We start from the raw sequence: 56725 nt of genomic DNA on the forward strand, positions 1-56725 counted from the left end.
CGACCAACGGATTAAAAGTCCGCTGCTCTACCAACTGAGCTAACGACCCGATAAGCTGTGCATTATAGAGACAGGTCACACAGCTGTCAACACCTTTTTTAAACTTTTTTATTCGACGACGATTTTTGGGAAGCGGCTGCTGAAGTCTTTGCCTTTATCGGCAATGGCCAGAGCGATTTGGAAGGCGGCTTCGGTGTAGATGTCGGCGATGGTTTGGTTGTTTTCAAACAAGGCTAAAGATGTGCCGCTGTCCATGGCTTCGCGTACAGGCAGGCTCAAGGGAAGTTGGCCGAGCAACGGTACATTCAAACGCTCTGCCAAGTTTTTGCCGCCTTCTGCGCCGAAGATTGCTTCGGCATGGCCGCAGTTGGTGCAAATATGGACAGACATGTTTTCCAAAACGCCCAAAATCGGAATATTAACTTTGTTGAACATATCCACGGCTTTGCGTGCATCAATCAGGGCGATGTCTTGCGGCGTGGTGACGACAACGGAGCCGGTCACGGGGATTTTTTGCGACAGGGTCAATTGGATATCGCCGGTACCGGGCGGCAGGTCGATGAAGAGATAATCGACATTGTCCCATTCGCTTTGGAACATAAGCTGTTGCAAGGCTTGGCTGACCATCGGGCCGCGCCAAACGACGGCTTGGTCGGTATCGACCAGGAAACCGATGGACATCACTTGAATGCCGCTTTCGGCTTCAACGGGAATGAGTTTTTTGTTTTGTTGATCGGGTTTGCGGTCTTGTACGCCGAGCATGGTGGGCTGGCTTGGACCGTACAGGTCGGCATCGAGTACGCCGACGCGCGCGCCCATTCTGGCCATTGCGGTGGCAAGGTTGGCAGTGGTCGTTGATTTGCCGACGCCGCCTTTGCCCGATGCAACGGCGATGATGTTTTTCACGCCTTTGATGGTTGCTACGCCGGGTTGGACTTTATGCGTACCGATTTCGGTATCGATACTCAAGTGAATGTGGGTATCGCCGGTATGTGAAATGACGGCTTCTTGAACGGCGTTGGCAATGTCTGCGGCAATATGGGCAACCGGGAACGCGAATTTCAGACCGATATGCAGGCCGTCTGAACGCTCTTCCAGAAGCGAAACGGCTTTTTCGCTGCCCAAAGTGCGTATTGTGGTGGGAATCAACACGGCATCGAGTGCGGTTCGGATGGCTGGAATATTCATAATCTGCCTCTTGAATGTGGGAAATTGTTTGATGTGCGCGATTTGCCTGCCTGACAAATCTGCTGAATTATACCCTTGAACGCCATGTAAGGGATACGCCCGAAAAACTTCAGGCTGCCTGAATCATCGGGCAGCCTGAAAAGCGGGTCAACTGAAACGCGGCCTTATTCGCTCAAGAGCGCAATGTCGGCAACTGCGTTCATTTGTTCTGCCAAGCGGTTCAGCAGGTTCAGGCGGTTTTGTTTCACGGCGGCATCTTCGGCCATCACCATCACGCCGTCGAAGAAGGCATCGACTTGCGGTTTGACGGAAGCCAGTTCGGACAAAGCAGTTTGGAAATTGCCTTCGGCAACGGCAGCAGAGATTTTCGGCTGCAAACCTTGCGCGGCGGCATACAGGGCTTTTTCTTCGTCTTGTTGCAGCAGGCTTTCGTTAACCGCGCCCAACTCGGCATCGGCTTTTTTCAGCAGGTTTTGCACGCGTTTGTTGGCTGCGGCGAGCGCGGCGGCTTCGGGAAGCTGTTTGAACGCGGCAACGGCTTGCAGTTTGGCGGTCAAATCGTCCAAACGGCGCGGCTGTTTGGCGAGTACGGCGGCAACGATGTCTTGCGGATAATCGTTTTGCAGCAACACGGCCAAACGCGCCTGCATGAAGTCGGCGGTTTCAGACGGCGTTTTCTCGTTGAGCAAACCTTTGGGGAAGCTGTCGAAGGCCGTCTGAATCAGTTCGTTTACATCCAAACCGTACTGCATCAGCATACGCAAAATACCCAAGGCGGCGCGGCGCAGGGCGTATGGGTCTTTGTCGCCGGTCGGAATCAGGCCGATACCCCAAATGCCGACCAAGGTTTCCAATTTGTCGGCCAAAGCAACGGCGGTTGCCACTTTGCCGTTCGGCAGGTTGTCGCCGGCAAAACGCGGTTGGTAGTGTTGCTCGATGGCTTCGGCGATTTCTTCGGTTTCGCCGTCCAAGCGGGCATAGTATTTGCCCATAGTGCCTTGCAATTCGGGGAACTCGCCGACCATTTCGGTGACCAAGTCGGCTTTGGCCAAACGTGCGGCACGTTCGGCTGCGGCAGCGTCCGCGCCTAAAGCTTTGGCGATGTGGGCGGCGATGCTTTGCAGACGCTCGATGCGCTCGGCTTGCGAACCGATTTTGTTGTGGTAAACCACGCTGGACAATTTCGGCAGGCGGCTTTCCAAAGTCGCTTTTTGGTCTTGTTTGTAGAAGAACTCGGCATCAGACAGGCGCGCGCGCAAGACGCGTTCGTTGCCTTGGATGATGTGTGACGGATCTTCGGTTTGCAGATTGGAAACCAGCAGGAAACGGTTCATCAGCTTGCCGTTTTGGTCGAGCAGCGGGAAGTATTTTTGGTTTTGCTGCATGGTCAGGATCAGGCATTCTTGCGGTACGGCGAGGAAGTGTTCTTCAAAACCAGCTTCTAATACCACAGGCCATTCGACCAATGCAGTCACTTCGTCCAACAATGCTTCATCGGCGGCAACGGTCGCGTTCAGACGGCCTGCCTGCTCGTTCAAGGCCGTCTGAATGGCGGCTTTGCGCTCGGCAAACGATGCTTCCACTTTGCCTTGCTCACGCATTTGTGCGGCGTAGCTGTCGGCGTTTTCAATAGCGATTTTGCCGCTGGAGAGGAAGCGGTGACCCAGTGTTTTGTTGCCGCTTTGCAGACCCAAAACGCTGACGTTGACGATGTCGCCGCCGTGCAGCACGATCAGGCTGTGTACCGGGCGCACGAAGGTGAATGTGCTGCTGCCCCAACGCATGACTTTAGGAATCGGCAGTTTTTTCACTGCGGCATTGATGATGTCTTCCAAAAGCTCACCCAGCGGTTTGCCGGTTTGGACGTATTCGTAGGCGTACACGTCTTGCTTGCCGTCGTTGATGACGGTCAAGTCTTCGATTTTCGCACCCGCACCGCGCGCAAAACCTTCCAAAGCCTTAGTCGGCGCACCGTCTTTCATGGCATTGGCCACGGCCGGGCCTTTTTTCACGATTTTTTGGTCGGCTTGAACGGCTTTCACATTTTTGACTTGAACGGCCAAACGGCGCGGAGAAGCGTAGGCAGTGTATTCGGCTGCGCCGTCAATCAGTTGCGCTTTTTCCAAGCCTTCGGCAACGGAAGCAGCAAAATGGTTGCCCAGATTATTGAGGGCTTTTGGCGGGAGTTCTTCAGTGAGAAGTTCGATTAAGAGGGTTTGGGTTGTCATGTGCTTATCGTTAAATAGGAAATTGGTTGGCGTCTGAAAACGGCATCATGCGGTTTTCAGACGCAAGGTTAATTGAATTGACGGCGATTTTATCATTTTCAGACGGCCTGTGGCTGTCTTTCACAAACAATTTGCCTGATTTTCAAGCCACTTCGTCCGCAACGGCTTCAATTCGTAGCGCGGATATACGGCAAACCGCTGGTTTCGTCGTATTCGGGAATGTCGCTTCCGGCAAACAGCGCGCCGGCCAAACGCACGGCCGCACCGGTCACGGCCGGGGAAATCATAAAGCCGTGGCGGAACAGGCCGTTGACTTCAATCAGGCGGCGTTCGCGGTTGAAGCGGATTTCAGGATTGTGGTGGTTTAAAGTCGGGCGCAGGCCGGTGGCCAGTTCCAAAAGGTTTGCCTCGCCAAATGCCGGATGCACGGCGTACAGCGCAGACAAAAGTTCCAAACCGGAACGCACGCTGGCCGGCGCTTGGCTTTCGCTTTCGATTTGGGTCGCACCAATCACAAAAATATGGTTTTCCTTCGGCGCGATATACAAAGGATAGCGCGGATGCAGCAGGCGCACTGGGCGGGACAACTCGACTTCGGGTGCGTAAACGCGCGCCACTTCGCCGCGTATGCCGCGCAATTGGCTTTCAGACGGCCTGTTCCATGCTGCTTTTGCACCATAACCGCGGCAGTCGATAACCCAATCGTATTGCGCCGCCAAATCTTCGACTTCGCGTTCGCACGACCAATGGCAAGGCACATTCATCGACGCCAAAGCATCAGCCAGTGCATTCAATACCTGCCGCCCGTCCAACTGCCCTTCCGCCGGCAGATACAGGCCGTCTGAAAACCGTCCTGCCAGTTGCGGCTCGTTGGCCGCGATTTCGTCCGCGTTCCAACGGATGGTTTCGTGTTCCGGCACGCCGCCGCGCTTCAAATGACGGGCAAACTCGGCAGAAAGCGGCTTGTCCTGCGTATGCCAAACAATCAGGCTGCCTTTTTCCTGCATCATCACCGGCGTGTTCAGACGGCCTAAAATACCGCGCCACAGCGCGAAACTCTGCCTGCCCAAACGGATGACTTCAGGCGTTGCCTCCACCGCCTCGGAAGAAGGCGCCAGCATGGCGGCGGCAACATAGGCTGCGGCTTGTGCGCCGTTACGTTCGCCTTTCTCAAACAACTCTACCGCCACGCCCTGCTCCGCCAATTGGAACGCAATAAGGCGACCGGAAAGGCCGCCGCCGAGTACAGCAATCTTAGACATCAGTTTCTCCTTGTTTTTAATATGAAAATGAACTGCGTATTTTAGAACTTGTTTGGCTTTATCACAATATCGACACAAAATGAGAACAGTTTTTGCAGATCATGACTGCCCAAGCCAAGCCGATAACTTATAAACAAACAGACGGAATCCCTCCCTCTGCAAGCAGTTCCCCATCGCCTCAGCCTGCCAATCAGCTTTGATAAAAATATCTTCTTTACATAAAACCGAATATAATGGCATTTCTTGACACATTCATTCACTCGGCATCACTGCATTTATTGAATTGTTTTGATGCATATATTTGATTTTATAAGGAATAACAATGAAAAGCTTGGGCAGTACTTTATTTATCCTCGGCGTATTGGCATTCGGTTTGAATTATATGAACGCAGTACCCAAAGTTTTGGCCTGGATTTACGAATGGGGCGAAGATACCGCCATGTGGATTAAAGCAGGCATTACAGGCGGCGGCGCTTTACTGTGGTTGGCAGGCAATTTCCTTGAAAAACCTGCAGAGGCAGAAGCTGAACCGGAAGAGGAAGAAGAATAAATACCATAAAAGGCCGTCTGAAAAGTTTCAGACGGCCTTTTTTATATCTTCGGCAAAACAGTACCTACTTTATGTCCGAAAGTATGCCTTAATCGAATAAATTGCTTGCTTTATTACTCCATGCGTCGAAGTTGACTTTTATGGATATAACCCTGAATCGAAACATGATGACCATACTCGTCTTTTTCTGTGTAAGCTCCCTGATTGCTGTACCACAACCAGTCGCCTTTTCTGAAGGCTGGGGCGATCTGTACACGTGTTCCGTTTGGGAGTGTTTTGATGATTTCGCCTTGCCCGATCGGTTCTTCGGGGTAGCTGTTGTTACGGACGTTTGCCGATCCGTCAGGGCTGGCGACAACATAATTGTGCACGATAAAACCTTGGCTTTGATGGACGTAGCCTGTACGGATTCCATCTAATTGAATATGAAACCATTTACCCTGTTTCCTGAGTATTTTGTGTTTTCTGCTTTCATAATTCAGTACCGTCATGATTTTGCTGCGTGTATCAGGAGCAACACGAACGTTTGCAGAGCCATCGCATTCGGTATGAGGCAAAAAGTAATCAGCGGCTTGGGCTGCGGCCGACGACAGTAAAACCGTTAAAAACAGTGCCATTTTCTTCATGGTTGGTTTTCCTTATATGTTTAGAGTGAGTTTGTTGTGGCGGTAAATTGTGTTGCCATGCGGGCTTTGACGCTGAATATGTCCGCCTGCTTATCCAAACTTCACTTCTGCCCCGAATACTTCCTGCCACAGTTTTCGCACATTGCCGTAGTGGGTCAGCAATTCGTCCGTCACTTCGGTTTTTTTGGCATCGCGCAGTTTGGTATTGTGTTGCTGCTGGCGGTAGAAGCGGTAGGCGGTGCGGCTTTGTTCGGCTAGGGTTTTGTCGATGAGGCCGTAGTCGGCGGCGATGTTTAAGAGGGCGATGTTGCCGTAGTTGTCGAGGAGTTGCGGATATTTTCGGGCATGGGCAAGGATGAGGTATTGGACGATAAATTCGACGTCGACCACGCCGCCGCGCGCGTATTTGACGTTGCTGTCAACCGGCGGATGGGTGGTGAACATTTTTTCACGCATTTCGATGATTTCGCCTGCTAAAACGGTTGGGTCGCGCTCGGCGGTGAGGATTTCGGTACGGATGCGGTCGAAGGCCGTCTGAATTTCGGGTGTACCGCAGATGAAGCGGGCGCGGGTGAGAGACTGATGTTCCCACGTCCAGGCGTTTTCGCGCTGGTATTTTTCGAAGGCGGTAATGCTGTGGGCGAGGAAGCCGGCGTCGCCGTTGGGGCGCAGGCGCAGGTCGGTTTCGTAGAGGCTGCCTGCGCCGGTGGCGGCGGAAAGCCAGTTGGTCAGGCGGCGGGCAAGGCGACTGTACACGTCGCCTGCATCGGGATGCGGGTCGTCGTAAAGATAGACCAAATCGAGGTCGGAGGAATAGCTGAGCTCTTTACCGCCCAGTTTGCCGTAGCCGATGATGGCGAATTGCGGCGTATCGCGGTGTTTTTTGGGCATATCCGCCCACGCGCAAGGCTCGGCGGCGGCGAGGATGGTGTCGGCAAGGGCGGAGAGCTGGTCGGAAAGTGATTCTACCGTCCACAGTCCGGCAAGGTCCTGAACGGCGAGGCGGAAGACTTGGGCGTGTTGGAAATGACGCAGTGTGTCCATTTGCGCTTCGGTGTCGCCGCCGCAGGCTTTGAGGTCGTCTGAAAGGGCGGCGGCGAGGGCTTGCCAGTCGAACGCGGTATCCAAAAGCTGGGCGCTGATGAGTTCGTCCAGCAGAATCGGGTATTTGCTCAGATACGCCGCCACCCAAGAACTTTGGCTCATGATTTGTGCCAGATGCGCCAAGGTTTGCGGATGTTCGTTGAGGAAAGCGAGATAGGCGGAGCGGCGGCTGATGTTTTCGAGGAAGTCAAACAGCCGCATCAGCGTATCGGTCGGGTTGGGTTGCGCTGCCGCCGCCTGTACCAACAACGGCACAATGGCGTCAAAACGCGGCTGGGCGTGTGCGGAAAGGTGGCGGTATTTATGGCCGTTGCGGATTTGATCGAGCCGTGTGGCGATGGTTTCGGCATCAAACCCGTGTTCTTTCAGACGGCCTAGCCGTTCTTCTTCGTCGGGTTTTTCCTGCCATGCCCATTGCCATTCGCTATTGCTTTGCGTTTGTTCTTCGGGTTCGCTCAAGATTTCGTTGAACAACTGATTGACCTTGTTCCGATGAACATTGAGGCCGTCTGAAAAAGCGGCGTAGCTGTCGAAGCCCATGCTTTCGGCGAGCAGTTGCTGCTGTTCGGGCGAGGCAGGCAGGGTTTGGGTTTGCTGGTCGTCCCAGTATTGCAGGCGGTGTTCGACGTCGCGCAGGAAGCGGTAGGCGGCAAGCAGGGTTTCGACGTTTTCAGACGGCATGATGCCCAGCTCGGCAAGTTTCTTCAGCGTTTCCTGCGTGCCTTTCAGTTGCAGCGCGCGCATTTGCCCGCCGCGTATCATCTGGAAAATCTGGGCGATAAATTCGACCTCGCGGATGCCGCCCGCGCCGAGTTTGATGTTGTCCGCCATGCCTTTTTTGCTGACTTCGCTGCGGATTTGGCGGTGCAGGTTGCGCATCGCTTCATACGCGCTGTAATCCAGATATTTGCGGAACACGAAGGGGCGCACCAGCGCTTTAATGTCGTTCGGATACGGCGTAACCACGCGGCCTTTGCACCACGCATAGCGTTCCCATTCGCGCCCCTGCGTAATCAGGTATTGCTCCAGCGCGGTTTCGCTCAATACCAGCGCGCCCGAATCGCCGTCCGGCCGCAGCCGCATATCTACGCGGAACACCTGCCCGTCGGCGGTAATGTCGTTCAACAATGCAATCAGTTTCTGCCCGACTTTGGTGAAAAACTCTTGATTGCCGCGTTCGCGCCTGCCGTCGGTATCGCCCGATTCGGGATAGATGAAAATCAAATCGATGTCGGAAGACACGTTCAGCTCATAGCCGCCCGCCTTACCCATCGCCACCACGCTCAAATGTTGCGGCGATTTCGTATAACGCCCGATCGGCGTGCCGTACATGTCCCGATAATAGGCGTAGGAAAAGTCCAACGCGGTATTGACGGCAAAATCGGCAAACAGCGTAATCGTGCGGGTTACTTCGTTCAAATCGCTGATGCGGTTTATATCGCGCACAATAATCTGCGACACCACATAACGGCGCAATTCGCGCAACTGCCGCGCCAATTCTTCCTCGTTTTCTTCCGTGCGGATTTTGTCCCAATCGGCAAAGGCTTGGAAATCCTCATCCGTCAACACCTTGTCCAGCATGGGCAGGAAAATTTCGGGCTTGAGTTTGCCTGAATCAAGGTTGCGGGCGAGAAAAAGGGAATAACGGCGGGCAGTATCGAGGCGGTTCATAATCTTTGCCTGAATAAACAGAAAAGACCATCATAGCAAGGTTTCAGGCCGTCTGAAACCCACGCTTTCCCCTATCCGTGCAATCGGCTAAAATACCAACCTTTGCAACCCCACATAAGGAAACCGCCATGACCCGTATGGTTCACTGCGTCAAACTCGGCAAAGAAGCCGAAGGCATGAAATTTCCGCCGCTGCCCAACGAATTGGGCAAACGCATTTTTGAAAACGTTTCCCAAGAAGCATGGATGGCATGGACCCGCCACCAAACCATGCTCATCAACGAAAACCGCCTAAGCCTTGCCGATCCGCGCGCACGCGAATACCTCGCCCAGCAGATGGAACAATACTTCTTCGGCGAAGGCGCAGATGCCGTACAAGGCTACGTTCCGCAAGAGCCTAAATAAGCATTGAAAAGCCAAGGCCGTCTGAAACCTGATTTTCAGACGGCCTTTAAAATTCCCGATTGCCCCGCATATTAGACAAATAGAACAGATAAATCATACAAACCCATGATTTTCTGTTAAAATCCAAATTTCATTCATTTCAATCCACACTGGAGCAAACGCCATGCAAAACGACGTTTACGACTATACCTCGCAAGGCTCGGTTGCCAAAAATACCGTCCTGCAAAAAACCTACCGCCTGCTCGGCCTGTCTTTCATTCCTGCCATTGCCGGCGCGTTCTTTTCCGCCAAAACAGGCTTTAACATTTTCGCCATATTCGGCTCATACTGGGTTTCCCTGGCCGCCTTCTTCGGCTTCTTCTACGGCATGACCTTCCTGATCGAGAAAAACCGTTACAGCAACGTCGGCGTCGCCCTGTTGATGATCTTCACTTTCGGTATGGGCCTTGCCATCAGCCCTATGCTGCAATACGCCCTGGCGATTAACAACGGCGCGCAAATCGTCGGTACGGCCGCCGCCATGACCGCCGGCGTATTCTTCACCATGTCCGCCATGGCACGCCGCACCACAATGAACATGAACAAACTCGGCAGCTTCCTCGGTGCCGGTGCGATCGTGCTCATGATTGCCGTTGTAGCCAACATCTTCCTCAACATCCCTGCACTGAGCCTAACCATCGCAGCCGGCTTCGTTGTCTTCAGTTCCCTGATGATTATGTGGCAGGTGCGTGCCGTTATCGACGGCGGCGAAGACAGCCACATCAGCGCGGCGCTGACCATCTTCATCTCCATCTACAATATTTTCAGCAGCCTCTTGAGAATCCTCATCTCTCTCAGCGGTGACGACTGATAAAGCCGCAAAGGCCGTCTGAAATTTCAGACGGCCTTTTTGATTTTTGACATCACCGGCAAACTCCCCTATCCTGAACGCCACACAAACCCCATTCCCAACCCAAAATGACCACGACCACTCCGCGCCGTGCCGTGTACGCAGGCAGCTTCGACCCTCCCACCCTCGGCCACCTGTGGATGATACAGGAAGCCCAATCCCTCTTTGACGAACTCATCGTCGCCATCGGCACCAATCCCGAAAAGCGCAGCACCTACACCATAGAAGAACGCCGCGCCATGCTCGATGCCATTACCCACCCCTTCCCCAACGTCCGCATCAGCGTGTTTGAAAACCGCTTTTTGGTCGATTACGCCCGAGAAGCCAACGCCAATTTCATCGTCCGCGGCATCCGTTCCGCCGCCGACTACGAATACGAACGCTCGATGCGCTACATCAACAGCGACATCGCCCCCGAAATCTCCACCGTCTTCCTGATGCCGCCGCGCGAAATAGCCGAAGTATCCTCCACCATGGTCAAAGGCTTGGTCGGCCCCCAAGGCTGGCGCGACATGATAGGCCGCTACCTCCCCGACCCCGTCTATCAAAAAATCCTGCAAGACCACGAAACAAACACATAAAACTAAGACCGTCTGGACATTTCAGACGGCCTTTCCATTTTCATGGATTATTGACGGGCAGACGTCAACGCCTGTAGGTTTTGATTCAACGTTTCTAGGTCCAACCAACCGGCGGCAATAAACAGCATCAGAATCACCGTACCCACACACAGCACGCCGATACCATACAACAGGTAGCCCACCAAAACACGGCCTACCGTTGCATTCCCCATCCACATCAAACCGCGTACCTGCACCACAAACACCCAAGCCTGCCACAACAGCGCAAACACAGCCAACGCCGGCACATACAACACCAGCAACAGCGGCAAGAGCAAAGCCTCAGACACCAAAATAAAGCCCCACAAAGGCAGCCGGGGCGCACCGTAATAATGCAGCACCTTGCGCATCGAGCGGCTTAACACCAACCATTTCACCATCACCAAAATCACCGACAGGCACACCGCCGCCGCGCCGCTGCCAAACAAAGGCGACATGCTGGCCGCGTTCACCACACCCAACAGCAGCAACACCGCCGCCATCACCAAAGGCGAATACAAATACGTCTCCGGCGAACGATAGCGCAAACGCAAAACATCCCACATATCACGAACAAACACATACAGCATGGCATAAATCCAAAGCAAAAAAGCCGATTGTATCTTAGGCCGTCTGAAAATCAAACCGGCAAACTTAAAAACCGCCAATTAAAACGAAAAAATAATTCAATACAAAACAAAATCTTAATTTACCGCCTCAAAAATAAAGCCTACAAACGCTTGCACAAGGCAACGAAATTTGGTTTAATTCACATCTCGCAACGAAACACGCGAAGGCCAGATAGCTCAGTTGGTAGAGCAACGGATTGAAAATCCGTGTGTCGGCGGTTCGATTCCGCCTCTGGCCACCACCAACCGCCTTGAAGCGGTTATTTTTTTGTCTATACAATTTGCACGCCATACTTAGCGCAAATCCCGTTCTAAACCATGCGTCCCGTTTTCCACACAAGGCCGTCTGAAAAATTTCAGACGGCCGTTGTTCATGTTGGCATGGCATAAAAATCCGCTTCTCCGCCCCATTCCGACAGAATACGGCGCTTCCATCCAAATCGGCTGAAACCTTCGCGAACATACTGAATATGAATAAAGTTCAAGGCAGGTCGGTTTACTATATAATACCGTCCAAACCAACCATAACTTACTCATTGCAGGGAAGATAATGAAAAAAGTGCTGATTGTGCATTACTCGCAAACGGGGCAGCTCTCCAGCCTGGCGCAAAATTTTGCCGCGCCGTTGCAAACAGCCGGCATACAGGTCGATTGCGTCAATATCGTACCGGAGCAGGCGTTTCCGTTTCCGTGGCCGTTTTGGCGTTTTTTCGATACCTTTCCTGAAACCGTCCATTTAAAGCCCGCCCCGATTCTGCCGCCGCACATTCCATCCGAAGATTACGATGTGGTGGTCATTGCCTACACCGTTTGGTTCCTCTCTCCTTCGCAACCGATGACCGCCTTTTTGCAACGCGAAGAAACGCACCGCCTGCTGGACGGCAAACCGGTCATCACGCTTATCGGCTGCCGCAATATGTGGCTGGGCGCGCAAGAGAAAATGAAATCTTTGCTGAAACAAAACGGCGCTAAACTCATCGGCAACATCGTAAAAATCGATGCCTGCAACAGCGCGGCAAGTTTTATTACCACTCCTGCCTGGATGCTGACCGGTGACAAACGCTATTTCCGCTCCCTGCCCTCCGCCGGCATTGCTGAAGAAGAATTGGCGGATGCGGCGCGGTTTGGTGCGAAATTGCGCGATGCACTGTTAAACCAACAGCCTTTGGACGAAACCCTGTTTCAAAATATGGGCGCGGTGACAGTCAATGAAAAACTGATTTTCAGCGAACGCGCCGCCGGCCGCAGCTTCTTCGTCTGGGGCAGGCTTTTGATGGCGGCAGGCCGTATTTCTCCGCTTTTGCGCCGTGCCTTGCTGTGCTTTTACATCGTCTTTTTATTGGCGATGATTTTGGTAGTTTTACCCGTTAGCGTAATTTTGAAAAAGCTGCTGCATCCGCTGCTCAAAGGCCGTCTGAAAAAGCTGGCGGACTATTATGCGCAACCGTCAGGCAGATAATCCGTTTCAGACGGCCTCAAACCAGGAATCCATCATGCCCGAAGTGATCCACTACCCCGAGCTCCATCGCTTTCAAATCGATATTGACGGTTTGGAAGCAGGCTATATCAGCTATACCGAACACAACGGCGGCTGGGACGTAAACCATACCGAGGTCTCGCCCAACTTCCGTCATCGCGGCATTGCCAAACTGCTGGTGGACGCGCTGATGGAATATGCCGAAACACATCACATCCCGTTGACTGCAAGCTGCGACTACGCGGCGCGGTTTATCGGTTGATTATTTTGACAAACACATCATGACATCGAATAACACACTCAAAGACGTTTATCTCAACCGCGTTTCTGCCTTTTTGCCCAACGCCCCCGTCGGCAATGACGAAATGGAAGCCGTCCTCGGCATGGCAGGCGATGTGCCTTCACGCGTGCGCCGTATGATTTTGCGCTCCAACGGCATTTTGTCGCGCCATTACGCCATCGACCCTGAAAGCCGCCGCACGACGCACACCAATGCCGAATTGGCCGCCGAAGCGGTCAACGGCCTGTTTGCCCAAGGCGTTCCTGCAGAAGCCGTCGGCAGCCTGGCCTGCGCCACTTCCTATCCCGACCAAACCATGCCCGGACACGGCGTGATGGTGCATGGTTTGCTGGATATGCCGCCTTGCGAAGTGTTCAGCATGGCAGGCGTATGTGCGGCAGGTATGGCGGCGATGAAACACGCCTACAACGCCGTACGCACCGGCGAACACGCACATGCGGTTTCCGTTGCTTCCGAAAACGCCTCGGCAGTCATGCGCGGCGAAGTGTTCCAAAGTGAAACCGACCATAAAAAACTGGAAAACGCGTCCCCCGAAATCGGGTTTGAAAAAGACTTTTTACGCTGGATGCTGTCTGACGGCGCAGGCGCGGTGTATCTGTCCGACCGCCCTAATTCAGACGGCCTCAGCCTGAAAATCCATTGGATAGACCTGCTTTCCTACGCCAACGAAATGCCGCCCTGCATGTATGCCGGCGCAGAATTCCGCGACGGAATCTTTGAAGGCTGGAAACACGCCGATGCCGATTACGGCCGCCGCCACAGCCTGATGGCGGTCAAACAGGACGTCAAACTGCTGAACGAAAACATCGTCCGCTATACGGTGGAAAAACCCCTCTCCCAAATCGCCGCCAAACACGGCATCCGCGCCAAAGAAATCGATTGGTTCCTGCCCCACTACTCTTCCGGCTTTTTCCGCGACCGCCTTTCAGACGGCCTGAAAAACATCGGCTTCGACATTCCGCAGGAAAAATGGTTTACCAATCTGCACAGCAAGGGCAACACGGGTTCGGCCTCGATTTACATCATCCTTGAAGAATTTATGCGCACTTTCCCCATCGAGCACGGCCAAAAAATCCTGTGTTACGTTCCGGAAAGCGGACGCTTTTCAACATGTTTCATGCTTTTGGAAGCAGTAAAGGCCGTCTGAATGAAGATTGACGACATCCCTCAAGACAACAGCGCCAGCTACCACGGCCACCGCAAAGTCATCTACGGCACCCGCGACGGCCACTACGAAGCGGCTACCAGCAACGGTTGGCAGGACGAAGCCTACGCCACCGAAATGGCGGTGTGCGAACTCGATGCCCAAACTCAGGCCGCGCGCGAAGCCGTCAAAAAAGGCGAATATTCTCCGCTGTACTACCATATGTTCCGCTGCCGTTATGATGAAACCGGCTTGGCCATGGCGGCAGGCGTATGGAAATGGCAGCTGCGTCGGCATTTCCGTCCCGAAGTGTTCGCCAAACTACCGGCCAAAACCCTGCAAAAATACGCCGATGCCTGCCAAATCAACATAGACGGCCTCAAACAAACCGATATTTAAAGCCCCTCATGATTACCCTACATTCGCTCGACCAATCCCGCGCCCTGCGCATTGTTTGGCTGCTTGAAATCCTCGGTACGCCTTACCGCCTGCAAACCTACCGCCGTCATCCCGACACTTTGCTCGCCCCTGACGAACTCAAAGCCATCCATCCCTTGGGCAAATCGCCTTTATTGGATGATGACGGCTTTATCTTGGCGGAAAGCGGCGCGATTACCGACTATCTGATTCAAACCTACGGCAACGGCCGCCTGATGCCCAAACGCGGCAGCCGCGAATACTGGCAATATCAACGCTGGCTGCATTATGCCGAAGGTTCGCTGATGCCGTTATTGCTGCTCGGACTGGTGTTCCGCCGAATTGAAAGTGCACCCATGCCGTTTTTCGTCAAACCGATTGCCCGCAAAATCAGCGGTAGCGTCAAAAGCAGCTTTATCCATCCGCAAGCCGCCCTGCATCTTGCCCATATTGACAGCGAGCTGGAAAACCGCGAATGGTTGGTCGGCAACAGCCTCAGCGGTGCCGACATCATGATGAGCTATCCGCTGCAAGCAGCAGCCGACCGCTTCGATTTTGCCGACTACCCCAATATCCGCGCTTATTTGCAACGCATCGAAGCGCATGAAGCCTACCGCCGCGCCGTTGAAAAAGCAGGTTCGCCTTTATTGAAACTCGACCAATAAAACAAGGCCGTCTGAAACGTTTTCAGACGGCCTGAAACCTTGGTTTACCTGCCAAATATGTTTACGCAAACGACGTTTTTACCCAAGCGCCGCCCGAATGCTTTGTTCCCCCTCGCCGTTCCACTATAATGGCAACCCATATCCTTCTAAAAAAATAACACCATGCCAACCGACAACCGCCCGACTCTTGCCATCGACACCAGCACATCCTTTCTGTCCATCGCATTGGAACATCAAGGCGAAGTCCGCCTGTTTCACGAAAACGTCGGCACCAAGCAATCCGAACAAATCCTGCCGCAAATCGAACGCCTCTTTAAAGAAGCGGGCATCACGGCCGCCGATTTGGGCTGCATCGTTTATGCACAGGGCCCCGGCGCATTTACCGGCCTGCGTATCGGCGCGGCGGTTGCACAAGGTTTGGCCACGCCGTTTGACACGCCCATGATCGGCATTCCCTGCCTCGATGCCGCCGCTTCGCTGCTGCCGCCATCAAGCTGTGTACTGGCGGCCACCGATGCGCGTATGGGCGAAGTGTTCTACGCATGGTTTGATACGCAAAACCACGTCCGCTTGAGCGATTACACGGTTGGCAAAGCCGCCGCCATTACCGCTCCCGAAGGCAAAACGCCTACCGGCGGCATCGGCAATGCCTTTGCCCTCGCCGACAAACCGCCTTTTGACGGTCAAGCCGATATGCCGACCGCCACCGACTATCTTAAACTTGCCCGCAGCGGCCGCTATGTTGCCACCGATGCGGCACACGCCGAGCTGCTCTACGTCCGCAACAAAATTGCCCTGACCGCGCAAGAGCAAGCCCAACAAAAGGCCAAACCGTGAACCTGCGCCCAGCCGTACTTGCCGACTGCTCCACCCTTGCCGCCATCGACGCACAAGGCAATCCTTCGTCGTGGACGGCGCAGCAGTTTGAATCGGCGGTTCAACACCATCCCGACAGCGTTTGGCTCAGTCAGGCCGACCACCAAATTACCGGTTTTATCGTGTGGCAAACCGTGTTTGACGAATCCGAACTGCACCTGATTGCCGTCGCGCCCAAATACCGCCGCCAAGGCATTGCATCCGCCCTGCTGCAACACTGGCAAAACGCAGTGCAACAGCAAGGCGCAACCCGATTGCTACTCGAAGTCCGTGCAAGCAATGAAACCGCGCAACAGCTCTACCGCAAACACGGCTTCCAAACCTGCGGCCGCCGCAAAAACTACTACGCCCTGCCCGACGGTGGCAGCGAAGATGCCGTATTGATGGAGAAATCATGTTAAGCAGCCGCTACCTGCACCTGCACGAAGCCTTGGGTTTGGGCCCGATGTGGCTGAACCGAAACGCCAAAATCATCCATGTCGCGCCTCAAGCCGCGACTGCACCCGTCCGCCCCAAAACCATTGCCACCGATACCGCGCAAGCCGTGCGCACTTTATCCGCAGGCGCCCATCAGGCACGCACCGCCGCCATTGCCACTGCGCAAACGGCCAAACCGGCTGTCCGCGTTCCCGAAGCGGCACCCAAAGCCATAGCCAAAACACCGGCAAAAACAGAAAAAGCCGCGCATTCAGACAATCTGCCCCGTCTTGACGTAACCATCAGGCCGTCTGAAATCATGGTGGTCAGCATTTGCCCGTCCACCGAAGACAGCCTGCACGGTACGCTGTTTAGCGGCAACGTCGGCACACTTCTCGACAACATCCTCGCCGCCATCGGCCTCAAGCCCGAGCAGGCGCACAAAACCGCATGGGTCAAAACCGCGCCCGTGTTCACCGCCCTGCCCGATGCCGAACACGTCCGCGCCGAGCTTGCCGAAATGCAAAACGAGCTGACCGCTTCGCAAGCGCGCGCAGTATTGTTTCTCGGCAAAATCTTCGACAGCCCCGACATGATCGGACTGATGAACGAATTGTGCGGGAAGCGGCCGCATTTCGTCATTCCCCACCCCGCCCGCCTGCTGATGCAGCCGCAACTCAAAGCGCAGGCATGGCAAATCTTAAAGCCATTGAAACAGCTTTTGGCCAAGGCCGTCTGAACATTCTGTTCAACCTAAAATCAGGTTTTCCACCAATAAAAAAGGGCGTGTTCGACACGCCCTAATGTTTATCAATATTCCGCCGAATGCCAGAAAGGCTGGCCCACCGTCGGCGTACTGGCGCGCGCTTTCTCACGCGCTTCCACAGGTTCCGCCTCATATGCCAGACGGCCCGACTCGACCGCAAGCGCAAAAGCGCGTGCCATATTGACCGGATCGCCGCTGCGGGAAACGGCGGTATTCAGCAACACGCCGTCAAAGCCCCATTCCATCACTTGCGCCGCCTGCGAAGGCAAACCCAAACCGGCATCGATAATCAACGGCGTGTCGGGCAGGCGTTTGCGCAGGACTTTCAACGCATAAGCATGAACCGCGCCCAAACCCGTGCCAATCGGCGCCGCCCACGGCATCAACGCCTGACAGCCTGCGTCAAGCAGGCGGCGGCAGGCAATCAGGTCTTCAGTGCAATAAGGCAGCACTTTGAAGCCGTCTTTAATCAGGATTTCCGCCGCTTCGACTAGTTGGAACACATCGGGCTGCAACGTATCATCATCGCCGATAAGTTCGAGCTTAATCCAGTCGGTATCAAACACTTCGCGTGCCATTTGCGCAGTGGTCACGGCTTCCTGAACGCTTTGACAGCCTGCGGTATTGGGCAATACAGGTACGCCCATTTCCTCCAACAACGACCAAAAACCCTGCCCGTGCGCTTCGCCGCCGCTGCCGGCACGGCGCAATGAAACGGTAATCATCGCCGGTTGCGCGATTTGGACAGACTGCTTGAGGATTTCCGGCGTCGGATAAGCAGCCGTACCGAGCAGCAGCCGTGAAGAGAAAGTTTCTCCGTATAGGGTAAACATGATGGATTCCTTTTTAATATTATTTTTGGGGCAATAGCCTTCTGAAAAATCGGTTTAGATAGTTTCCAAATAGTTTTCAAGTCCTTCGGCGACCTTGGTCGGAATAAACTCGGTAATCGTGTATTTCGCCACGCCTTCTCGGTGAAACGGGTCTTCTGCAATTAACTTTTCCACCTGTTCCCTGCCTGATGCTTTCATCAAGATAACGCCGCCCGTCCGCGGCTGTTTGCGGCCAGACATAACAAATATACCTGCTTGATAATACCGCTCGAGATACGCGATATGCTCAGCCAGGTAGGTTTCAACCGCAGCCAAGTCTTTAATATATTCCAACGATACGATAAACATTTCTTTTCCTTTTCTCAGCATTAAACCAATAGCGCAGATATACGCGCAGTAAAACCGCTTATCCGCCGACTACGGGGCGCACAATGTCCACTTTATCGTTTTCGTTTAAAACCGTTTCCGCATACGCGCCTTTGGCGACAAACTGGGTATTGACGGCAACGGCAAACGGTTTCTGCGGCGAGGTTTGGGCGATAAGGTCGGCAACGGTTGTGCCGTTTAATGTGATGGTTTCATTGTTCAATATAATCTTCATGATGTTTGCTCCTCTTGTCAGACTTCTTATTTTCAGACGGCCTTATTGGTCCCACAAAGCCTGAAACGCTTTAACCACCGCTTCGGGATTTTCCGCTTCGGTCACGGCGCGGACGACGGCGAGTGAGGAAACGCCTGTTGCCAGCACATCTTCGGCATTGTTCAAATCGATGCCGCCGATGGCGACGACGGGCGTGCCGCGTGCCTGTCTGACGTATTCGCGCAGTTTGTCTAAACCTTGCGGGGCGGTCGGCATTTGTTTGGTCGTGGTCGGGAAAATCGCGCCGCTGGCGACATAGCTGGGATGTACGGACAGGGCGCGGTCGAGTTCGGCAACGGAGTGCGTACTCAAACCCAAGCGCAAACCGGCGGCTTCAATCGCGGCAAGGTCGGCGGTGTCCATGTCTTCCTGTCCGAGATGTACGCCGTATGCGCCCGCTTCTATCGCTTCGCGCCAGTGGTCGTTGATAAAAAGCTGGGTTGCGCTGTTTTGACAGGCGGCGACGCAACGTTCGATTTCACGTTTCAATTCGTCACCATGCAAGGTTTTGCAACGCAGTTGCACCGTGTCGGCACCTGCTTTGACCATGCGCTCAACCCAGTCGGCGGTGGGAACGACGGCGTAAAATTTCAGGGGGGATTTGAGTGGCGGGAAATTCATGGCGGCTCCGAATCGGACAAATTGTTGTCATGTTATCAGAAAGGCCGTCTGAATAATATTTGTTTTCAGACGGCCTTATCAAATGGTTTTGAACAATCAAGAAGGATATTACAAACCCACCCTTTTGCTGATTGGGATAAAGGTTGTTACAACAAAAACAATGTGGCCAATCCCAAGAAAATCAGGAAGCCGCCGGAGTCGGTGACCGCGGTAATCAGCACCGAGCTGCCCAATGCGGGGTCGCGTCCGGCTTTTTCCATAATGACGGGAATGAGGACGCCGACGGTCGCGGCCAGCAAAAGGTTCAAGGTCATTGCGGCCACCATGACCAAACCGATGCCGATGTTGCCGTAGAGCAGCCATGAAATCACGCCCATCACAGTGCCCCAAATAATGCCGTTGACGAGGGCGACGCCGACTTCTTTTTTCAGCAGGCGGCCTGCCTGCGTGCTGGTCATTTGTCCCATCGCCATGGCGCGGACAATCATGGTGATGGTTTGGTTGCCGGAGTTGCCGCCGATGCCGGCGACGATGGGCATCAACGCGGCCAGTGCGACGATTTTCTCGATACTGCCTTCAAATGCGCCAATCACGCGGCTGGCGATAAAGGCGGTACACAGGTTGATGGCAAGCCACATCCAGCGGTTTTTCACCGAGTCCCAAATCGGGGCGAACAAGTCTTCTTCTTCTTGCAAACCGGCCATGTTAAACATGTCGGCTTCGGATTCTTCACGGATCACGTCCACCATTTCGTCAATGGTGATCCTGCCGATCAACTTTTTGTTTTCATCGACAACCGGCGCGGTAACCAAGTCATAACGCTCAAACGCCTGCGCCGCTTCTTCCACGTCGTCTTCGGGACGGAAGCGCACGACATCGGTGGCCATCACGTCTGCCACCATGTCTTCGGGGTCGGCGACCAAGAGTTTGCGGATGGGCAGCACGCCTTGCAACACGTCGTTTTCATCAACCACGAAAATCTTGTCGGTATGGTCGGGCAGGCTGTCGAAACGGCGCAAGTAGCGCAATACGACTTCACACGCCACATCGGCACGGATGCTGACCAATTCAAAGTCCATAATCGCGCCGACTTGGTTGTCTTCGTAAGACATCGCCGCTTTGACCTGCTCGCGTTCTTCTTCATCACGCGTTTGCAGCGCTTCGTACACCACTTGGTGCGGCAGGTCGTCTGCCAGCTCTGCCAATTCGTCTGCGTCCAAATCATCGACGGCGGCCAACAGCTCGTCTTTGTCCATGGACTCGATCAGCGTTTCGCGTACGGCGTCGGATACTTCCAGCAACACTTCGCCGTCGTCTTCCGGGGCGACCAAAAGCCAGACGATGTTACGCTCGCGCGGCGGCAGGGATTCCAAGACGGCGGCCACGTCGGCAGGGTGCAGCTCGGCCAAGAGGACGGTCAGCTCGGTGAACTTGTCGCGCAGGCTTTCATCTTCAATCGGCACGCCTGCTTCGATTTGTTCGAAGGACGGCTCGAGGATTTCGCATAAGGCATGGATGCGGTCGATATCGTCAGAGATGCGATCGTCAGAAATGCGGTCTTCCACCGCTTCATTGTCGGGGGTATGGTCGAGATTCGGAGGGGTTTGTTCGATGCTCATAAATGCTCCGCCCGCCGGACGCGGGGAGGCATTTCGGCGGGATGATTATGGTTGTTGTGTGTCTGATGGGAAGTTCAAAGGCGAACTGGGAAGGTCCATAATTCGAGCCTGCTGAGAGGCGCAGAGTTGTAAACGGTGCATATTCTACTCTTTTTTAGGCCGTTTTACCATTTTTAACGGGAAAGGCCGTCTGAAACCGGGTGATAACGACACCCTTTTTTTCAGACGGCCTGATGATTTGATTTTATTTGTTTCGCCTGCCGAACGCTTCCCTGACCACGTCCAACCAAGCCCTTAAGGCCGGCGTCGGGCGTTGGTGTTTTTTCCATGCCATGGTGAGCTGCCAGCGGATTTCGGGTTCGACCAAAGGAATGGCGGCAAAGACATCGGGATTGATTTTTCGGGCATAGTATTCGGGCAGCAGGGCAATGCCCATATTGTGCGCCACCATGTCGGCAACCAAATTCCATTGTCCGGTACGGCAGACAACGTTGGGGGTAAAACCTTGATTACGGCAGGCCGTCTGAATGGTTTCGTTGAGGGAAAAGCCGGCGCCAAACAGAATGAAGGGCTCGTGTTGCAGGCTTTTGAGCGTCAGTGCATCGTGTCTCGCCCGATTTTTCGGCATCAAGACCACCAGCGGATAGTCGCACAAGGTAATGCTGTCGAAGTCTTCGTGAACCGGCGCGAGCAGCTGCCCGGCATCGAGTTCGTTGTTGCGCAAGGATTGCTCGATGGCGAGCGAGCCTTGTTCCAAAAACGACAATTCGATGTCCGGCCATTTTTGGTGGAAATCAAACAGCGCATGACTGAGCAAATCGCTGCCAAACAAAGCCAAACCCAAACGCAGCGTCCCGCTTTTGACATGGCGGTAATCGTCAATGCGGGCCAGCAGCAAATCGCGTTCGTGTAAAAGGTTTAACGCGTGGCGATAGACTTCTTCGCCGATTGCGGTCGGCTGCACCTGCCGCTTTTTGCGTCCGTTTTCTTTGCACAAAAGCGGCACGCCCAATTCTTCTTCCAAAGCCTGAATGATTTTGCTGACCGTCGGCTGCGTCAAATTCAACGCGGAAGCCGTGGCCGAAAAACTTTGCAGGCGGATGAGTTCGGCAAAACAATACAGGCTTTTGAAGTCCATTATTCCTCTAAGGCATGATTATTCGTTTAATAATTCATATTATGCAGAAACCAGGTTTCTATAATCAAGCCTTTCATTCAACACACACCCATATCATGGATTCCCTCACCAGATTTTTTCAGACGGCCTTGCAGCTTGCCATCATCGGCGCAGTATGGGGCGTTTCCGACCTTATCGTCCGCTTCACGCATCTGCCTATTTCTTCAGGCGTATTGGGCTTGTTCCTCATGCTCGCCCTTTTGGGGCTCGGCATCATCCGCCCGGGCATGGTTGACCGCGGCGCAAAATGGGCATTGGGCGAACTCGTCTTTTTCTTCATCCCCATCATGGTTTCCGTCTTGCAATATCAAGACCTGCTGATGTCCGAAGGCTGGCAGCTGATTTTGACCATCGCCGTCGGCACCGCGCTCGTGATGATCAGCACCGCCCTGACCCTCGATTTCTGCTACCGCTGGAAACGCCGCCTCTACAAAAAACTCCACTCCTAAAAATAGAGAATAAAAATGGACTACACCGCCCTCGCCTGCTTCATCTGGACTTGCTTTGCCTATGTCGTTGCCAAAAAAATCCACCGCAAAAAACCCTTAATGATTTTCTCCCCCGTCGTTACCGTCTCCGTCAGCACCATCCTCCTGCTGCTGGCATTCGGCGTCAATTACGACACCTACCACAAATATACCCAAGGCATCGTCTTCCTGCTCACTCCGGTTACCGTTGCCTTTGCCGTCCCCATTTATGAAAACCGCGAAGTCATCCGCCGCCAGCTGCCCATCCTCTCCATCGCCATTATGGTGGGCATGTTTGTCGGCGTAGTCAGCGCATTCCTCATGAGCCATATGTTCCATTTCAACAACGAAGTGACCAACAGCCTGATGGCGCGCTCCATCTCCACCCCGTTTGCCGTCGTCCTCGCCAGCGAAATCCACGGCTCCGCCTCGCTCGTTTCCCTGTTCACCATCATCACCGGCTTTGTCGGCATGATATTCGGCGACCTGTTTTTGGCCTTTACCCGCATCCGTTTCCACACCGCCAACGGCGTGGCATTCGGCAATGCCGCCCACGGCTTCGGCACATCGCGCGCCGGACAACGCCACGAAACCGAAGGCGTGATGGCCAGCCTGACCATGATTTTGGCCGGACTGTTTATGGTATTGTTTGGCCCGACCATGGTGCATTTGGTAATTTGGATGATGAGTTAGGCTTCATCCTGATGACCATACACAAAAAGGCCGTCTGAAACATATATTGGTTTCAGACGGCCTTTTATATTATGGAACGATTACAGTTTGAAAATAGAAGCTTCTGCTAAATCATGAATGGTATCCAACGCAGATGAACCTGTACCATTGCTTGAATAGGTCGCATTGTCTGAGGAAAGACCGGCAGAAGAATCAAGAGGATCAGCCTCACCAAAGGCACGGCTCAAAAGTTCATCGCCATCGAAAGCTTTGGATTCCAATATCGGCTTCGCGGCCGGCTGCGCAGGCTCGAAACCTTCCCACTCACGCGGATCAAGGCGGATGATACGCCCATTATCGTCATGGCCATTATCAGACTCTATTCCTTTTGAAAAGAAGCCGTTCCATTCACGCGGATCAAGACGGAAAACATGCTCATTATGACCATGATCGGACTCTACTCCTTTTGAAAAAAAGCCGTTCCATTCGCGCGGATCGAGACGGAAGACATGCTCATTATGGCCATTATCGGCCCCTATGCCTTTTGAAAAAAAGCCATTCCACTCGCGCGGATCGAGACCGAAAACAAAATCTTTAGAATCAATTTCTGTACCTGGTTGATATACTTTAGCCACGGAACTCTCCTTAAAAATAAACAGTTGCTGTACCCAATGCCCCATCAGGTTGATGAGAGCCTTTATTCTAAAACAAAGAAAACAGCAGGCAGAGGCCAAAGGGAACAACGGTTCATTAAAACGACAATCGGACTAAAATCTTTTAAAAACAAATAGATATAATTTACACATCATAATCAATAATACATAATCAAATTTCCAGACTACCCCGACAACCAGGGGAATCCTTCTTTCCCACTTTCCCCGTCATGTGGCAAAAAGGCCGTCTGAACAATGACTTTCAGACGGCCTTTTCATTTGCTCAAACCTTATTCTTTAGGTAGGCGCAGGACGGAGACGATGAATCCGCCCCAAATGACAATCAGTGCGACAAGCATCATGACAATGGCTGAAGTACTCATTATTCTTCTCCTTCACGTTCGTGTTCATGTTCGTCTTTGACGTTGAAGCCCTGACCGTGTTTCCACGGCAAGAACGACAGCAAAACCGACAAGACGAGGATGGCGCCCACCATGCCCCAACCGAAGATATTGAGGAAGCTGTCAGGATAGCCGCTGTAATTCTCTTTTAAGAGGCCGACAGTATCCTGATAAAGCATATAGCCGAGCATGGCGACGGTAACCACCACGCTGGCGGTCCACACTTTGCCGACACGGATGGAAGACAGCGCGTTCAAGTGATTGCGCAGTTCGGGCAGCTTGCGCAACAAAACAATCGCCAAAACGTAAACAAAACCGGCAGCCACAATGCCGTAAGTATTGATGAATTTGTCCAATACGTCCAACACAGGCAGGCCGGTGGTCGTACCGAACAGCAAGGTGGAAATAATCGCCATGGGAACGCCTGCAATCATCGTCGCGCTGACACGGCCGATGTTCATTTTGTCTTGAATCGCGGCCACAATCACTTCAACGATAGAAATCATGGAAGTGACACCGGCAAACACCAGCGAGCCGAAGAACAACACGCCGATCAACGCGCCCATAGGGGCTTGGTTGATGATGGTCGGGAACGCGATAAACGCCAAGCCGATACCGCTGGACGCCACTTCGCTGACTTCTTTGCCTGCAGCTTGAGCCATAAAGCCCAATGCGGCAAATACGCCGATACCGGCGAGCAACTCGAAGCTGCTGTTGGCAAAGCCGACAACCAAGCCGGTACCGCCCAAGTCGGTTTTTTTCTTCAGGTAAGAAGAATAAGTAATCATGATGCCGAAGCAGATGGAGAGCGAGAAGAAAATTTGGCCGTATGCGGCTACCCAGACTTTCGGATCCGCCAAACGGCTCCAGTCAGGCGTAAACAAAGCGTCCAAACCTTTTGCCGCACCCGGCAGGGTCAGGGCGATGCCCACCATGATGACAAACATCACCACCAACAACGGCATGAAGAATGTGGACGCACCGGCCACGCCTTTTTGTACGCCCAAAGCCATAATCGCCAGCGTAAACACCCAAATGGCAATCAGTGGGCCGGCCACTTTGCCGACAAAATCCAAGCCCAAGTCTTTGGCATCGGCCATTTGCAGGAAGTCTTTGAAGAAGAAGGTTTGAGGATCCGCACCCCACGCCGAAGTCAAAGAATAATAGGCATAGCTTGCCGCCCAGCCGACAATCACGGCGTAGTAGATACAGATGATGACGTTGGTCAGGAAGTTCCACCAACCCACCGGCTCAAACCAACGGCCGAGGCGGCGGAAGGCCAAAGGAGGCGAACCGCGGTAACGGTGGCCGATGGCATAGTCGAGCAGCAACAGCGGAATACCTGCCGTCAACAGCGCAACCAAATAAGGGAGGACGAAAGCACCACCGCCGTTGTCGAAGGCGATGTAAGGGAAACGCCAAATGTTGCCTAAGCCCACGGCAGAGCCGATGGCGGCAAACATAAAGGCACGGCGACTGCTAAACGTCGCGCGTTCGCTGGATTGAGAATTTGACACAATGAACCTCTTAAAAATCGAGTGTCGTCAAGGCCTCCCGGCCTTGCGCGTATATATTTAGAAATCAGGTCGGACAAACCGGCCGGTTAAAATAGATATTCGGACAAGGATAATATCCGGTATTTAAAGAATGCACCGCTTATGGCCATGCAAACATAATCTGACCTTATCGTAAAAAAATTTAACACTGTTGGCAAGTCAGTATTGCATTAAAATCGCAAGGAAAATCTTCATGCACTACGACTAAAATCTTCATACACTTCTTTATATACACGCCAAACGCAACACCCAAGCCCCGTTTTTTCCTCCCCTTCCCACTGACAACCGCCCTTGCCGCAAACCGCCTTCCCCTTATCCCGTAAGGAAAAGCGGCAACCCAACGCATTCAAATCCCCCGTCATCAAAATGTTTCAGATGGCCTGTTTTCCTTCCGTCCAATCCGGGCCGTCTGAAAATTTCACTGTTGCATGTTGTAATCAAGAAACCACTCCAAAATTCCGTTTAATATAAACAAAAACAATCCGCCTTTTTCTACACCCTTCATCACCATCATTTAAAATAAGCATAAAATATCAAAAATAAAATGAATAAAAAATAAAATGACAAAAAATCCAAAATAATATTAATTTTAAACCCGTATTTCTACTCTAATCATCCACAATCAAAAATAATCGAATCAAAAAATTTCAATAAAACATTAATTACACAGCACTACATTTTTGCTATAATTGCCGCCATTCAATCCACAACCCAAACCCAAAAGAAGAGGAAAAGCCATGGGTATCAAAGTTGCCATCAACGGTTACGGCCGCATCGGCCGCCAAGTAGTGCGCGCTATTTTCGACTACAAACTGCAAGACCAACTCGACATCGTTGCCATCAACGCCAGTGGCAGCATCGAGACCAACGCCCACCTGACCAAATTTGACACTGTTCACGGCCGCTTTGACGCCGATGTTTCCCATGATGAAAAACACCTCATCATCAACGGTAAAAAAATCCCTTACTTCTCCACCCGCAATCCTGCCGAATTGCCATGGGGCGAATTGGGCGTTGACCTGGTCATGGAATGTACCGGCGCGTTCACCAGCAAAGAAAAAGCCAAAATCCACTTGGAAAGCGGCGCGAAAAAAGTGCTGATTTCCGCTCCCGGCGGCGATGACGTTGACGCAACCATCGTTTACGGCGTAAACGACGACGTGATTACCGGCGACATGACCGTTATCTCCAACGCGTCTTGTACCACCAACTGCCTGGCGCCCGTAGCCAAAGTGTTGAACGAAAACATCGGCATCGTAAACGGCGTGATGACCACCATCCACGCGCTGACCAACGACCAGACCGTAACCGACGTACGCCACAAAGACCTGCGCCGTGCGCGTAGCGGCGTGGAAAACATGATTCCGACCAAAACCGGCGCAGCAAAAGCCGTCGGCTTGGTATTACCTGCCCTGAAAGGCAAACTCGACGGCCTCGCCATCCGCGTACCGACCGTCAACGTTTCCCTGGTTGACCTGAGCTTCCAAGCAAGCCGCGAGACTTCTGTCGAAGAAATCAACGCGCTGATGAAAGCCGCTTCCGAAGAAGGCCGTCTGAAAGGCGTTTTGGGTTACAACACCCTGCCGCTGGTTTCTATGGACTTCAACCACACCACCCAAGCCAGCACATTCGACTCTACGCTGACCAAAGTAACCGAAGGCAAAATGGTTAAAGTGTTCGCATGGTACGACAACGAGTGGGGCTTCAGCTGCCAAATGCTGAACACCGCGCGCCGTATGTTCGGTTTGGAAGTACGTCCGTTCTAACCGGCTTCCAACACAAAGGCCGTCTGAAACATCTTTTCAGACGGCCTTTTGTATTTCCTTTAAAATATCGCATTCCCATTTATTTTCAGACGGCCTCTTCATGTTTCCCAACGAATCCGCCCCCAATCTACTGCAAGGCTTAAACACCGAACAACTCTCCGCCGTAACCTGGCCGCCGCAATCTGCCCTCGTTTTGGCAGGCGCGGGCAGCGGCAAAACGCGCGTACTGACCACGCGCATCGCATGGCTGTTGCAAAGCGGTCAGGCCAGCGTACACAGCATTATGGCGGTAACGTTTACCAACAAAGCCGCCAAAGAAATGCAAACCCGTTTGGGCGCGATGATTCCCGTCAACGTCCGCGCCATGTGGCTCGGCACGTTCCACGGCTTGTGCCACCGCTTTTTGCGCCTGCACCACCGCGATGCCGGCCTGCCCTTGTCCTTTCAAATCCTCGACAGCGGCGACCAGCTTTCCCTGATCAAACGCCTGCTCAAAAACCTCAACATCGCCGAAGAAATCATCGCGCCGCGTTCATTGCAAGGCTTTATCAACGCGCAAAAAGAATCCGGTTTGCGCGCTTCCGTGTTGAGCGCGCCCGATCCGCACACGCGCCGCATGATTGAGTGCTACGCCGAATACGACAAAATCTGCCAACGCGAAGGCGTGGTCGATTTTGCCGAACTCATGCTCCGCAGCTACGAAATGCTGCAAAGCAACGAAATCCTGCGCCAACACTACCAAAACCGCTTCAACCACATTCTGGTCGACGAGTTCCAAGACACCAACAAGCTGCAATACGCCTGGCTGAAACTGATTGCCGGCAACAACGCCGCCGTTTTTGCCGTCGGTGACGACGACCAAAGCATTTACCGGTTCCGCGGCGCAAACGTCGGCAACATGACCGCGCTGATGGAAGAGTTCCACATCGACGCGCCCGTCAAACTCGAACAAAACTACCGCTCCGTCGGCAACATCCTCGCCGCCGCCAACGCCGTTATCGAAAACAACGACGAACGCCTCGGCAAAAACCTGCGCACCGATGCCGAAGCAGGCGACAAAATCCGCTACTACTCCGCCTTTACCGACCTCGAAGAAGCACAATTCATCGTTGACGAAACCAAAGCTCTCGAACGCGAAGGCTGGGATTTGGACGAAATCGCCGTCCTCTACCGCAGCAACGCCCAATCGCGCGTCATCGAACAAAGCCTGTTCCGCAGCGGCATCCCCTACAAAATCTATGGCGGCCTGCGCTTTTACGAACGCCAAGAAATCAAACACACCCTCGCCTACCTGCGCCTCGCCGTCAATCCCGACGACGACAACGCCCTCTTGCGCGTCATCAACTTCCCACCGCGCGGCATCGGCGCACGCACCATCGAAAACCTTCAGACGGCCTCAAACGAACAAGGCATCACCCTTTGGCAGGCAGCCTGCAACGCCGGCGCAAAAGCCGCCAAAATTGCCGCCTTCGTCCGCCTGATTGAAGCCCTGCGCAACCAAGTCGGACAAATGCCCCTGTCCGAAATCATCGTCGGCATCCTCAAAGACAGCGGCCTGACCGAATACTACCGAACCCAAAAAGGCGACAACCAAGATCGCCTCGACAACCTCGACGAACTCGTCAACGCCGCCATCGAGTTCAAACCCGAAGACAGCAACTTTGAAACCCTGCCCGAAAACATTTCAGACGACCCCGCCTTCCCCATCCTTGCCTTCCTCAGCAACGCCGCCCTCGAATCCGGCGAAAACCAAGCAGGCGCAGGCGAAAAAGCCGTCCAACTGATGACCGTCCACGCCTCCAAAGGCTTGGAATTTAACGCCGTCTTCCTCACCGGCATGGAAGAAGGCCGCTTCCCCAGCGAAATGAGCCTTGCCGAACGCGGCGGCCTCGAAGAAGAACGCCGCCTCATGTACGTCGCCATCACCCGCGCCCGCAAACGCCTCTACATCACCATGGCGCAGCAACGCATGCTGCACGGACAAACCCAATTCGGCATCGTCTCCCGCTTCGTTGAAGAAATCCCGCCCGAAGTATTACACTATCTGTCCGTCAAAAAACCCGCCTACGACAGCTACGGCAGCCTGCGCCAAACCGCCGCCCCAAAAGACAAAATCATCGACGACTACAAACAGCCGCAAACCTACGCAGGCTTTCGTATCGGCCAAAACGTCCGCCACGCCAAATTCGGCACCGGCGTCATCATCGATGCCGTGGACAAAGGCGAATCCGCCCGACTGACCATCAACTTCGGCAAACAGGGCGTAAAAGAGCTGGACACCAAGTTTGCGAAACTGGAAGAGATGTAAAAGGGAGATGACAGAGGTCGTCTGAAAAACGAGGGCAACAAGCTTTGCCCCAAATTCCGCCGTCATTCCCGCTCAGACGAGAATGACAGACGGTAAAAGTCGGGTATAAATATCCACCCACCTGTTATAACTGAAATCAATAAGGAAGAACATTATGCCCCAAGTTTTTAAAGATTTTGATTTGTCCTCCGTTTGGGAATCTAATAGTTGGGCGGATAAGGACTACAAAGAAGCCCCATTTACCCCTGAGATTTTGGCTGCTGTAGAAAGTGAGCTAGGCTATAAATTGCCACAAAGTTTTATTGCATTGATGGCAGTACAAAACGGCGGGATATTTATCAAAAACTGCTTTCCGACTACTCAGAGAAATTCGTGGGCGGAAGATCATGTGCAAATTTGCGAGGTATCAGGAATCGGTTTTGAAAAAGAAGGGAGTCTGTGCGGCGCGATGGGGCAAAAACTTTGGCTGGAAGAATGGGAATATCCGCCTATCGGCGTGTATTTTGCTAACGACCCATCTGCAGGACATGCCATGTTTGCCTTGGACTATCGAGAGTGTGAAAAAGACGGAGAGCCGAAAGTGGTGCTTGTCGAACAAGAATGGGATTTTGAAATAGTCGAACTTGCCCCAAATTTTGAAACCTTTATCCGCAGCTTGCGGCATGAAGATGAGTTTTTAGATAACTAATAAAAAGTAGGCCGTCTGAAAAATTTTCAGACGGCCTTTTAACATCTATCTATTAAGCCGAAAAAGCCTTATATGCCATTGAAACGATAATCAGCAAAACCGTTACAACCAAAACCTTACGAATAACTTCTCCGTTTGAATTAATAGCATGGAGGCTGCCAAAATGGTTGCCCAACAAATTTGCCAAAATCATTGGGATTCCGATTAGGAACGCCATTTTCCCTGCTATCAAGAAGGCAACAAATGCCCCGATGTTAGAAGCAAAATTGAAAATCTTGGAAGTAGCCGAAGCCTGCAACAACGACAATTTGTTAATGACAAACAAAGCAATGATGAAAATACTACCTGTACCCGGGCCAAAAAAACCGTCATAAAAACCAACAATCAGACAAGTTAAAAATACCGCGATAACGGATTTTTTTATCTCGCCACGCTCGTCTTCTTTTTTCAGCAAAACACCTTTAAACAAAGTTGCCAGCAAGCCTATGGGCAAAAACGCAAGAATAATGTAATTGATGGTTTCCACCGGAAGAATCAAAATGACTTTTGCACCGACAAATGCCCCAATTAAAGCCGCAACAATGCCAACCGGCACAATATGCCATACGATCGAACTGCTCTTCATAAAATTTTTAATCGCTGCCACCGTACCGATGGTACTCACCAATTTTTCCTGTGCCAACGCGACCTGAGGCGGTAAACCTACCATCAAAAATGCGGGAATCAAAATCAGCCCTGCTCCGCCCGCAATAGCATCGACATAGCCCGCAATCAAAGACGCGGCAACCAGCAAGAAAAGGCCGAGATAAAAATAATCGGCAATAATGCTGCCGGGAATAAATAATTGTTCCATGGATTGTTTCCTCTTGATTAAATTTTTTGTTATTAAAAGTTGTTAACTGCTCAATACATCGCCCTTCTTCGTCAAAACATATTGATAAACTTCTTCTACCGTAGCCTCGTCATAGCTTTTGCCAAAGCGTTTTTTGTAGCCCAGTTCGTATAGTTTCACATGATGCCCTTCCGGGATTTCGACGCCCACATTTTCCAAACACGATTTGGCGCAATGCAGATGACAGCCGTCAATAACCAACATCGGCCGTCCGGACTGCGCTTTGCGCACCAACGGCGCGACTTTGCCGCCCACGCCGGAAATGCACGACATTTCAAATTCTCCGGCATGGTCGAGCGCCACGGCTGTGTTGTTGGCCAGCTGCGCCACATCGGAACATCCGGAACAAGAATAAATTAAGGGAAGCTCATTGCGGTTAGGCATTTTCTATTTCCTTCGATAGCGGTTTTTATCTTTATATGTCCACCCATGGTCAGTCTGTCGGGCGCATTATGCGTGTTATGCGGATATTCGGGTTGCACCCGTTTTCTTTTTTCAGACGGCCTACGGCGTATCCATTTATATATTAAAAGGCATCATAACTCAATACGATTAGACACTCCAGGACAAAGCAGATGCTACCTTCTAAAAAATAAAGGCCGTCTGAAAACAGATAACGCTGCTTTTTCAGACGGCCTTTTTATTTGAAGTTAATGATTAGGCTTTAGGTTCGCCATCATTCTCTGCTTTAGGCGGAACGGGGGCAAACCAGCCGACCAGAAGCAGCAACAGGCCGACGATGATGAAGGAGACGATGCGCGCGATACCGCCGCTGTTGGAAAGCTCGATCAGGAAGAGTTTGACGACTACGATGCCCATCAGCGTCGCGCCTGTCATCCAGTAGGACCGCTGTTTGCGGCGGTTGCCGAGTACCATCAAGATGATGGCGGTTACTGCCCAAACGACGGAGAGGCTGGCTTGCAGGCCGAAGGATTGGAGCATGATGTCGAGACGCCAAGTGATGCCGTCGTAGAAATGCCATACGCGCATCACGCCTGCGCTGATCAGCATAAATGCCAAGGCGGCGACTGTGGTTGCCGTGGTACGGCGAAGGTCGGGCGACAAGGCGTTGGGCAGGGATTTCAGGGCAAACCAAAGCATGCCGGCGCTGGCAAGTTCCAATGGGTTAAGCACGGGAATATACGGCAACGGCAAAGGTTGGAATGGCGTGGAGAAGTTGGTCCACAGCATCCAACAGGCAGCGGCAAGGGCGCACAACGGCATAGCAAAATGCTGATAAATGGCTTGATGCCGTCTGAAAAATGCGCGTTGGCGCTGCGTATGGAAAACAACCCACATCGCCAAAGGCACGACCAGCCATGAGAGCTGCGACCAAACGCCGGAGAGGAGGCCGCCGACATACAGCGCGGTCCAAAGCGCCCAAAGTATGCCGAGTATCGTGATATTGAATTTGTGCAGCCAAAGCAGATCAGGGCGCGGATAATTGTTCAGAATGATGAAGTTCAACACGGTAGCGGCGGCAAGCGGCAAGGCTGCGGTGGCTGTCCATGCGTGTTCGGTATGGTAGAAGACAAAATGCAGGGCAAACACGGGCAGGAATGCCAAGTTTGCCTGCAGCAATTCTTCCCATTTCAAACGTTTGGCAAACAGCAGCAGGCCGGCAAATATCGGCCACATCCACAACTCGATAAACAGGGTTTCCTCGCCTGTCCATTGCATATAGAGGGCGTAGCTGCCTGTCGCCAACGCTGTAATCAGGATGATCCAGCCTGAAACCTGTGCAAAGTAAACCTCGTTTCCTTCCGGCTTTTCGCTTGCAACCGGCACGCGCGGATATTGCAGCGCGTAGGCAGCCGCAAAAAGCAAAGGCGTAGCGGCAATAAGGTACAGATGGCTCAGGAAGCCTTGGGATTCATAAATGATGCCGGCTTGCAGCAACAGGGCGAACAATACATTGCCCAAGGCAAATGTGATAAACACATTCGGCTCATGTTTGCGCCGGCAGAATGCCCACGCCGCCGCCAAAGCGGAAAGAGCGACAATGCTGCCTTGGTCGGCCAAGAAAAGCAAAGGCAAAATAGAGATGTACAGCAAGGCGGCAGACAACACGGCCGTCTGAACGGATTTTTCCCATTGCGCCGAACCTTCGCGCCGCGAGAAATTCCACAATAAATAAATCGCCGCTCCGCCAAGCAACACCACAACCGTCGTAAACCACTGCCCTTCCAGAACGGTATCGGTGCCGAAGCCCTGATAATTGCCCAGCTGAATCAGTGCCGCCAAGAGATAAACCATCAGCGCACCCAAACGGATATGCGGACGCTGTTGGCGCAAACCGAAGAAATAAACCAGTGCGGATTCGGCACTCCACAAAATAACCGTATTGCTCGGTTCAAAATAAAGCGGAACGGCAATTGTGAGGAACAACACCGCCAACGCAAAAAACGCCTGACGCAAAATATACAGCCCCTGCTGACGTTTCAGCAGCAGCGCGGCCAGTCCGTAAACAGCGGCAAAACCCAATGCGGAAAGCGCATCCGCAGACGGCCAATGCTCCACCATGCGGTATTGCAGGCCGAACGCCGCCGCCATCGTGCCAAACAATAAAGTATGGTCGAGGACATGCACGCGCAGGCCGTGTGTATAAATACTCTTGCCGATTTCTTCCAAAGTCGCATTGTCGGCAATCGGCGTAACGCCGTCTTCGCTGTTTTCCGTCAGCTTACGGCGTGCGAACAGATACGCGATAAAGGTATAGAGCAGCCAGTGGTAAATCAAGAAAGGCTCGGTAGTGGCGAAATGTTGCGGCGTATAACTTCGCATGCCCCACAGCGCGGCAATGGCAAAAGTAGCGACAAAACCCGTCAGGTTCAGCGGACGCCATGCCTTAAACCACGCAATCGCGGCCACACCGCCGTTGAGCAGGGCAAGATAAGAAAACAGCACCAAATAATTGCCGCTGCCGTCTGAAGTCAGCAAAGGCGCGGCCATACCGCCGATTAAAGCAACCTGCGCCATAATCTGCGCATTCTGCCTTACCGCCAGCCACGCCATCAGCACAACCATCGCCACCATCAGCCCGAACACGACCGACACAGGCAGCAGCGGATGTAGTTTCAACGCCGCCAACGCCGTCAAATACATCACCGCCACGCCGAAACCCTGCAACACCAAGCCATACTCACGCTTACGGCTTTGCAGCTTCCAGCCGCCGACCACCGCCGCCAAACCCGCGCCAGCCACAGTCAAATAACGCAGCTCCACCGGCACATGAACCCGCTCGGAGGCATAGCGCAAGAGGAACGCCAAGCCGAGGAACAGCACCACAATACCGGTTTTCAACAGCGGATTACCGCGCAAGAACCAAGCAACAATCGGATTGTCGGAAAACTTGTACTCTCCGCCTTCCGACTGAGCCTTATGGATAACGAATTGACGCAATGGCGCATCTTCGTTTTCAGACGGCATCGAAGCAACAACAGCCTCTTTTTTAGACTGCCCTGCTTGTTCAGCAGCAACCGGAGCAACCGCCTCGACAACTTCTTCCACAACAGGCTCAGACGAAGCAGCAGCCTTGGTAGAAACAGGATCAATAGGTATAGAAAAAGAAGGAGCAAACGCCTCTTCAATCTTCTGCTTAACAGGCGCAGCTTCCGCCTCAGGCTCAATCCGGACATGACGCGGCTCAGAGGCCGTCTGAACATCGGCAACAGCCCGAACCTCAAGCCCCTGCCCTACCTTCGCCTCATCACGGACAGCCTCATGCTCCAACACCGACAAACGCTGTTTCAGCAGCTCGATTTCCTGCTCCAGCTTCTGCATCCTGTCGCCTGCCGTAGCAGATTCAGCCAAACGCTCTTCTTGACGCTGTTTGGCAATCGACCAAGCAACCAGCCAAAACAACGACCCAATAATCACGCCCGTGGCCATCTCATCAAGAAAATAGCCGATCATAATAGGAATAAGCAGGCCGAAAAACTGCATAAAACACCTGTTTGATAACAATAAGAATATGCCGATTGTAACACCGGCAACATTATTCATGAAAAAAAGAGACAAAAGGCCGAGAATAAAAGCATACGGCAAATAGAAGATAGAAAATCGGCATAAAAAAGGCCGTCTGAAAATGTTTAGGGATTTTCAGACGGCCTCGGATGGGTTTTGGATTTCAAACACCGCGTGCGTGCGTACCGCACACACCCTACACCCGATGCTCAGTTTCAGTGGGTCAGATTCTCGAATCTGACGGCTTTTGAGATGGCAGGTTTTTGTCGGATACAAGTATCCGACCTACGGCGGACTATACGTTATGTAATAATTGTAAAATCTTAGTTCCTACATTTGTTTTGAGAAACTCTTCTTGTTCGGCAGCGATTCTCAAAAGAACTTCTATATCAGAAGCATATTTTTTACCAGATCTATCTTCCTTTAAAAGGTACTTTTTTGTATGGTGCAAAAAGAAATCTTTTAAAATTTCTGTAACATCATGTCCACGACTTAGTCTCCATTTAGGTTCAGTTTGCTTTAGCTCATATGCTTTTTCAAATAAATCATCTATATCACTTTTTCTAGGGGAACATGAAGATAACCTCTCCCTGAGATTTTCTATATCAAAAGACATGTTCCAGTTAGACAGATTAGAATTATTGAACGAAATAAATTCAAATAAATCCACTCCGTCTAAGATCGTTCTTTTATCAGCCAACATTTCATTCGCTGCCCGAATAGCTCCTACTTCCCTAGAAAAATTTTCTAGTTTAGGAAGGAGAAGTCTAAGACAATCGTTAATATCGACATTATCCTTAGGGTGTAAATTCACAAGCAACTTAGTTAATGCTTGTGAGTTAACTAAAAATGTTTCTATGTCATTAAAGAAAAATGTTTTAGTATCAGTACAATAAAAAGAATAAATTAAATTGGAATCTTCTTTTATTCTGCTACATAAATAATCATAATCCACGTCTATCAAGAAATAAATTCCACGCTTTTCTACTTCCGATTTTTGGTTTAGGAGATCCAGCATATTTAAACTTTTGTCTTTACCTTTCGACTCCGTAAATCTAATTGGCTTCCCTATAAAGAAAGGAACTAATAAATCTCTATCTGTTTCTCCCTCTACAACCAATGTTATTTTTTTATATGAATTAAAAATTAATTTTGCCTCATCAATTATATATGTAGGTGATTGGGCAACATCCTTTAATGATTTATGTGGTTTAATCATTTCAATAATCCCCAATATTGCTCAGATAATTCTAGAACATTATCCCAATTTCCATTAATCAATGCAGGGGCATGTGTAGCGATTACCACAGAAAAGCTATTAATTTCTTGTATTTTTATCAAAATATTTACAAATTCTTCTTGCCATGCAGGATGTAAAGAAATTTCTGGCTCATCAATTAAAACTAGCGTATCAGAATCAATATTAAAAATTAATTTACCTATCAATAATATTAAATGCTGCTCACCAGAAGATAGCTCATCTAATGAGATGTTTTTAATATATTTTTGCTTAAAAATAGGATATATTTCAAACCCTATTTCAGGAGAAACTTTTATATATTTAAAAGAAAGTAAGGTATTTAGATTTTGGGTAAAAAGGGAGATTTTTTTTGCTAAAGGCTCTAATTTTGCAAGACGTTCCACAATATCAGTCAAATAAACCTCTAAAACTTTTTCTCCTGTATTATCTTTGATATGAGAAATGAGAGACTGAATTGAATTAGGATTTAATGCTACATTTGACAATATCCCTAAATCTTGAAAGTTTTCTTCGTACTTACTAATTTTTGTTAATAATGAAAAAATTTTTGTTGTTCTGTTTGATGTATTAGACTTATCTAATTGCTTCAATAATCTTTCTGGAAAGGAAGCTTCTCTTTTTCGATTTTCAGTAAATTGTATTCTTAGGGATTGTTGTATTAATTCCTGTATACTATTTTGTAAACCAAATATTGTAAGGCTATTTTTCTCATAATCAGATACTTCTCCATAATTTTGCATATGGCTAAAATTAATTAATCTATTCGTCGATATGTATAATACTTGGATTTGTTGAGTAATCTCTATCAGCCATTCAAAATTTCTAGTTAACTCAAATATAGAAGTGTGGTTCTTAAACTTTCTAAGTATTTCTGGAAAGGTCAAAATAATATCTTCTGAGTCAAAAGATTTCCATTGATTTTCTCCAATCCTGTATATTGGCAAAAAATTTTCTAAATTAGCGATAGCATCAAAAAAATTACTATCTAACAATAATTTATTATGTAAGAAAGTTATATTTATTTCATCAATATAGTAATTACTTTTTATTTTTCGAAAAGTAATAGGTTTATTTTGATTGGATATGAAAAATCTAATTTCTTGAAAATCAGTATGTATGAAAAATAAAAGATTATTTTGAGCAAATGCTTCAATAATTTTTAAAATCGTAGATTTTCCATAACCATTAGGAGCAGTAATAATCTTAATAAAATTTTCTTTACTGGTTAAATCTATATTATAATTGAACATACCAAATAATTTTTTGATTTCAATACGAGTGATTTTATTCGACATAATAAATATTTCCTTAAGTTCAAAATAAATAATTGGTGTTACTAACTCAATGCGCCTCTTCCCAATTCATACCCACACCAACCTCAGCCACCAGCGGCACGTTCAACATTCCTTCATCCACTTTCGCCATAATCTGCGGTAGTTTTTCTTTCACTAAATCCAGTTCGGCTTCGGGTACTTCCAACACCAGTTCGTCATGCACCTGCATAATCAGTTTGCTTTTCAGATCGTATGAAAGCCAACGGGATACGTCTATCATGGCGCGTTTGATGAGGTCGGATGCGGTGCCCTGCATGGGGGCGTTGATGGCGGCGCGTTCGGCTCCGGCACGGGCGTTGGCGTTTTTGTTGCGGATGTCGGGCAGGTAGAGGCGGCGGCCGAACAGGGTTTCGACGAAGCCTTGCGCGGCGGCTTGTTCTTTGGTGCGCTGCATGTATTCTGCGATGCCGGGATAGCGGGCGAAGTAGCGGTCGATAAAGTTTTTAGCGGAGATGTTGTCGATGCCCAATGATTTGGCGAGGCCGTATTGACCCATGCCGTAAATGAGGCCGAAGTTGATGGTTTTGGCGTAGCGGCGCTGTTCGGACGAGACGTTTTCGGGGGCGATGCCGAATACTTCGGCGGCGGTGCGGCGGTGTACGTCTTCGCCGTTTTGGAACGCGGCGATGAGGGTTTTGTCGCCGGAGAGGTGCGCCATGATGCGCAGCTCGATTTGGGAATAGTCGGCGGAAACGATGATGCTGCCTTGCGGTGCGGTAAAGGCGCGGCGCACGCGGCGGCCTTCGGCGGTGCGGATGGGGATGTTTTGCAGGTTGGGGTTGTTGCTGGCGAGGCGGCCGGTGATGGCGACGGCTTGGGCGTAGGTGGTATGCACACGGCCGTCTTTGGGGGAAATCATTTCGGGCAGTTTGTCGGTGTAGGTGGATTTGAGTTTTGCCAGGCTGCGGTTTTGCAGGATGATTTTGGGCAGGGGGTAGTCGGGCGCGAGCTGTTCGAGCACGGCTTCGTTGGTGGAAATGCCGCCTTTGGCGGTTTTTTTCAGGCCTTTGGTGGGGATGCCCATTTTGTCGAACAGGATTTCTTGAAGCTGTTTCGGAGAGTTGAGGTTAAACGGCTGGCCTGCGGCAGCGTAGGCTTCTTGTTCGAGCTTCATCAGCTCGGCGCCGAGTTCTGCGCTTTGGCGGGCGAGTTCGGCGCGGTCGATTTGTACGCCGTTGCGTTCCATTTCAAACAATACCTGCGCAACGGGCAGCTCCATTTTTTCATACATTTCAAGCTGTTTGGCGTCCATTTGCGCGCGCAGGTGCGCTTCGAGGCGCAGGGCGAAATCTGCGTCTTGGGCGGCGTATTCGGTCGCCTGCCCGATGGCGACGTCGGCAAAACTGATTTGCTTTGCGCCTTTGCCGCACAGCGATTCGTAGGTAATGGTTTCCAAGCCGAGCCAGCGTTCGGACAATTCGTCCAAACCGTGTCCGAGATGGCTCTCAATGATGTAGGAAGCAAGCATGGAATCGCCGGCAATGCCGTTCAAGGCGATGTCGTAGTTGGCGAAAACGTGTTGATCGTATTTGAGGTTTTGCCCGATTTTTTTCAGGGCGGGGTTTTCCAAATGCGGTTTCAGACGGCCTAATACGTCTTGCAAATCAAGCTGTTCGGGAGCGGCGGTCAGGCTGTGCCCTACGGGGATGTAAACCGCTTCGCCTGCTTGGAACGCGATGCTGATGCCGACCAGCGCGGCGTTCATCGCGTCTAATGACGTGGTTTCCGTATCGATGCCGATTGTGTCCGCCTGCGACATTTTGTCCAACAAAGCGGCAAACTGCGCTTCTGTGGTAATGGCTTGATAATCCAGCTTTTCAGGGGCTGGGGCGAGTTCGGGTTGTTTTTCAGGCTGTGTTTCCATCGCCAATGCGGCCTGTTCGCCAATATGCTCGCTGCCGAACAAATCCGTGTTTTGCGCTTCGTGCATACGGCTTTCCGCCTCTTTCAACCAAGTGCGGAAACCCCAGCGTTTGAAATCGACAACCAGCTGCGCCCATTTAGGTGTAGTACGGCGCAGGCTTTCGAGGCCGTCTGAAAGCTCGGTGTGCAAGTCCACATCGGTTTTAATCGTTACCAAGTCATACGACAGCGGCAGTTGGGGCAGCGCGGCTTGCAGGTTTTCGCCGACCTTACCCTTGACTTCGCCAGCGTGTTCCATCACACCGGCCAGCGAGCCATAGGCTTCCAGCCACTTCACCGCAGTTTTCGGGCCGCATTTTTCCACGCCCGGCACGTTGTCCACCTTGTCGCCCATCAGAGCAAGATAATCGCGGATTTGGTCGGGGCGCACGCCGAATTTTTCCTTCACGCCTTCAATATCCAGCGTTTCGCCGCTCATCGTGTTCACCAGCGTCACGCGCTCGTTCACCAACTGCGCCATGTCCTTATCGCCGGTGGACACCACCACGTTCCAACCCGCTTCGCCAGCCATCTTAGCCAAAGTACCGATAACGTCGTCCGCTTCCACCTGCGGAATCACCAATACCGGCCAGCCCATCAGCCGCACCAAATCCGGCAAGGCTTCCGCCTGCGGGCGCAAATCGTCCGGCATTGGCGGACGCGTCGCCTTATAGTCGGGGAACATCTCGTGGCGGAAATTCTTGCCCTTCGCATCAAACACCACCGCGCAATAGTCGTGCACATAATCCGCACGCAGACGGCGCAGCATGTTCAACACGCCATACATCGCCCCCGTCGGTGCACCGTTGGGCGCAGACAAATTCTGCCCCATAGCATGATAGGCGCGGTAAAGATAAGAAGAGCCGTCAACGAGAAGGAGTGTGGGTTTGTTGGACATGGAGAACCTGCTGTGTGTATGAAAATAATGTACGGATTATAAAGGAAAAGGCCGTCTGAAAACCGAAAATCAGGTTTCAGACGGCCTGATGTTTACATAAATATACGGTTTCAGGTATTGCGCCTCAGAATCCCATCTTGTATATTTGTATTCAAATGAATACAAACCAAAACAAACGAATATGAATGCAACGAACCGTATCCCAATCAGCGTGCGCATCACTCAGGAAGATGCTGATTTTATTGCCGAACTTAAAATCGAAGGTGCGAATACGCCGTCTGAAAAAATCCGCGAACTGCTCAAACTGGCGCGCTTGTCGCATACGCAAACGCGCGATTACGGCTCCGCACTGACGGCGCAGGAGCAATTTTTCCAAGCGGCGAAACACGAAATCTTGCACGCTGAAAAACAGGCCGGAGTGCATTCGCATATCGTGGCGAGGTTGTTTGAACAATTGCCCGACTTAGGCGCAACACTCGCCGCCGACCTGCCCGAAGAAGCCGATCTCGACGATTTGAAAAAATACGAACGCGAACTGATGTGGCGCATCGTCCGCCTGACCGACAGCATCTTGCAGCTCGCCGTAACCGGCAAAGGCGCGGCATATGACGACACCGTGCTGCAACAGCTTGAAAATACTTTGAAACTGGCAAAGATTGTGCAGCAGGCAAATGAAGTTTAAGACTGCCTCCATACCAAATGAAACAAACACATTTTAGTGAAAGGAAAATCCAAATGAGCGAAACCCTATCCCGCCGAGTAGGCCGTCTGGTAAGCGGCGGTTTTCATGCCCTGATTGATGCGGCGGAGAACCTTGCACCTGAAGCAGTCATGAACGAGAGCATCCGCGAAATCGAGCGGGCGGTGGACGAAGTACGCGCCGAGTTGGGCAAAGTGTTGGCGCAGAAACACCTTGCCGCCAAGAAAATGGCGGACGAGAGCAACCGCCACGAAGCCATCGATGCCAACCTGCAAGCTGCCGTGGATGCCGGTCGCGACGACCTTGCCGAGGCGGGCATCGCCGAACAGATGGACATCGAAGCGCGTCTGCCCATCTTGGAAAACACCATCGCCGACTGCGCCGCGCAGGAAAAAGAGCTCGAAGGCTTTATCGCCGCCCTGCAGGCAAAAAAACGCGAGATGCAGCAGCAGTTGCAAGACTGGTGCGCGGCGCAGCAGAACGCTGGCGCAGGTAAAGCTTCAGGCGGCAGCGACCTCAACCGTATCGCCCGTGATGCTGAAAAAAGCGGCAACGCTTTCGACCGAGTGATGGGTCGTCAGAACGCGGTACACAGCAGCACCGATGCGGCGCAGTTGGCCAAGCTGAAAGAACTGGAAGACTTAAGCCGCAACAACCGCATTGCCGAACGATTGGCGGCGTTGAAGGCGAAATCATAAGCCATATTGAGGAAATCGCGGTTTCAGACGGTCCCTATCCTCACAGGGCCGTCTGAAAAAAGAAAACCATACACACCTCAATAACAAAAAGATGCCGGATTGGGAAAAATCCTGTCAGTTATAACAAATTAATAAAAATATCCATATCCAATCGGCTTAACTTTAAAATAAAATATATGCCGTCTGAAAATTAAAAAGAATAAGGAAATGCAATATGTGGAATTTAATCAACGCCCCCGAAACTGAAATCTTCGGCATTGCCATTGCGCTGATGGTTTTGCTCGGTGTGTTTGAAATCATTTCCATGCTGGCAGGCGGTATTAGCGACTGGTTGGACAACCTGTTGCCCGACAGCCTGACCGAAACTGCACACGCCGAGGTCGGATTGGATGTGGCGGATGCAGGCATATTCGTGCGTTTCCTGAGCTGGCTGTATGTCGGACGTATCCCGGTATTGATGTTGATGGTGGTGTTTCTTGCCGTATACGGATTAACGGGTTATCTGTTTCAGACGGCCTTTGCCACTGTATTCGGCAGTTATCTGAATGGCACGCTGGCAGCAGTCATCGTTTGGTTTCTTTCCCTGCCCTTGGTGCGCGTAACGGCTGGCGGTTTGTACAAAATTATGCCGAAAGATGAAACCACTGCCGTTTCGCAGGAAAGTTTAATCGGCCGCGTCGGCACAGTGGTGTTGGGCGAAGCTCGGGTAGGCAATGCGGCACAGGTGCGCGTGAAAGATGCTTACGGCCAACAGCATTATGTGATGGTAGAGCCTGACTCTGATGATGTATTGAAACAAGGCGATGCGGTATTGCTGGTGTCGTTGGACGGAAATACATTTAAGGCGATTTTAAATCCGAGCGGAAGCTTGGTGGATTGAGGCCGTCTGAAACCGCTGATTCATCGATACGGGAAAAATAGATACTTTACCGCCCTATCCCCACCATCTGGAAATTTGAAATAACAATTAGAAAAACAACCACCCTATTATTTCAACCCATATTTTTAAACCCTTTCAGACGGCCTCTTTCCCTCAAAGCCTTCTGAATCCACCGCCCTCAAAGGCATATTAACAAGAAGAAAGGAAAAACCATGAACTTGGTCTCCATCGGCACCATCGCCGGCGTCATACTCGTCGCGCTAATTGTACTCGGCCTCATCCTGACCCGTCTGTACCGCCGCGCCAGCAAAGAAGTCTCATTTGTCCGTACCGGTTTCGGTGGCGAAAAAGTCATCATGAACGGCGGCGCGATGGTGCTGCCCGTGCTACACGAAATCATCCCCGTCAACATGAATACACTGCGCCTTGAAGTGCGCCGCGCGGCGCAGCAGGCGCTGATTACCCGCGACCGGATGCGCGTTGACGTAATGGCTGAATTTTACGTCCGCGTCAAACCCAGCGCCGAGAGCATTGCGACCGCCGCACAAACGCTGGGTATGAAAACCATGTCCCCCGATGAACTGAAAGACCTCGTCGAAGGTAAATTCGTTGACGCCCTGCGCGCCGTTGCCGCCGAAATGGCGATGGAAGAGCTGCATGAGAAACGTGTTGATTTCGTTCAGAAAGTACAACAAGTCGTGAGTGAAGACTTGTTCAAAAACGGTCTCGAACTCGAAACCGTTTCCCTGACCGGCCTCGACCAAACCAGCTTTGAGTTCTTTAACCCGCAAAACGCCTTTGACGCGGAAGGTTTGACCAAACTGACCGAAACCATCGAAGGCCGCCGCAAAAAACGTAACGAAATCGAACAAGATACTGACTTGGCAATCAAAACTAAAAACCTCGAAGCCGAGCAGCAACGCCTGAAAATCTCACGCGAAGAAGAATACGCCAAACTCGAACAAGAGCGTGAGATTGCCGTGCGCCGCGCCGAACAAGAGGCCAGCATTGCCGAACAAGAATCTCAGAAAAAACGCGAGGCGGAAGAAGCCAAAATTGCCGCAGAACGCGAAGTGGATTTGAAACGCATTGCCGCCGAACGCGACATTAAAAACGAAGACATCCGCAAAGCCCAAGCCGTCGAGCAGGCAGAGGTTGAACGCCGCAAAGCCATCGAGTTGGCCGAGCAAGACCGCGCCATCGCCGTTGCCGAGAAATCGCGTGCCGAATCCGAAGCCAAAGCAGAGGCCGACAAAGCCCGCGCCGCCGCCGTTCGCGAGGAAGAGAGCGTGATTACCGTACGCGAAACCGAACGCGCCGAGCGTGCCAAAGCGGTGGAATTGATTGCCGCCGAAGAAGCCGCACAAAAAGACGCGATTTCGCTCACCGTCGCCGCTGAAGCCGAAAAACAGGCTGCACAAGACCGAGCTGAAGCCGTGCGTATCGCCGCCGAAGCCGAAGCCGAGAAACAACGCCTGCAAGCCAAAGGTGAAGCCGATGCCAAAATCTTGTTGGCGCAAGCGCAAGAGCAACAATATAAAGTTGATGCCGAAGGTACCCGCGCCGTCAACGAAGCCGCTAACGTGCTGAGCGTTGAGCAGGTTGAAATGCAAGTCCGCCTTGCCCTCTTGAAACACCTGCCCGACATCATCCGCGAATCCGTCCGCCCAATGGAAAAAATCGAAGACATCAAGATTTTGCAAGTCAATGGTCTGGGTGGCTTTGCCGGTGGTGCAAACGGCGCGGAAGGCGCTTCAGACGGCCAAACCACACAAGCCAGCCTTGCAGACCAAATGGTCAACAGCGCCCTGCGCTACCGCAGCCAAGCTCCGTTGGTTGACGGTCTCTTGAAAGAATTGGGACTGAATGGTGGCAACATCAACGGTCTGACCCAAGGACTGGATAAAACCATCGACCAATCATAAACAGATACCGTCATAATGGTTTAAAGGCCGTCTGAAACTTTTCAGACGGCCTTTTGTTTAGACAAGAGCTTCCGCAAATTCTAATATTTTCAATACTGACCAATTCAGATCTGTTGCGGTTGCAATAAATTAGGAATTATCCAACCTACTTTTTGTGGTTAAAAAAATTGAGTGGGCTATTCTTAGCCAAATAACAAGGCTAACTGCTTTGACAATGATCCACCAACAATTGAGTCATAAAAACTGATTCTACCGTTTCGATTTCAAACTTGCCATCTACTCGTCTATCGACATTTCAATATCAAGCCACTTATCTTCAGGCAAATAAAAAAGCACAACATTTCGTTGTGCTTTTTCTTAATGAACCCACATTACTTGTTTTTTTGCGAACGAAGGTAGTCCAAAGTTTTCAGCTGGGCAATGGCTGCTGCCAATGCTTTGTGCGCTTCGGCCAGAGATTTATCATCTTTGGCTGCAGAAACACCTGCCTCGGCTGCTTTCTTAGCTTCTTCAGCACGCACCTGATCCATTTCGGTACTGCGGACGGCGACGTCTGCCAATACGGTAATCTTGTCAGGCTGTACTTCTAAAACACCGCCGGAAACAGCAACCAGCACTTCTTCAGCTTCACCCGGAACAGTCAAACGCAATGCGCCGGGGCGTACCAAACTCATAATCGGCTCGTGTCGTGGATAAATACCAAGCTCACCTTGAACGGTCGGAACTACCACAAAGCTGGCTTCGCCCGAATAGATGTTTTGCTCGCTACTGACCACTTCAACTTGCATGACGCTCATGCCGACCTCCTTAGTTTAAGGTTTTCGCTTTCTCAACTGCTTCTTCGATACCGCCTACCATGTAGAACGCTTGTTCAGGCAGATGGTCGTATTCGCCGTTCAAGATGGCTTTAAAGCCGGCAATGGTATCGCGCAGGGCGACATATTTGCCTGGAGAACCTGTAAACACTTCTGCAACGTGGAACGGTTGAGACAGGAAGCGTTGGATTTTACGGGCACGCATTACAGTCAGTTTGTCTTCATCAGACAATTCGTCCATACCCAAAATGGCGATAATGTCGCGCAATTCTTTGTATTTTTGCAGAGTGGACTGTACACCGCGCGCCACGTCGTAGTGTTCTTGACCCAATACCATCGGATCCAATTGGCGTGAAGTAGAATCAAGCGGGTCAACTGCCGGGTAAATACCCAAAGAGGCAATATCACGGCTCAATACGACGGTTGCGTCCAAGTGGGCAAAAGTTGTCGCTGGAGACGGGTCAGTCAAGTCATCCGCAGGTACATATACGGCTTGGATGGAAGTAATGGAACCAGTTTGGGTAGAGGTAATACGCTCTTGCAAACGACCCATTTCTTCAGCCAATGTCGGTTGGTAACCCACTGCAGAAGGCATACGGCCCAACAGTGCGGATACTTCGGTACCGGCCAGAGTGTAACGGTAGATGTTGTCAACGAAGAACAATACGTCGCGACCTTTACCGTTTTCGTCTTTTTCGTCACGGAAGTATTCGGCCATGGTCAAACCGGTCAAAGCAACGCGCAGACGGTTGCCCGGAGGTTCGTTCATTTGGCCATACACCATGGCTACTTTATCCAATACGTTGGAATCTTTCATCTCGTGGTAGAAGTCGTTACCTTCACGGGTACGCTCACCCACACCTGCGAACACGGACAGACCGCTGTGCGCTTTGGCGATGTTGTTAATTAATTCCATCATGTTTACGGTTTTGCCCACACCGGCACCACCGAACAGACCTACTTTACCGCCCTTAGCAAACGGACACAGCAAGTCGATCACTTTAATACCGGTTTCCAGCAATTCGGTAGTTGAAGACAACTCGTCGAATTTCGGAGCAGTTTGGTGAATGGCGCGGCTCTTGTCGGTATCGATCGGACCTGCTTCATCAACAGGCGTACCCAATACGTCGACAATACGACCCAATGTACCTTTACCTACCGGCACAGTGATTGGCGCACCAGTATTGCTTACAGACATGCCGCGTTTCAGGCCGTCTGAACTACCCATTGCAATAGTACGGACAACGCCGTCGCCCAGAAGCTGTTGAACTTCCAGAGTCAGACCGTTCTCGTCCAATTTCAGGGCATCGTAAACATGCGGGATAGCGTCACGTGGAAATTCCACGTCAACCACCGCACCAATAACTTGTACGATTTTGCCTTGGCTCATTATCGTATCCTAATTTCCTGTTCAGGCTTCAGACGGCATTAAACTGCCGCTGCACCTGCTACAATTTCTGACAATTCTGTGGTAATCGCGGCTTGACGCGATTTGTTGTACACCAAGCGCAATTCTTTGATGGCATTGCCTGCGTTGTCGGTTGCGGCTTTCATCGCTACCATACGCGCGGCTTGTTCAGATGCCATGTTGTCGCTCAATGCCTGATAAACCACAGACTCTAAATAGCGGCGAACCAAATATTCCAATACGGCGATAGGACTCGGCTCGTAGAGGTATTCCCAAGTAAATGAAGAATGACCTGTTCCGTCGTCAATAACGTTTTCACCGATAGGCAGCAAAACTTCCATACGCGGCTCTTGGCGCATTGTGTTGATAAAACGTGAGTAAACCATATGGATACGGTCTAATTCATGTTTCTCATAACGTTGGAAGATTTCGGTCAAAGGGCCAAGCAACGCTTCCATTTTCGGGGTATCGCCCAAATTGGTTGCACTGGCAATAACGTTCAAACCGATGCTTTGGCATGCAGCCAAACCTTTACTACCCAGGCACACGACTTCGACTTCGATGCCTTGTTCCTGATACTCTTGAACTTGCGCCAAAAACTTTTTCAGTACGTTTGCGTTCAAGCCGCCGCACAAACCTTTATCCGAGGTAATCAAAATGAAACCGGCACGGCGCACTTCGCGGTGCGGCTCCAACAATTTGATACCATGATCGGCATTGGTCTGTGCAAGATGGCTCATCACTGTACGCACTTTTTCGGCGTACGGACGCGCTAAGCGCATCCGGTCTTGAGTCTTCCGCATTTTAGAGGTCGACACCATTTGCATCGCTTTAGTGATCTTTTGGGTATTTTGAACACTACGGATTTTGGTGAGAATCTCTTTTCCGACTGCCATTTCAGACTCCTTTCATCTCAATACTTATGCTTGGTAAGCGTAAGAAGATTTGAAAGATTTCATGGCTTCGGTCAATGCTTTTTCGCTTTCGTCAGACATTGCGCCTGATGCATTAATCGCATCCAGAACCTCAGGATGTTGCGTACGTACGAAACTCAGGAATTCTGCTTCGAAAGCCAAGGCTTTGGATACCGGAACATCTGCGTAAGAACCGTTGTTGATCGCCCACAAAGTCAATGCCATTTCGGCAGTGTTCAATGTGCTGAATTGTTTTTGTTTCATCAATTCAGTAACCACTTCACCGTGTTGCAGCTGTTTGCGTGTTGCTTCGTCCAAATCGGAAGCAAATTGGGAGAACGCCGCCAATTCACGGTACTGTGCCAACGCCAAACGGATACCGCCACCCAGTTTTTTGATGACTTTGGTTTGTGCCGCACCACCTACGCGCGATACGGAAATACCGGCATTGATTGCAGGACGGATACCGGCGTTGAACAAGTCGGTTTCCAAGAAGATTTGGCCGTCTGTAATCGAAATTACGTTGGTTGGTACGAATGCCGATACGTCACCGGCTTGGGTTTCAATAATCGGCAACGCAGTCAGAGAACCGGTTTTGCCTTTTACTTCGCCATTGGTCAGTTTCTCAACTTCGTTTTCGCTGACACGGGCTGCACGTTCCAACAGACGGGAGTGCAGGTAGAATACGTCGCCAGGATAGGCTTCACGGCCAGGTGGACGGCGCAGCAGCAGGGAAATTTGACGGTATGCAACGGCTTGTTTAGACAAGTCATCGTATACGATCAATGCATCTTCACCGCGGTCACGGAAGAATTCACCCATGGTACAACCGGAGTAAGGAGCGATGTATTGCAGCGCAGCGGCTTCAGAAGCAGTCGCAGCAACCACGATAGTATGTTCCATCGCGCCATGCTCTTCCAATTTGCGTACTACGTTGGCAATAGAAGATGCTTTTTGACCGATAGCCACATAAATACAGATAACGCCTGTACCTTTTTGGTTAACGATGGCATCCAGTGCTACGGCTGTTTTACCGGTTTGACGGTCACCAATGATCAGCTCACGTTGGCCACGACCAACCGGAACCATAGAGTCAATGGCTTTTAGGCCGGTTTGCATGGGTTGGTCAACCGATTTACGCGCAATCACACCCGGTGCGATTTTTTCGATTGGAGCAGTCAAAGTTGTATTGATTGGACCTTTACCGTCGATAGGACGACCCAATGCATCAACTACGCGGCCAACCAATTCGCGACCGATTGGCACTTCCAAAATACGGCCGGTACAGGTAACTGTATCGCCTTCTTTAATGTGTTCGTACTCACCCAACACTACGGCACCAACGGAGTCGCGCTCCAAGTTCATGGCCAGACCGAAAGTGTTACCGGGGAATTCGAGCATCTCACCTTGCATCGCGTCTGACAAGCCATGAATGCGCACAATGCCGTCTGTAACAGAAACAACGGTACCACGGGTACGCACTTCTGTATTGACGGACAGATTTTCGATTTTGGCTTTAATCAAATCGCTAATTTCAGCAGGATTAAGCTGCATGAAAACTCTCCTAATTTGTCATAGTCGCATACAAAGCATTCAGTTTGCCTTGTACGGACAAATCCAAGACCTGATCACCCACTTCTACTTTGATGCCGCCGATTAATTCAGGGGCAACTTTAGTTACCACATCCAATTTGCTGTTGAAGCGTTTTGTCAGGATATCGGTAACATCGGCCAGCTGCTGAGAACTGAGCTCATACGCGCTGTAAATTACTGCCGATTTCGTATTGTTGTGTATCAAGGTCAAATCTTGATATTGGGCATAAATTTCCGGCAATACCAGCAAACGCTTTTGCTCGGCCAAAACGGTAATAAAATTTGCCAATTCGACATTTTTGATACCGACAAGACCTTTGAGCGTTTCTGCCTTTTCGGAAGCTCCCGTTTCCGGCTGCTCGATGAAAGCAATGACTTTCTCATCTTGAACAACCGCTGCGAGTTCTTTCAGTTCGCCCAACCAAGACTCGATTTGGTTTTTTTCCTGAGCCAGACTAAACAATGCTTTCGCATAAGGTCTGGCAATCGTTGCGAACTCTGCCATAAGATTACAGCTCCTGTTTTAAGGCACTGAGCAGATCTGCATGTTTGGAAGCATCGACTTCTTTACGCAGGATAGATTCCGCACCTTTAACAGCCAATGAAGCGACCTGTTCACGCAACACTTCGCGTGCACGGTTAACTTCTTGCTCTACATCAGCTTTTGCTTGGGCTGCAATGCGTGCTGCTTCATGAGAAGCTTGCTCTTTGGCTTCTTCTACAATTTTCGCAGCACGTTTTTCGGCGTTGGCAACCATTTCGGTTACCTGATTACGCCCTTCGGCCATAAGTTCTGCAACTTTTTTCTCTGCCTGCTCAAAATCGCTCTTACCGCGCTCGGCGGCAGCCAAGCCCTCGGCGATTTTTGCGGCACGCTCATCCAATGCTTTGGCAATCGGAGGCCATACGAATTTCATCGTAAACCAAACCAAGCCAAAGAAAACTAGGATTTGCGCAAATAAGGTTGCATTAATATTCACGTTACTTAACCTTCGTATCTGGGTTAATCAAACAGACGGCAAGCCTGTATCTGAACGGATCGCTCCGTCTTGATTACGCACCACCAAACGGGTTAACGAAGGCGAACAACAGGGCAATAGCCACACCGATCAAGAAAGCCGCATCGATCAGACCAGCGATCAAGAACAGTTTAGTTTGCAGCGGACCGATCAGCTCAGGTTGGCGAGCAGAAGATTCCAAGTATTTAGAACCAACCATTGCGATACCGATAGAGGCACCCAATGCGCCCAAGGCAACGATCAAACCACATGCGATAGCAATCAAACCCATTTTTAAACTCCTTAAAATAGTAAAGGTTAAACTACAAAAAACAAACTACGAAAAAACTACTTGATTAGTGTGCATCATGCGCCTGTCCGATATATACGAACGCCAACGCCATGAAAATAAATGCCTGCAAGGTGATGACCAAAATGTGGAAAATCGCCCAAGCCAAACCGGCAATCAGGTGGAACACAAATAAAATCGGATCCAAAGTTTCAACACTGCCGGTTGACGCCCATGCACCGCCCAACAGGGCAATTAACAGGAACACCAGCTCGCCAGCATACATATTACCAAACAACCGCATACCGTGGGATACGGTTTTGGACAAAAACTCTACCAAGTTCAGCAGGAAGTTGGCCGGAGCAAGCCACGGACCAAAAGGTGCGCAGAACAACTCGTGAATCCAACCGCCAAGGCCTTTGATTTTGACATTGTAATAAATACAGATCAGCAATACGCCAATCGCCAGAGCCAAAGTCGTATTCAAGTCAGCTGTCGGCACGACACGCAACAGGGCATGATGATTACCGGTAATGCCTTGCCATGCCATCGGCAGCAAATCAACCGGCAGCATATCCATGGCATTCATCAAGAGAATCCAGACAAACAAGGTCAGACCCAACGGGGCAACGGCTTTACGCGATTGTTCGTTATGGATAATGCTTTTACACATGTCATCCACGAATTCGAACAGAATTTCAACAGCCGCTTGAAAACGACCGGGAACGCCGGCCGTCGCTTTTTTGGCACCGCGCCACAAAAGGAAGCTGCCGATTACGCCCAACAGAACGGCAAAAAAGATTGCATCAAGGTTAATGAACGAAAAATCAGCAATGTTTTTCAGTCCTTGACCCTGAGTAACATCCGACATACTGGTCAAGCTTTGCAAGTGGTGCTTGATGTAGTCGGCAGCGGTCATAGTTTCACCTGCCATAGTGTTTTACTCTCAACAATACTAAAAAAACCAAATGACTGACGCCAAGAAACGCCAATAAAAATGGGTAAAATACCAGTGATCGATGCCATATCGCGAAAACGACCAACATAGATACCAGCGACAGCACTACTTTTAAAACCTCTCCGCCGACAAACATCGAGCTTTGCAACTCGGGATTTCGTCGGGAAAACTTTAAAAGTAAAACTGCAACAAGGGTAGGGACAATGTACGAAAATCCTCCCGCCAAAGCAGAGAGGAAGCCGGGCAATCCGGAAAATAATGCACAAACAACTGAAATTATTAATAATACAATCACTTGCAATGGGACTATCTGATTCATTGTACTTTGTACCCCAAAAAGCAAGGCAGGCTAATATAATCAAGAAGTTTGTTAACGTCAAGCAATATGTTAATCTTTGTGAACCTTTCACAAATAAATGATTAACACATATAAAACAAATCTTTGCTGGAATGGAGTTTAACACAAATTACATGTTGTTACATAGATTTTACAGAAGATTTTGATTTGTATTGTAAACATTTATACGCTCTACGCTTTTTCAAAAATTGAGGCCGTCTGAAAAGCTTTTTTCAGACGGCCCGTTCTATTTATAAAGCCGTTAGAACGCTTGATTGATGCCCAACTGCTTCAGCAAATATTCGAATGTTTCCGGCGTATCAAAATGCAGCACGATTTTGCCTTTTTTCTGATTACTGGTTTTGACTTCGGCATTAACACCCAAATGCTCGGTCAATGCATCATTGATGCGGCGGATATCCGGGCTGATGGTTTTGGCTGCTTCGGGCTTAGCTTTTTGATGTGCCAATTGGCTGCGGCGTTCTACTTCGCGCACCGACCAGCCGTTTTTGACGGTTTTTTGCGCCAACTCCAATTGATCGACCACATGCAAGGTCAGCAACGCACGGGCATGACCCATTTCCAGACGGCGTTGGTAAAGCATTTCCTGAACCGGCTCAGGCAGGCTCAACAGACGCAGGCTGTTGGAGATGGCACTACGGCTTTTACCGACGGCTTTTGCGATGGTTTCGTGAGTCAGACCGAATTCGTCGGCGAGGCGTTTCAAACCTTGCGCTTCTTCAATCGGATTGAGGTTTTCGCGTTGCAGATTTTCAATCAAACCCATGGCCAACGCGGTTTCGTCGCTGATGGTTTTGATGACGACGGGAATTTCGGTCAAACCGGCCAACTGGGAAGCACGCCAACGGCGTTCGCCGGCAATCAATTCATATTGAGACAGACCACGTTCGCGTACGATAACCGGCTGGATAATACCTTGCGCTTTAATGGAGTCAGCCAATTCCTGCAAGGCTTCGTCATCCATTTGCACACGCGCCTGATAGCGGCCGGGCTGAATATCGGCGATGGCAACCGTTGTCAGGCGGTCGCTACTGCTGCTGTCCACCGCATTGGATATCAGCGAATCCAAACCGCGTCCCAATCCACCTTTTGCTTTTGCCATATTGTTTTCCCTTTCAGACGGCCTCAATGTTGAAATGACGTATTCTATCGGATATTGCCGCTTTACGACAATTTGAATCACGATGATTTGACTATTGCCATTTATTTACGGAGCGAAACCGCAAACACGCCCCTTAAAGCATTGCTCAAGCGGATTTCTTCCGCATTTTCCAACATAGAACGCGTGATGCGGGTTTCTTTGATTGTATCCGCACCTAAAAGCCGCGGCTGCTTCAATACCGCTTGGCGCATCACTCCGTTCAAAATATCCAAATCCAAAGACGGCGTAAGCCATTGTCCCTGATATTTGATAAACACATTGCTTCTTCCACCCTCTAACAACAGGCCGTCTGAATTGAAAAACAAGCTGTCAAATGCGCCCTGCCCTTCTGCCGTTTTCCATGCTTGGTCAAAAATTTCACGGCGTGTGGTTTTAAAACGGCGCAGATAATCGCGTTGGCTTAATGTGTGTTCACTCAGGATGACATATTGTTGCCCATCCAATTCAGAAACAGCCGCATGGCTCAATGCAAGGCCGTCTGAAAACAAGGCTGCTTTGACTCTAAACAACCCATTTGGCAATGCATCTATATAATGTTGGATTTGCTCTATTGCATTTTGAGGCCAAGGCAGGTTAAACGCTTGCGCCGAGCTGTTCAGACGGCCCAAATGCAAATCAAGCAAACGGCATTGTTTGTCTTCCACGCGCATGGTTTCAAAAATACCGAAATCAGGCCGCAAGTCATTGAGAAAACGCGCCTTCCAACCGCACTCGCGATATTCGGCCTCCGGATCGCTATCAATCACAATCCCCGAACCCACGCCATAAACACCTTGATAAAGGCCGTCTGAAACCGGCTTCAGAGATAAAGTGCGGATCACGACATTAAACACGCCTTCAAACCCCAAACCCGTATCACACGGATGCAAAAAGCCGATGCTGCCTGTGTACAAACCGCGCGGTTCGGATTCAAGGGACTCAATAATCTGCATACTCATGCGTTTGGGTGCGCCGGTGATACTGCCGCACGGGAAGGCTGCACGGAGAATATCGGCAACCGAAACACCAGCCAGCGCCTGCGCTTCGATGGCACTGGTCATCTGCCAAACACTGCCGAAACGGGAAACTTTAAACGGTTCAGGCACGCGTACTTTGCCTGTTTGCGCGATTTTGCCGAGGTCGTTGCGCAACAAATCGACAATCATCACATTTTCGGCGCGGTTTTTCGGATCGTTTTGCAATTCAACGGCGCGGCGTTCATCTTGCCCATCGTGAAGAATCGGCGCAGTGCCTTTCATCGGCTCAGTTGTAATCAAGCCGTCTGAATCGATTCTGAGGAAAAGTTCGGGAGAAAAACACAAAGTCCACGCGTCCTGCCCTACCCCGTCGGGCAGACAAGACAAAACGGCATACGGCACAGGCTGGCGCAAGCGGCGGTAAAGCTGGATCGGATTGCCGTATGCTTGCAGGTGCAGGCGTACGGTGTAATTGATTTGATAGGTATCGCCGCGGCGGATGGCTTCGTGGATTTGACGGATATGCTCGAGATAATCGGCTTCGGATACGGAGAATCGGGGAATAGAAATACCTGCCTCAAGGCCGTCTGAATGATTGGCCAGCCAGTTTTCGGCATCGATTTCGGAATAATCGGCAAACCAGTGCAAACGCAGACTGCCACTGTGGCCAGACGGAATATCCATCAGCGGCAATCCGAATTCGTAGTCTGCAAACAACACTGCATGCAAACCCTTTTTCCAGCCAGCTTGCAAAATACTTGTTAACGAATCCAGTTCGTTATGATAAAACCGATGGCTTTCTACATGATTTTGATAGAGTTTTGCTCGGCCGCTCACGGCATCGTCAAACAGGGCGAAATAAGGCATGATTGCTGTACAAATAGGCTGATTATACGCTGCTTTTACATAAGTTAGCAGACAAATTCAAAAAAAGCACTCAAATGTAATTTTATGTAGTCGAACGAGGCATAAAAGGGTAGAATCAAACCATACCACACTATATCATTTAAAACTTAATCGATAAGGAGACTTTATGGCAGACCACCAACTAGAACCGTTCGAGAATGTTGAACTGGGCGAGAAACAAGACCAGCTGCAAGTATTCGAAAAGGCTGTTTTGGAACACGAAGGACGCGGTTCAGACGAAGATTCCAGCAGCGCACCGCTTCCTGCCAACTACCCGTACAAACAACGTATGCGCCGTTCTGTTTACGAAAAAGAAAAACAGAAACTGCAAATCGAATTATTGAAAGTACAAAGCTGGGTCAAAGATTCCGGCCAACGCATCGTCAGCCTATTTGAAGGCCGCGATGCAGCCGGTAAAGGCGGTACCATCAAACGTTTTATGGAACATTTGAACCCGCGCGGCGCACGCGTTGTCGCACTGGAAAAACCGACCACGACCGAACGCGGCCAATGGTATTTCCAACGCTACATCCAAAACCTGCCGACCGCAGGCGAAATGGTATTCTTCGACCGTTCATGGTACAACCGTGCCGGCGTAGAACGCGTCATGGGCTTCTGCGAACCTAACGAATACCTACTCTTCATGCGTCAAACCCCTGAATTGGAACGTATGCTTGTTGCCAGCGGCATCCACCTGTTCAAATTCTGGTTCTCAGTATCCCGTGAAGAACAACTCCGCCGCTTCATCTCCCGTCGTGACGACCCCCTGAAACACTGGAAACTGTCCCCTGTGGACATCCAGTCGCTCGACCGCTGGGACGACTACACCGAAGCCAAAAACGCCATGTTCTTCCACACCCACACCGGCGACGCGCCTTGGGTCATCATCCGCTCCGACGACAAAAAACGCGCACGTTTGAACTGTATCCGCTACTTCCTGCACCAGCTGGACTATCCGGGCAAAGACGTGAAAGCCATCGGCAAAGTGGACGATAAAATTGTTTTGATTCCCGACACACGTTACAAAGAAAAAACCGTAGACATCGGACACGATTAAAATCTAAGTTCGAGTAGTTATTGACTCAATTAAGTGGATTTTTGTTCTGATATTTTCGGAATAAAAATCCACTTACTTTATGGAAAACCGTCATCAGACTATTTGGCTACGCAATGACATCTAACGACAAAACAAATATCTATACCAAATTCTTCAACACCGAAACATTAGATGCTGTCCCCGTATGGCAGTTTGACGAATACATTGACGGCATCAACACTCGCCGAATCTATTTACATGC

At 50.9% G+C, this 56725-nt stretch carries 55 protein-coding genes and 2 tRNA genes (2 of these 57 running past the window's edge); 24 read left to right on the top strand and 33 right to left on the bottom strand.

What is annotated here, in order from left to right; genetic code table 11:
* The 4 genes from HMPREF2711_RS11190 to HMPREF2711_RS04070 form a co-directional block, all read right to left on the bottom strand.
* Positions 1–49, bottom strand: a tRNA-Lys gene (locus HMPREF2711_RS11190); it reaches 132 nt to the left of the window's first position.
* Positions 50–108: 59 nt separating this feature from the next.
* Positions 109–1188, bottom strand: a complete 1080-nt coding sequence (gene apbC, locus HMPREF2711_RS04060; RefSeq protein WP_003748192.1) for an iron-sulfur cluster carrier protein ApbC — start codon at positions 1186–1188, stop codon at positions 109–111.
* Between the two features lie 164 nt (positions 1189–1352).
* Complete coding sequence (glyS, locus tag HMPREF2711_RS04065) at positions 1353–3416, bottom strand: glycine--tRNA ligase subunit beta (protein WP_003748191.1); 2064 nt, start codon at positions 3414–3416, stop codon at positions 1353–1355.
* A gap of 167 nt (positions 3417–3583) precedes the next feature.
* Entirely contained in the window at positions 3584–4678 is a 1095-nt protein-coding gene (locus HMPREF2711_RS04070) for an FAD-dependent oxidoreductase (RefSeq protein WP_003748189.1), read from the bottom strand.
* 322 nt (positions 4679–5000) lie between these two features.
* On the opposite strand from HMPREF2711_RS04070, the gene HMPREF2711_RS04075 reads away from it, so the two are divergent.
* Positions 5001–5228, top strand: a complete 228-nt coding sequence (locus HMPREF2711_RS04075) for a hypothetical protein (protein WP_003748187.1) — start codon at positions 5001–5003, stop codon at positions 5226–5228.
* A gap of 113 nt (positions 5229–5341) precedes the next feature.
* Here the strand turns inward: HMPREF2711_RS04075 and HMPREF2711_RS04080 are convergent, their stop codons facing one another.
* Together HMPREF2711_RS04080 and glnE are read right to left on the bottom strand one after the other, a co-directional pair.
* Positions 5342–5854 (bottom strand): SH3 domain-containing protein, encoded by a 513-nt coding sequence (locus HMPREF2711_RS04080; RefSeq protein ID WP_003748185.1) that lies wholly within the window; start codon positions 5852–5854, stop codon positions 5342–5344.
* Positions 5855–5944: 90 nt separating this feature from the next.
* Positions 5945–8629, bottom strand: coding sequence for a bifunctional [glutamate--ammonia ligase]-adenylyl-L-tyrosine phosphorylase/[glutamate--ammonia-ligase] adenylyltransferase (gene glnE / locus HMPREF2711_RS04085; RefSeq protein ID WP_003748183.1), 2685 nt, complete (start codon positions 8627–8629; stop codon positions 5945–5947).
* A 128-nt stretch (positions 8630–8757) separates the two neighbouring features.
* On the opposite strand from glnE, the gene HMPREF2711_RS04090 reads away from it, so the two are divergent.
* From HMPREF2711_RS04090 to coaD, 3 genes are all read left to right on the top strand, one after another.
* On the top strand, positions 8758–9033 hold the full coding sequence (locus tag HMPREF2711_RS04090) for an oxidative damage protection protein (RefSeq protein WP_003748182.1): 276 nt from the start codon (positions 8758–8760) through the stop codon (positions 9031–9033).
* Between the two features lie 163 nt (positions 9034–9196).
* Entirely contained in the window at positions 9197–9883 is a 687-nt protein-coding gene (locus tag HMPREF2711_RS04095) for a Bax inhibitor-1 family protein (RefSeq protein ID WP_003748180.1), read from the top strand.
* Between the two features lie 107 nt (positions 9884–9990).
* Positions 9991–10503, top strand: a complete 513-nt coding sequence (coaD, locus tag HMPREF2711_RS04100; RefSeq protein ID WP_003748177.1) for a pantetheine-phosphate adenylyltransferase — start codon at positions 9991–9993, stop codon at positions 10501–10503.
* A 47-nt stretch (positions 10504–10550) separates the two neighbouring features.
* Here the strand turns inward: coaD and HMPREF2711_RS04105 are convergent, their stop codons facing one another.
* On the bottom strand, positions 10551–11111 hold the full coding sequence (locus HMPREF2711_RS04105) for a hypothetical protein (protein ID WP_003748176.1): 561 nt from the start codon (positions 11109–11111) through the stop codon (positions 10551–10553).
* Positions 11112–11316: 205 nt separating this feature from the next.
* Here HMPREF2711_RS04105 and HMPREF2711_RS04110 point away from each other — a divergent pair.
* The 9 genes from HMPREF2711_RS04110 (at position 11317) to HMPREF2711_RS04150 (ending at position 17186) form a co-directional block, all read left to right on the top strand.
* Positions 11317–11392 (top strand) — tRNA-Phe (locus HMPREF2711_RS04110).
* A gap of 308 nt (positions 11393–11700) precedes the next feature.
* Entirely contained in the window at positions 11701–12609 is a 909-nt protein-coding gene (locus HMPREF2711_RS04115; protein WP_003748174.1) for a hypothetical protein, read from the top strand.
* Positions 12610–12643: 34 nt separating this feature from the next.
* The gene (locus tag HMPREF2711_RS04120; RefSeq protein WP_036493971.1) at positions 12644–12889 is read left to right on the top strand and encodes a GNAT family N-acetyltransferase; all 246 of its coding nucleotides are present in this window, start codon (positions 12644–12646) and stop codon (positions 12887–12889) included.
* A gap of 19 nt (positions 12890–12908) precedes the next feature.
* Positions 12909–14075, top strand: a complete 1167-nt coding sequence (locus HMPREF2711_RS04125) for a beta-ketoacyl-ACP synthase III (protein ID WP_003748169.1) — start codon at positions 12909–12911, stop codon at positions 14073–14075.
* The gene (locus tag HMPREF2711_RS04130; protein WP_003748167.1) at positions 14076–14471 is read left to right on the top strand and encodes a DarG family dialkylresorcinol biosynthesis protein; all 396 of its coding nucleotides are present in this window, start codon (positions 14076–14078) and stop codon (positions 14469–14471) included.
* 8 nt (positions 14472–14479) lie between these two features.
* Positions 14480–15154 (top strand): glutathione S-transferase family protein, encoded by a 675-nt coding sequence (locus HMPREF2711_RS04135; RefSeq protein WP_003748166.1) that lies wholly within the window; start codon positions 14480–14482, stop codon positions 15152–15154.
* Between the two features lie 162 nt (positions 15155–15316).
* Complete coding sequence (gene tsaB, locus HMPREF2711_RS04140) at positions 15317–15991, top strand: tRNA (adenosine(37)-N6)-threonylcarbamoyltransferase complex dimerization subunit type 1 TsaB (RefSeq protein WP_003748163.1); 675 nt, start codon at positions 15317–15319, stop codon at positions 15989–15991.
* Positions 15988–16431, top strand: coding sequence for a ribosomal protein S18-alanine N-acetyltransferase (gene rimI, locus HMPREF2711_RS04145; protein WP_003748161.1), 444 nt, complete (start codon positions 15988–15990; stop codon positions 16429–16431). Before tsaB ends, rimI begins: the two co-directional genes overlap by 4 nt.
* Positions 16425–17186 (top strand): uracil-DNA glycosylase family protein, encoded by a 762-nt coding sequence (locus tag HMPREF2711_RS04150; protein ID WP_003748160.1) that lies wholly within the window; start codon positions 16425–16427, stop codon positions 17184–17186. The genes rimI and HMPREF2711_RS04150 overlap by 7 nt, the downstream gene beginning before the upstream one ends.
* A gap of 71 nt (positions 17187–17257) precedes the next feature.
* Here the strand turns inward: HMPREF2711_RS04150 and HMPREF2711_RS04155 are convergent, their stop codons facing one another.
* The 6 genes from HMPREF2711_RS04155 to HMPREF2711_RS04180 all read right to left on the bottom strand — a co-directional run bounded on the left by HMPREF2711_RS04155 (position 17258) and on the right by HMPREF2711_RS04180 (position 22064).
* Positions 17258–18046 (bottom strand): thiazole synthase, encoded by a 789-nt coding sequence (locus tag HMPREF2711_RS04155; protein WP_003748158.1) that lies wholly within the window; start codon positions 18044–18046, stop codon positions 17258–17260.
* 54 nt (positions 18047–18100) lie between these two features.
* Positions 18101–18394, bottom strand: a complete 294-nt coding sequence (locus HMPREF2711_RS04160; RefSeq protein ID WP_003748157.1) for a YciI family protein — start codon at positions 18392–18394, stop codon at positions 18101–18103.
* Between the two features lie 58 nt (positions 18395–18452).
* Positions 18453–18647: a sulfur carrier protein ThiS gene (gene thiS, locus HMPREF2711_RS04165; protein ID WP_003748154.1), complete on the bottom strand. Its 195-nt coding sequence runs from the start codon at positions 18645–18647 to the stop codon at positions 18453–18455.
* 42 nt (positions 18648–18689) lie between these two features.
* Positions 18690–19307 carry a thiamine phosphate synthase gene (gene thiE, locus HMPREF2711_RS04170; protein ID WP_003748151.1) on the bottom strand — a complete coding sequence of 206 codons (618 nt, stop codon included), beginning with the start codon at positions 19305–19307 and terminating at the stop codon, positions 18690–18692.
* Positions 19308–19453: 146 nt separating this feature from the next.
* The gene (gene mgtE / locus HMPREF2711_RS04175) at positions 19454–20926 is read right to left on the bottom strand and encodes a magnesium transporter (protein WP_003748149.1); all 1473 of its coding nucleotides are present in this window, start codon (positions 20924–20926) and stop codon (positions 19454–19456) included.
* Positions 20927–21170: 244 nt separating this feature from the next.
* Entirely contained in the window at positions 21171–22064 is an 894-nt protein-coding gene (locus HMPREF2711_RS04180; protein ID WP_003748147.1) for a LysR family transcriptional regulator, read from the bottom strand.
* A gap of 14 nt (positions 22065–22078) precedes the next feature.
* Between HMPREF2711_RS04180 and HMPREF2711_RS04185 the strand changes: the two genes are divergently transcribed.
* Both HMPREF2711_RS04185 and HMPREF2711_RS04190 read left to right on the top strand, forming a co-directional pair.
* Complete coding sequence (locus tag HMPREF2711_RS04185) at positions 22079–22552, top strand: CidA/LrgA family protein (RefSeq protein ID WP_003748145.1); 474 nt, start codon at positions 22079–22081, stop codon at positions 22550–22552.
* A gap of 15 nt (positions 22553–22567) precedes the next feature.
* A complete protein-coding gene (locus HMPREF2711_RS04190) occupies positions 22568–23263 on the top strand; it encodes an LrgB family protein (protein WP_003748143.1) in 696 nt (231 codons plus the stop codon).
* A gap of 80 nt (positions 23264–23343) precedes the next feature.
* Here HMPREF2711_RS04190 and HMPREF2711_RS04195 read toward each other — a convergent pair whose 3' ends face one another.
* From HMPREF2711_RS04195 to HMPREF2711_RS04200, 3 genes are all read right to left on the bottom strand, one after another.
* Positions 23344–23877, bottom strand: a complete 534-nt coding sequence (locus HMPREF2711_RS04195) for a hypothetical protein (protein ID WP_003748142.1) — start codon at positions 23875–23877, stop codon at positions 23344–23346.
* Positions 23878–24185: 308 nt separating this feature from the next.
* Positions 24186–24278 carry a methionine/alanine import family NSS transporter small subunit gene (locus tag HMPREF2711_RS10805; RefSeq protein ID WP_036493939.1) on the bottom strand — a complete coding sequence of 31 codons (93 nt, stop codon included), beginning with the start codon at positions 24276–24278 and terminating at the stop codon, positions 24186–24188.
* Positions 24278–25813: a sodium-dependent transporter gene (locus HMPREF2711_RS04200; RefSeq protein WP_081456508.1), complete on the bottom strand. Its 1536-nt coding sequence runs from the start codon at positions 25811–25813 to the stop codon at positions 24278–24280. The genes HMPREF2711_RS10805 and HMPREF2711_RS04200 overlap by 1 nt, the downstream gene beginning before the upstream one ends.
* A 776-nt stretch (positions 25814–26589) precedes the next feature.
* Between HMPREF2711_RS04200 and gap the strand changes: the two genes are divergently transcribed.
* From gap to HMPREF2711_RS04220, 3 genes are all read left to right on the top strand, one after another.
* Complete coding sequence (gene gap / locus HMPREF2711_RS04210; protein ID WP_003748138.1) at positions 26590–27618, top strand: type I glyceraldehyde-3-phosphate dehydrogenase; 1029 nt, start codon at positions 26590–26592, stop codon at positions 27616–27618.
* 100 nt (positions 27619–27718) lie between these two features.
* Complete coding sequence (gene uvrD / locus HMPREF2711_RS04215) at positions 27719–29926, top strand: DNA helicase II (protein ID WP_003748136.1); 2208 nt, start codon at positions 27719–27721, stop codon at positions 29924–29926.
* A gap of 154 nt (positions 29927–30080) precedes the next feature.
* Entirely contained in the window at positions 30081–30614 is a 534-nt protein-coding gene (locus HMPREF2711_RS04220) for an SMI1/KNR4 family protein (protein ID WP_003748134.1), read from the top strand.
* Between the two features lie 52 nt (positions 30615–30666).
* Here the strand turns inward: HMPREF2711_RS04220 and HMPREF2711_RS04225 are convergent, their stop codons facing one another.
* From HMPREF2711_RS04225 to polA, 6 genes are all read right to left on the bottom strand, one after another.
* Complete coding sequence (locus tag HMPREF2711_RS04225) at positions 30667–31467, bottom strand: sulfite exporter TauE/SafE family protein (protein ID WP_003748132.1); 801 nt, start codon at positions 31465–31467, stop codon at positions 30667–30669.
* 42 nt (positions 31468–31509) lie between these two features.
* Positions 31510–31890, bottom strand: a complete 381-nt coding sequence (locus tag HMPREF2711_RS04230) for a putative zinc-binding protein (RefSeq protein ID WP_003748129.1) — start codon at positions 31888–31890, stop codon at positions 31510–31512.
* 273 nt (positions 31891–32163) lie between these two features.
* Entirely contained in the window at positions 32164–35451 is a 3288-nt protein-coding gene (locus HMPREF2711_RS04235) for a DUF2339 domain-containing protein (RefSeq protein ID WP_141745650.1), read from the bottom strand.
* Positions 35452–35767: 316 nt separating this feature from the next.
* Positions 35768–36691 (bottom strand): DUF4435 domain-containing protein, encoded by a 924-nt coding sequence (locus HMPREF2711_RS04240; protein WP_003748125.1) that lies wholly within the window; start codon positions 36689–36691, stop codon positions 35768–35770.
* On the bottom strand, positions 36688–38028 hold the full coding sequence (locus HMPREF2711_RS04245) for an AAA family ATPase (RefSeq protein ID WP_003748123.1): 1341 nt from the start codon (positions 38026–38028) through the stop codon (positions 36688–36690). The genes HMPREF2711_RS04240 and HMPREF2711_RS04245 overlap by 4 nt, the downstream gene beginning before the upstream one ends.
* A gap of 46 nt (positions 38029–38074) precedes the next feature.
* Positions 38075–40867, bottom strand: a complete 2793-nt coding sequence (gene polA, locus HMPREF2711_RS04250; protein ID WP_070615648.1) for a DNA polymerase I — start codon at positions 40865–40867, stop codon at positions 38075–38077.
* A gap of 181 nt (positions 40868–41048) precedes the next feature.
* On the opposite strand from polA, the gene HMPREF2711_RS04255 reads away from it, so the two are divergent.
* From HMPREF2711_RS04255 to HMPREF2711_RS04270, 4 genes are all read left to right on the top strand, one after another.
* Complete coding sequence (locus tag HMPREF2711_RS04255; protein WP_003748119.1) at positions 41049–41549, top strand: hypothetical protein; 501 nt, start codon at positions 41049–41051, stop codon at positions 41547–41549.
* Between the two features lie 53 nt (positions 41550–41602).
* On the top strand, positions 41603–42265 hold the full coding sequence (locus tag HMPREF2711_RS04260) for a PspA/IM30 family protein (protein ID WP_003748118.1): 663 nt from the start codon (positions 41603–41605) through the stop codon (positions 42263–42265).
* Positions 42266–42479: 214 nt separating this feature from the next.
* Complete coding sequence (locus tag HMPREF2711_RS04265; protein ID WP_003748116.1) at positions 42480–43145, top strand: YqiJ family protein; 666 nt, start codon at positions 42480–42482, stop codon at positions 43143–43145.
* Positions 43146–43357: 212 nt separating this feature from the next.
* Complete coding sequence (locus tag HMPREF2711_RS04270) at positions 43358–45070, top strand: flotillin family protein (RefSeq protein ID WP_003748114.1); 1713 nt, start codon at positions 43358–43360, stop codon at positions 45068–45070.
* A 371-nt stretch (positions 45071–45441) separates the two neighbouring features.
* On the opposite strand, the gene HMPREF2711_RS04275 is transcribed toward HMPREF2711_RS04270, so the two are convergent.
* From HMPREF2711_RS04275 to HMPREF2711_RS04320, 11 genes are all read right to left on the bottom strand, one after another.
* Entirely contained in the window at positions 45442–45867 is a 426-nt protein-coding gene (locus HMPREF2711_RS04275) for a F0F1 ATP synthase subunit epsilon (protein WP_003748113.1), read from the bottom strand.
* A gap of 10 nt (positions 45868–45877) precedes the next feature.
* Positions 45878–47275 (bottom strand): F0F1 ATP synthase subunit beta, encoded by a 1398-nt coding sequence (gene atpD, locus HMPREF2711_RS04280; protein WP_003748111.1) that lies wholly within the window; start codon positions 47273–47275, stop codon positions 45878–45880.
* Between the two features lie 38 nt (positions 47276–47313).
* Positions 47314–48189, bottom strand: coding sequence for a F0F1 ATP synthase subunit gamma (gene atpG / locus HMPREF2711_RS04285; protein ID WP_003748108.1), 876 nt, complete (start codon positions 48187–48189; stop codon positions 47314–47316).
* 24 nt (positions 48190–48213) lie between these two features.
* Positions 48214–49761 (bottom strand): F0F1 ATP synthase subunit alpha, encoded by a 1548-nt coding sequence (gene atpA / locus HMPREF2711_RS04290; RefSeq protein ID WP_003748105.1) that lies wholly within the window; start codon positions 49759–49761, stop codon positions 48214–48216.
* Between the two features lie 10 nt (positions 49762–49771).
* Positions 49772–50305, bottom strand: a complete 534-nt coding sequence (locus HMPREF2711_RS04295) for a F0F1 ATP synthase subunit delta (RefSeq protein ID WP_003683778.1) — start codon at positions 50303–50305, stop codon at positions 49772–49774.
* A gap of 4 nt (positions 50306–50309) precedes the next feature.
* Positions 50310–50780: a F0F1 ATP synthase subunit B gene (locus tag HMPREF2711_RS04300; protein ID WP_003708446.1), complete on the bottom strand. Its 471-nt coding sequence runs from the start codon at positions 50778–50780 to the stop codon at positions 50310–50312.
* A gap of 73 nt (positions 50781–50853) precedes the next feature.
* Positions 50854–51090, bottom strand: a complete 237-nt coding sequence (gene atpE / locus HMPREF2711_RS04305; protein WP_003748101.1) for a F0F1 ATP synthase subunit C — start codon at positions 51088–51090, stop codon at positions 50854–50856.
* Positions 51091–51154: 64 nt separating this feature from the next.
* Complete coding sequence (gene atpB, locus HMPREF2711_RS04310) at positions 51155–52021, bottom strand: F0F1 ATP synthase subunit A (RefSeq protein WP_003748099.1); 867 nt, start codon at positions 52019–52021, stop codon at positions 51155–51157.
* Positions 52011–52364 (bottom strand): ATP synthase subunit I, encoded by a 354-nt coding sequence (locus tag HMPREF2711_RS10810; protein ID WP_003748097.1) that lies wholly within the window; start codon positions 52362–52364, stop codon positions 52011–52013. The genes atpB and HMPREF2711_RS10810 overlap by 11 nt, the downstream gene beginning before the upstream one ends.
* 280 nt (positions 52365–52644) lie before the next feature.
* Positions 52645–53505: a ParB/RepB/Spo0J family partition protein gene (locus tag HMPREF2711_RS04315; RefSeq protein ID WP_003748096.1), complete on the bottom strand. Its 861-nt coding sequence runs from the start codon at positions 53503–53505 to the stop codon at positions 52645–52647.
* Between the two features lie 101 nt (positions 53506–53606).
* Entirely contained in the window at positions 53607–55388 is a 1782-nt protein-coding gene (locus HMPREF2711_RS04320; RefSeq protein WP_003748094.1) for a bifunctional chorismate-binding protein/class IV aminotransferase, read from the bottom strand.
* 166 nt (positions 55389–55554) lie between these two features.
* Here HMPREF2711_RS04320 and ppk2 point away from each other — a divergent pair, with 166 nt between their 5' ends.
* Both ppk2 and HMPREF2711_RS04330 read left to right on the top strand, forming a co-directional pair.
* Positions 55555–56484: a polyphosphate kinase 2 gene (ppk2, locus tag HMPREF2711_RS04325; protein WP_003748092.1), complete on the top strand. Its 930-nt coding sequence runs from the start codon at positions 55555–55557 to the stop codon at positions 56482–56484.
* Positions 56485–56597: 113 nt separating this feature from the next.
* On the top strand, positions 56598–56725 hold the 5' portion of the coding sequence (locus tag HMPREF2711_RS04330; protein ID WP_003748091.1) for a hypothetical protein. 121 nt of this gene lie beyond the right edge of the window; the window shows 128 of its 249 coding nt (coding positions 1–128); it begins with the start codon at positions 56598–56600; its stop codon lies off the right edge, out of view.

Source organism: Neisseria sp. HMSC070A01 (assembly GCF_001810165.1).
Taxonomy (GTDB): domain Bacteria; phylum Pseudomonadota; class Gammaproteobacteria; order Burkholderiales; family Neisseriaceae; genus Neisseria.

What these genes read in the sequence shown, in the direction of transcription:
- HMPREF2711_RS04075 (WP_003748187.1), top strand. Translation starts at nt 5,001, where the DNA reads ATGAAAAGCTTGGGCAGTACTTTATTTATCCTCGGCGTATTGGCATTC.
- HMPREF2711_RS04070 (WP_003748189.1), bottom strand. Translation starts at nt 4,678, where the DNA reads ATGTCTAAGATTGCTGTACTCGGCGGCGGCCTTTCCGGTCGCCTTATT.
- HMPREF2711_RS04080 (WP_003748185.1), bottom strand. Translation starts at nt 5,854, where the DNA reads ATGAAGAAAATGGCACTGTTTTTAACGGTTTTACTGTCGTCGGCCGCA.
- HMPREF2711_RS04125 (WP_003748169.1), top strand. Translation starts at nt 12,909, where the DNA reads ATGACATCGAATAACACACTCAAAGACGTTTATCTCAACCGCGTTTCT.
- HMPREF2711_RS04270 (WP_003748114.1), top strand. Translation starts at nt 43,358, where the DNA reads ATGAACTTGGTCTCCATCGGCACCATCGCCGGCGTCATACTCGTCGCG.
- HMPREF2711_RS04245 (WP_003748123.1), bottom strand. Translation starts at nt 38,028, where the DNA reads ATGTCGAATAAAATCACTCGTATTGAAATCAAAAAATTATTTGGTATG.
- atpA (WP_003748105.1), bottom strand. Translation starts at nt 49,761, where the DNA reads ATGCAGCTTAATCCTGCTGAAATTAGCGATTTGATTAAAGCCAAAATC.
- uvrD (WP_003748136.1), top strand. Translation starts at nt 27,719, where the DNA reads ATGTTTCCCAACGAATCCGCCCCCAATCTACTGCAAGGCTTAAACACC.
- HMPREF2711_RS04180 (WP_003748147.1), bottom strand. Translation starts at nt 22,064, where the DNA reads ATGGACTTCAAAAGCCTGTATTGTTTTGCCGAACTCATCCGCCTGCAA.
- glnE (WP_003748183.1), bottom strand. Translation starts at nt 8,629, where the DNA reads ATGAACCGCCTCGATACTGCCCGCCGTTATTCCCTTTTTCTCGCCCGC.
- HMPREF2711_RS04160 (WP_003748157.1), bottom strand. Translation starts at nt 18,394, where the DNA reads ATGTTTATCGTATCGTTGGAATATATTAAAGACTTGGCTGCGGTTGAA.
- HMPREF2711_RS10810 (WP_003748097.1), bottom strand. Translation starts at nt 52,364, where the DNA reads ATGAATCAGATAGTCCCATTGCAAGTGATTGTATTATTAATAATTTCA.
- HMPREF2711_RS04095 (WP_003748180.1), top strand. Translation starts at nt 9,197, where the DNA reads ATGCAAAACGACGTTTACGACTATACCTCGCAAGGCTCGGTTGCCAAA.
- thiS (WP_003748154.1), bottom strand. Translation starts at nt 18,647, where the DNA reads ATGAAGATTATATTGAACAATGAAACCATCACATTAAACGGCACAACC.
- HMPREF2711_RS04120 (WP_036493971.1), top strand. Translation starts at nt 12,644, where the DNA reads ATGCCCGAAGTGATCCACTACCCCGAGCTCCATCGCTTTCAAATCGAT.
- glyS (WP_003748191.1), bottom strand. Translation starts at nt 3,416, where the DNA reads ATGACAACCCAAACCCTCTTAATCGAACTTCTCACTGAAGAACTCCCG.
- atpB (WP_003748099.1), bottom strand. Translation starts at nt 52,021, where the DNA reads ATGGCAGGTGAAACTATGACCGCTGCCGACTACATCAAGCACCACTTG.
- HMPREF2711_RS04225 (WP_003748132.1), bottom strand. Translation starts at nt 31,467, where the DNA reads ATGGAACAATTATTTATTCCCGGCAGCATTATTGCCGATTATTTTTAT.
- HMPREF2711_RS04105 (WP_003748176.1), bottom strand. Translation starts at nt 11,111, where the DNA reads ATGCTGTATGTGTTTGTTCGTGATATGTGGGATGTTTTGCGTTTGCGC.
- HMPREF2711_RS04240 (WP_003748125.1), bottom strand. Translation starts at nt 36,691, where the DNA reads ATGATTAAACCACATAAATCATTAAAGGATGTTGCCCAATCACCTACA.
- HMPREF2711_RS04265 (WP_003748116.1), top strand. Translation starts at nt 42,480, where the DNA reads ATGTGGAATTTAATCAACGCCCCCGAAACTGAAATCTTCGGCATTGCC.
- polA (WP_070615648.1), bottom strand. Translation starts at nt 40,867, where the DNA reads ATGTCCAACAAACCCACACTCCTTCTCGTTGACGGCTCTTCTTATCTT.
- HMPREF2711_RS04230 (WP_003748129.1), bottom strand. Translation starts at nt 31,890, where the DNA reads ATGCCTAACCGCAATGAGCTTCCCTTAATTTATTCTTGTTCCGGATGT.
- mgtE (WP_003748149.1), bottom strand. Translation starts at nt 20,926, where the DNA reads ATGAGCATCGAACAAACCCCTCCGAATCTCGACCATACCCCCGACAAT.
- HMPREF2711_RS10805 (WP_036493939.1), bottom strand. Translation starts at nt 24,278, where the DNA reads ATGAGTACTTCAGCCATTGTCATGATGCTTGTCGCACTGATTGTCATT.
- thiE (WP_003748151.1), bottom strand. Translation starts at nt 19,307, where the DNA reads ATGAATTTCCCGCCACTCAAATCCCCCCTGAAATTTTACGCCGTCGTT.
- HMPREF2711_RS04130 (WP_003748167.1), top strand. Translation starts at nt 14,076, where the DNA reads ATGAAGATTGACGACATCCCTCAAGACAACAGCGCCAGCTACCACGGC.
- gap (WP_003748138.1), top strand. Translation starts at nt 26,590, where the DNA reads ATGGGTATCAAAGTTGCCATCAACGGTTACGGCCGCATCGGCCGCCAA.
- HMPREF2711_RS04115 (WP_003748174.1), top strand. Translation starts at nt 11,701, where the DNA reads ATGAAAAAAGTGCTGATTGTGCATTACTCGCAAACGGGGCAGCTCTCC.
- HMPREF2711_RS04185 (WP_003748145.1), top strand. Translation starts at nt 22,079, where the DNA reads ATGATTATTCGTTTAATAATTCATATTATGCAGAAACCAGGTTTCTAT.
- HMPREF2711_RS04150 (WP_003748160.1), top strand. Translation starts at nt 16,425, where the DNA reads ATGTTAAGCAGCCGCTACCTGCACCTGCACGAAGCCTTGGGTTTGGGC.
- HMPREF2711_RS04235 (WP_141745650.1), bottom strand. Translation starts at nt 35,451, where the DNA reads ATGCAGTTTTTCGGCCTGCTTATTCCTATTATGATCGGCTATTTTCTT.
- HMPREF2711_RS04275 (WP_003748113.1), bottom strand. Translation starts at nt 45,867, where the DNA reads ATGAGCGTCATGCAAGTTGAAGTGGTCAGTAGCGAGCAAAACATCTAT.
- HMPREF2711_RS04320 (WP_003748094.1), bottom strand. Translation starts at nt 55,388, where the DNA reads ATGCCTTATTTCGCCCTGTTTGACGATGCCGTGAGCGGCCGAGCAAAA.
- coaD (WP_003748177.1), top strand. Translation starts at nt 9,991, where the DNA reads ATGACCACGACCACTCCGCGCCGTGCCGTGTACGCAGGCAGCTTCGAC.
- ppk2 (WP_003748092.1), top strand. Translation starts at nt 55,555, where the DNA reads ATGGCAGACCACCAACTAGAACCGTTCGAGAATGTTGAACTGGGCGAG.
- HMPREF2711_RS04220 (WP_003748134.1), top strand. Translation starts at nt 30,081, where the DNA reads ATGCCCCAAGTTTTTAAAGATTTTGATTTGTCCTCCGTTTGGGAATCT.
- HMPREF2711_RS04295 (WP_003683778.1), bottom strand. Translation starts at nt 50,305, where the DNA reads ATGGCAGAGTTCGCAACGATTGCCAGACCTTATGCGAAAGCATTGTTT.
- apbC (WP_003748192.1), bottom strand. Translation starts at nt 1,188, where the DNA reads ATGAATATTCCAGCCATCCGAACCGCACTCGATGCCGTGTTGATTCCC.
- HMPREF2711_RS04135 (WP_003748166.1), top strand. Translation starts at nt 14,480, where the DNA reads ATGATTACCCTACATTCGCTCGACCAATCCCGCGCCCTGCGCATTGTT.
- atpD (WP_003748111.1), bottom strand. Translation starts at nt 47,275, where the DNA reads ATGAGCCAAGGCAAAATCGTACAAGTTATTGGTGCGGTGGTTGACGTG.
- HMPREF2711_RS04255 (WP_003748119.1), top strand. Translation starts at nt 41,049, where the DNA reads ATGAATGCAACGAACCGTATCCCAATCAGCGTGCGCATCACTCAGGAA.
- HMPREF2711_RS04315 (WP_003748096.1), bottom strand. Translation starts at nt 53,505, where the DNA reads ATGGCAAAAGCAAAAGGTGGATTGGGACGCGGTTTGGATTCGCTGATA.
- tsaB (WP_003748163.1), top strand. Translation starts at nt 15,317, where the DNA reads ATGCCAACCGACAACCGCCCGACTCTTGCCATCGACACCAGCACATCC.
- HMPREF2711_RS04260 (WP_003748118.1), top strand. Translation starts at nt 41,603, where the DNA reads ATGAGCGAAACCCTATCCCGCCGAGTAGGCCGTCTGGTAAGCGGCGGT.
- HMPREF2711_RS04090 (WP_003748182.1), top strand. Translation starts at nt 8,758, where the DNA reads ATGACCCGTATGGTTCACTGCGTCAAACTCGGCAAAGAAGCCGAAGGC.
- atpE (WP_003748101.1), bottom strand. Translation starts at nt 51,090, where the DNA reads ATGGGTTTGATTGCTATCGCATGTGGTTTGATCGTTGCCTTGGGCGCA.
- HMPREF2711_RS04190 (WP_003748143.1), top strand. Translation starts at nt 22,568, where the DNA reads ATGGACTACACCGCCCTCGCCTGCTTCATCTGGACTTGCTTTGCCTAT.
- HMPREF2711_RS04155 (WP_003748158.1), bottom strand. Translation starts at nt 18,046, where the DNA reads ATGTTTACCCTATACGGAGAAACTTTCTCTTCACGGCTGCTGCTCGGT.
- atpG (WP_003748108.1), bottom strand. Translation starts at nt 48,189, where the DNA reads ATGGCAGTCGGAAAAGAGATTCTCACCAAAATCCGTAGTGTTCAAAAT.